Source organism: Nonomuraea sp. NPDC003214, from assembly GCF_053590035.1.
This window is the reverse complement of sequence record NZ_JBSFSX010000001.1, coordinates 225,781-280,691: the sequence shown is the minus strand read 5'-3', so window position 1 is coordinate 280,691 and position 54,911 is coordinate 225,781. Positions and strand designations below refer to the sequence as shown.

At 71.2% G+C, this 54,911-nt stretch carries 55 protein-coding genes; 38 read left to right on the top strand and 17 right to left on the bottom strand.

Annotation, left to right across the window (positions count from 1 at the left end):
* Positions 1-132: 132 nt before the first annotated feature.
* Positions 133-408 carry a hypothetical protein gene (locus ACWDXC_RS01345; RefSeq protein ID WP_449976774.1) on the top strand — a complete coding sequence of 92 codons (276 nt, stop codon included), beginning with the start codon at positions 133-135 and terminating at the stop codon, positions 406-408.
* 21 nt (positions 409-429) lie between these two features.
* Here the strand turns inward: ACWDXC_RS01345 and ACWDXC_RS01340 are convergent, their stop codons facing one another.
* The 4 genes from ACWDXC_RS01340 to ACWDXC_RS01325 are packed head-to-tail and all read right to left on the bottom strand — an operon-like array spanning position 430 to position 5,952.
* On the bottom strand, positions 430-2,121 hold the full coding sequence (locus ACWDXC_RS01340) for a glycosyltransferase (protein ID WP_449976771.1): 1,692 nt from the start codon (positions 2,119-2,121) through the stop codon (positions 430-432).
* Positions 2,118-4,028, bottom strand: coding sequence for a glycosyltransferase (locus tag ACWDXC_RS01335; protein ID WP_449976769.1), 1,911 nt, complete (start codon positions 4,026-4,028; stop codon positions 2,118-2,120). The genes ACWDXC_RS01340 and ACWDXC_RS01335 overlap by 4 nt, the downstream gene beginning before the upstream one ends.
* Positions 4,025-5,518, bottom strand: a complete 1,494-nt coding sequence (locus ACWDXC_RS01330; protein ID WP_449976767.1) for a glycosyltransferase — start codon at positions 5,516-5,518, stop codon at positions 4,025-4,027. Before ACWDXC_RS01330 ends, ACWDXC_RS01335 begins: the two co-directional genes overlap by 4 nt.
* Entirely contained in the window at positions 5,515-5,952 is a 438-nt protein-coding gene (locus ACWDXC_RS01325) for a hypothetical protein (protein ID WP_219505895.1), read from the bottom strand. The genes ACWDXC_RS01330 and ACWDXC_RS01325 overlap by 4 nt, the downstream gene beginning before the upstream one ends.
* A gap of 212 nt (positions 5,953-6,164) precedes the next feature.
* Here ACWDXC_RS01325 and ACWDXC_RS01320 point away from each other — a divergent pair, with 212 nt between their 5' ends.
* Positions 6,165-7,226: a glycosyltransferase family 2 protein gene (locus ACWDXC_RS01320; protein WP_449976763.1), complete on the top strand. Its 1,062-nt coding sequence runs from the start codon at positions 6,165-6,167 to the stop codon at positions 7,224-7,226.
* Positions 7,223-8,863 carry a glycosyltransferase gene (locus ACWDXC_RS01315; RefSeq protein ID WP_449976760.1) on the top strand — a complete coding sequence of 547 codons (1,641 nt, stop codon included), beginning with the start codon at positions 7,223-7,225 and terminating at the stop codon, positions 8,861-8,863. Before ACWDXC_RS01320 ends, ACWDXC_RS01315 begins: the two co-directional genes overlap by 4 nt.
* Positions 8,864-8,870: 7 nt before the next feature.
* Here the strand turns inward: ACWDXC_RS01315 and ACWDXC_RS01310 are convergent, their stop codons facing one another.
* Positions 8,871-10,310: a glycosyltransferase gene (locus tag ACWDXC_RS01310; RefSeq protein WP_449976758.1), complete on the bottom strand. Its 1,440-nt coding sequence runs from the start codon at positions 10,308-10,310 to the stop codon at positions 8,871-8,873.
* 199 nt (positions 10,311-10,509) lie between these two features.
* Here ACWDXC_RS01310 and thrC point away from each other — a divergent pair, with 199 nt between their 5' ends.
* From thrC to rho, 3 genes are all read left to right on the top strand, one after another.
* Positions 10,510-11,568: a threonine synthase gene (gene thrC, locus ACWDXC_RS01305; RefSeq protein ID WP_449976755.1), complete on the top strand. Its 1,059-nt coding sequence runs from the start codon at positions 10,510-10,512 to the stop codon at positions 11,566-11,568.
* Between the two features lie 454 nt (positions 11,569-12,022).
* On the top strand, positions 12,023-12,985 hold the full coding sequence (thrB, locus tag ACWDXC_RS01300; protein ID WP_449976752.1) for a homoserine kinase: 963 nt from the start codon (positions 12,023-12,025) through the stop codon (positions 12,983-12,985).
* 457 nt (positions 12,986-13,442) lie between these two features.
* On the top strand, positions 13,443-15,443 hold the full coding sequence (gene rho, locus ACWDXC_RS01295; RefSeq protein ID WP_449976749.1) for a transcription termination factor Rho: 2,001 nt from the start codon (positions 13,443-13,445) through the stop codon (positions 15,441-15,443).
* A 64-nt stretch (positions 15,444-15,507) separates the two neighbouring features.
* Here the strand turns inward: rho and ACWDXC_RS01290 are convergent, their stop codons facing one another.
* Positions 15,508-16,515 carry a hypothetical protein gene (locus ACWDXC_RS01290; RefSeq protein WP_449976746.1) on the bottom strand — a complete coding sequence of 336 codons (1,008 nt, stop codon included), beginning with the start codon at positions 16,513-16,515 and terminating at the stop codon, positions 15,508-15,510.
* A 211-nt stretch (positions 16,516-16,726) separates the two neighbouring features.
* Between ACWDXC_RS01290 and rpmE the strand changes: the two genes are divergently transcribed.
* From rpmE to ACWDXC_RS01195, 19 genes are all read left to right on the top strand, one after another.
* Entirely contained in the window at positions 16,727-16,945 is a 219-nt protein-coding gene (rpmE, locus tag ACWDXC_RS01285) for a 50S ribosomal protein L31 (protein WP_219505884.1), read from the top strand.
* Positions 16,946-17,036: 91 nt separating this feature from the next.
* Positions 17,037-18,089, top strand: coding sequence for a peptide chain release factor 1 (gene prfA / locus ACWDXC_RS01280; protein ID WP_449976744.1), 1,053 nt, complete (start codon positions 17,037-17,039; stop codon positions 18,087-18,089).
* Complete coding sequence (gene prmC, locus ACWDXC_RS01275) at positions 18,086-18,940, top strand: peptide chain release factor N(5)-glutamine methyltransferase (protein ID WP_049559024.1); 855 nt, start codon at positions 18,086-18,088, stop codon at positions 18,938-18,940. Before prfA ends, prmC begins: the two co-directional genes overlap by 4 nt.
* Position 18,941: 1 nt before the next feature.
* On the top strand, positions 18,942-19,598 hold the full coding sequence (locus ACWDXC_RS01270; RefSeq protein WP_246645041.1) for an L-threonylcarbamoyladenylate synthase: 657 nt from the start codon (positions 18,942-18,944) through the stop codon (positions 19,596-19,598).
* An 86-nt stretch (positions 19,599-19,684) separates the two neighbouring features.
* A complete protein-coding gene (locus tag ACWDXC_RS01265) occupies positions 19,685-21,844 on the top strand; it encodes a hypothetical protein (protein WP_449976740.1) in 2,160 nt (719 codons plus the stop codon).
* The gene (locus ACWDXC_RS01260; RefSeq protein ID WP_449976739.1) at positions 21,844-22,221 is read left to right on the top strand and encodes a hypothetical protein; all 378 of its coding nucleotides are present in this window, start codon (positions 21,844-21,846) and stop codon (positions 22,219-22,221) included. The genes ACWDXC_RS01265 and ACWDXC_RS01260 overlap by 1 nt, the downstream gene beginning before the upstream one ends.
* 45 nt (positions 22,222-22,266) lie before the next feature.
* Positions 22,267-23,532, top strand: coding sequence for a serine hydroxymethyltransferase (locus ACWDXC_RS01255; RefSeq protein WP_449976736.1), 1,266 nt, complete (start codon positions 22,267-22,269; stop codon positions 23,530-23,532).
* 57 nt (positions 23,533-23,589) lie between these two features.
* The gene (locus ACWDXC_RS01250; RefSeq protein ID WP_364179293.1) at positions 23,590-24,876 is read left to right on the top strand and encodes a glycosyltransferase family 4 protein; all 1,287 of its coding nucleotides are present in this window, start codon (positions 23,590-23,592) and stop codon (positions 24,874-24,876) included.
* 131 nt (positions 24,877-25,007) lie between these two features.
* Positions 25,008-25,427 (top strand): hypothetical protein, encoded by a 420-nt coding sequence (locus ACWDXC_RS01245; RefSeq protein ID WP_219505875.1) that lies wholly within the window; start codon positions 25,008-25,010, stop codon positions 25,425-25,427.
* A 67-nt stretch (positions 25,428-25,494) separates the two neighbouring features.
* Complete coding sequence (locus tag ACWDXC_RS01240) at positions 25,495-25,710, top strand: AtpZ/AtpI family protein (RefSeq protein ID WP_449976731.1); 216 nt, start codon at positions 25,495-25,497, stop codon at positions 25,708-25,710.
* A gap of 67 nt (positions 25,711-25,777) precedes the next feature.
* A complete protein-coding gene (gene atpB / locus ACWDXC_RS01235; RefSeq protein ID WP_449976729.1) occupies positions 25,778-26,572 on the top strand; it encodes a F0F1 ATP synthase subunit A in 795 nt (264 codons plus the stop codon).
* A 71-nt stretch (positions 26,573-26,643) separates the two neighbouring features.
* Positions 26,644-26,874, top strand: coding sequence for an ATP synthase F0 subunit C (gene atpE, locus ACWDXC_RS01230; protein ID WP_101784104.1), 231 nt, complete (start codon positions 26,644-26,646; stop codon positions 26,872-26,874).
* A gap of 35 nt (positions 26,875-26,909) precedes the next feature.
* On the top strand, positions 26,910-27,461 hold the full coding sequence (locus ACWDXC_RS01225) for a F0F1 ATP synthase subunit B (RefSeq protein ID WP_449976725.1): 552 nt from the start codon (positions 26,910-26,912) through the stop codon (positions 27,459-27,461).
* Positions 27,461-28,270, top strand: coding sequence for a F0F1 ATP synthase subunit delta (locus ACWDXC_RS01220; RefSeq protein WP_219505870.1), 810 nt, complete (start codon positions 27,461-27,463; stop codon positions 28,268-28,270). Before ACWDXC_RS01225 ends, ACWDXC_RS01220 begins: the two co-directional genes overlap by 1 nt.
* Before the next feature lie 23 nt (positions 28,271-28,293).
* The gene (atpA, locus tag ACWDXC_RS01215) at positions 28,294-29,943 is read left to right on the top strand and encodes a F0F1 ATP synthase subunit alpha (protein WP_449976723.1); all 1,650 of its coding nucleotides are present in this window, start codon (positions 28,294-28,296) and stop codon (positions 29,941-29,943) included.
* Positions 29,944-29,946: 3 nt separating this feature from the next.
* Positions 29,947-30,849: a F0F1 ATP synthase subunit gamma gene (locus ACWDXC_RS01210; RefSeq protein WP_219505868.1), complete on the top strand. Its 903-nt coding sequence runs from the start codon at positions 29,947-29,949 to the stop codon at positions 30,847-30,849.
* 1 nt (position 30,850) lies between these two features.
* A complete protein-coding gene (gene atpD, locus ACWDXC_RS01205) occupies positions 30,851-32,299 on the top strand; it encodes a F0F1 ATP synthase subunit beta (RefSeq protein ID WP_219505866.1) in 1,449 nt (482 codons plus the stop codon).
* A gap of 66 nt (positions 32,300-32,365) precedes the next feature.
* A complete protein-coding gene (locus tag ACWDXC_RS01200; protein ID WP_049561059.1) occupies positions 32,366-32,767 on the top strand; it encodes a F0F1 ATP synthase subunit epsilon in 402 nt (133 codons plus the stop codon).
* Between the two features lie 27 nt (positions 32,768-32,794).
* Positions 32,795-33,172 carry a DUF2550 domain-containing protein gene (locus tag ACWDXC_RS01195; RefSeq protein WP_449976717.1) on the top strand — a complete coding sequence of 126 codons (378 nt, stop codon included), beginning with the start codon at positions 32,795-32,797 and terminating at the stop codon, positions 33,170-33,172.
* Between the two features lie 52 nt (positions 33,173-33,224).
* On the opposite strand, the gene ACWDXC_RS01190 is transcribed toward ACWDXC_RS01195, so the two are convergent.
* Complete coding sequence (locus tag ACWDXC_RS01190; RefSeq protein WP_449976714.1) at positions 33,225-33,815, bottom strand: cob(I)yrinic acid a,c-diamide adenosyltransferase; 591 nt, start codon at positions 33,813-33,815, stop codon at positions 33,225-33,227.
* A gap of 127 nt (positions 33,816-33,942) precedes the next feature.
* On the opposite strand from ACWDXC_RS01190, the gene ACWDXC_RS01185 reads away from it, so the two are divergent.
* Genes ACWDXC_RS01185 through ACWDXC_RS01170 form a run of 4 tightly spaced genes read left to right on the top strand, consistent with a single transcriptional unit; the run spans position 33,943 to position 37,476 of the window.
* Positions 33,943-34,839, top strand: coding sequence for an ABC transporter ATP-binding protein (locus ACWDXC_RS01185; RefSeq protein ID WP_219505847.1), 897 nt, complete (start codon positions 33,943-33,945; stop codon positions 34,837-34,839).
* A gap of 5 nt (positions 34,840-34,844) precedes the next feature.
* Complete coding sequence (locus ACWDXC_RS01180) at positions 34,845-35,945, top strand: ABC transporter permease (protein WP_449978142.1); 1,101 nt, start codon at positions 34,845-34,847, stop codon at positions 35,943-35,945.
* The gene (locus ACWDXC_RS01175; protein ID WP_449976711.1) at positions 35,945-37,108 is read left to right on the top strand and encodes a sensor histidine kinase; all 1,164 of its coding nucleotides are present in this window, start codon (positions 35,945-35,947) and stop codon (positions 37,106-37,108) included. The genes ACWDXC_RS01180 and ACWDXC_RS01175 overlap by 1 nt, the downstream gene beginning before the upstream one ends.
* A 50-nt stretch (positions 37,109-37,158) precedes the next feature.
* Positions 37,159-37,476, top strand: coding sequence for an STAS domain-containing protein (locus ACWDXC_RS01170; protein ID WP_219505833.1), 318 nt, complete (start codon positions 37,159-37,161; stop codon positions 37,474-37,476).
* A 46-nt stretch (positions 37,477-37,522) separates the two neighbouring features.
* Here ACWDXC_RS01170 and ACWDXC_RS01165 read toward each other — a convergent pair whose 3' ends face one another.
* From ACWDXC_RS01165 to nucS, 4 genes are all read right to left on the bottom strand, one after another.
* Complete coding sequence (locus ACWDXC_RS01165) at positions 37,523-38,479, bottom strand: hypothetical protein (protein WP_449976709.1); 957 nt, start codon at positions 38,477-38,479, stop codon at positions 37,523-37,525.
* Between the two features lie 177 nt (positions 38,480-38,656).
* Positions 38,657-39,199 carry a TetR/AcrR family transcriptional regulator gene (locus ACWDXC_RS01160; protein WP_246645039.1) on the bottom strand — a complete coding sequence of 181 codons (543 nt, stop codon included), beginning with the start codon at positions 39,197-39,199 and terminating at the stop codon, positions 38,657-38,659.
* A 142-nt stretch (positions 39,200-39,341) separates the two neighbouring features.
* The gene (locus ACWDXC_RS01155) at positions 39,342-40,814 is read right to left on the bottom strand and encodes an aldehyde dehydrogenase family protein (RefSeq protein ID WP_449976705.1); all 1,473 of its coding nucleotides are present in this window, start codon (positions 40,812-40,814) and stop codon (positions 39,342-39,344) included.
* Between the two features lie 32 nt (positions 40,815-40,846).
* Complete coding sequence (nucS, locus tag ACWDXC_RS01150; protein ID WP_219505826.1) at positions 40,847-41,509, bottom strand: endonuclease NucS; 663 nt, start codon at positions 41,507-41,509, stop codon at positions 40,847-40,849.
* A 36-nt stretch (positions 41,510-41,545) separates the two neighbouring features.
* Here nucS and ACWDXC_RS01145 point away from each other — a divergent pair, with 36 nt between their 5' ends.
* From ACWDXC_RS01145 to ACWDXC_RS01125, 5 genes are all read left to right on the top strand, one after another.
* Entirely contained in the window at positions 41,546-42,994 is a 1,449-nt protein-coding gene (locus tag ACWDXC_RS01145) for a 3-hydroxyacyl-CoA dehydrogenase (protein ID WP_449976703.1), read from the top strand.
* The gene (locus ACWDXC_RS01140) at positions 42,991-43,281 is read left to right on the top strand and encodes an ATP/GTP-binding protein (protein ID WP_219505822.1); all 291 of its coding nucleotides are present in this window, start codon (positions 42,991-42,993) and stop codon (positions 43,279-43,281) included. Before ACWDXC_RS01145 ends, ACWDXC_RS01140 begins: the two co-directional genes overlap by 4 nt.
* 10 nt (positions 43,282-43,291) lie before the next feature.
* Positions 43,292-43,996, top strand: coding sequence for an alpha/beta hydrolase (locus tag ACWDXC_RS01135; protein ID WP_219505820.1), 705 nt, complete (start codon positions 43,292-43,294; stop codon positions 43,994-43,996).
* A 40-nt stretch (positions 43,997-44,036) separates the two neighbouring features.
* Positions 44,037-44,795 carry an SDR family NAD(P)-dependent oxidoreductase gene (locus ACWDXC_RS01130; protein WP_449976699.1) on the top strand — a complete coding sequence of 253 codons (759 nt, stop codon included), beginning with the start codon at positions 44,037-44,039 and terminating at the stop codon, positions 44,793-44,795.
* A gap of 75 nt (positions 44,796-44,870) precedes the next feature.
* Positions 44,871-45,665: an alpha/beta fold hydrolase gene (locus tag ACWDXC_RS01125; RefSeq protein WP_449976696.1), complete on the top strand. Its 795-nt coding sequence runs from the start codon at positions 44,871-44,873 to the stop codon at positions 45,663-45,665.
* On the opposite strand, the gene ACWDXC_RS01120 is transcribed toward ACWDXC_RS01125, so the two are convergent.
* The 3 genes from ACWDXC_RS01120 to mce all read right to left on the bottom strand — a co-directional run bounded on the left by ACWDXC_RS01120 (position 45,625) and on the right by mce (position 48,773).
* Positions 45,625-46,734, bottom strand: a complete 1,110-nt coding sequence (locus ACWDXC_RS01120) for an AI-2E family transporter (RefSeq protein ID WP_449976693.1) — start codon at positions 46,732-46,734, stop codon at positions 45,625-45,627. The two genes, ACWDXC_RS01125 and ACWDXC_RS01120, sit on opposite strands and share 41 nt — an antisense overlap.
* A gap of 125 nt (positions 46,735-46,859) precedes the next feature.
* Positions 46,860-48,158 (bottom strand): DivIVA domain-containing protein, encoded by a 1,299-nt coding sequence (locus tag ACWDXC_RS01115; protein ID WP_449976690.1) that lies wholly within the window; start codon positions 48,156-48,158, stop codon positions 46,860-46,862.
* Between the two features lie 192 nt (positions 48,159-48,350).
* Positions 48,351-48,773: a methylmalonyl-CoA epimerase gene (mce, locus tag ACWDXC_RS01110; protein ID WP_219505802.1), complete on the bottom strand. Its 423-nt coding sequence runs from the start codon at positions 48,771-48,773 to the stop codon at positions 48,351-48,353.
* 82 nt (positions 48,774-48,855) lie between these two features.
* Between mce and ACWDXC_RS01105 the strand changes: the two genes are divergently transcribed.
* Complete coding sequence (locus tag ACWDXC_RS01105) at positions 48,856-50,055, top strand: acetyl-CoA C-acetyltransferase (RefSeq protein WP_449976687.1); 1,200 nt, start codon at positions 48,856-48,858, stop codon at positions 50,053-50,055.
* Between the two features lie 129 nt (positions 50,056-50,184).
* On the opposite strand, the gene ACWDXC_RS01100 is transcribed toward ACWDXC_RS01105, so the two are convergent.
* The 3 genes from ACWDXC_RS01100 to ACWDXC_RS01090 all read right to left on the bottom strand — a co-directional run bounded on the left by ACWDXC_RS01100 (position 50,185) and on the right by ACWDXC_RS01090 (position 52,551).
* Positions 50,185-50,337, bottom strand: a complete 153-nt coding sequence (locus tag ACWDXC_RS01100) for a hypothetical protein (protein WP_219505799.1) — start codon at positions 50,335-50,337, stop codon at positions 50,185-50,187.
* 144 nt (positions 50,338-50,481) lie between these two features.
* Positions 50,482-51,153: a DUF4230 domain-containing protein gene (locus tag ACWDXC_RS01095; protein WP_219505797.1), complete on the bottom strand. Its 672-nt coding sequence runs from the start codon at positions 51,151-51,153 to the stop codon at positions 50,482-50,484.
* A 27-nt stretch (positions 51,154-51,180) separates the two neighbouring features.
* A complete protein-coding gene (locus tag ACWDXC_RS01090) occupies positions 51,181-52,551 on the bottom strand; it encodes a hypothetical protein (protein WP_219505795.1) in 1,371 nt (456 codons plus the stop codon).
* Positions 52,552-52,780: 229 nt separating this feature from the next.
* Between ACWDXC_RS01090 and ACWDXC_RS01085 the strand changes: the two genes are divergently transcribed.
* From ACWDXC_RS01085 to ACWDXC_RS01075, 3 genes are read left to right on the top strand one after another with little or no spacing between them, the layout of a single operon-like run.
* On the top strand, positions 52,781-53,332 hold the full coding sequence (locus ACWDXC_RS01085) for a MarR family winged helix-turn-helix transcriptional regulator (protein ID WP_219505794.1): 552 nt from the start codon (positions 52,781-52,783) through the stop codon (positions 53,330-53,332).
* A complete protein-coding gene (locus tag ACWDXC_RS01080) occupies positions 53,316-54,254 on the top strand; it encodes a tetratricopeptide repeat protein (RefSeq protein ID WP_219505791.1) in 939 nt (312 codons plus the stop codon). Before ACWDXC_RS01085 ends, ACWDXC_RS01080 begins: the two co-directional genes overlap by 17 nt.
* A gap of 9 nt (positions 54,255-54,263) precedes the next feature.
* Positions 54,264-54,893: a cytidylate kinase-like family protein gene (locus ACWDXC_RS01075; RefSeq protein ID WP_219505789.1), complete on the top strand. Its 630-nt coding sequence runs from the start codon at positions 54,264-54,266 to the stop codon at positions 54,891-54,893.
* The last annotated feature ends 18 nt before the right edge of the window (positions 54,894-54,911 follow it).

Genomic DNA, 54,911 nt, shown 5'->3' with positions numbered 1-54,911 from the left:
GTGAATCTTCCTCTGAGGGAGAAGATCTTTGTGAGCCGATTTATGTGGATAAATCACTCAATGAATGATCATGTCGCTGCTACCGTCAGGTGACCCAGTCAAGTTTCGGACCGGTAAAGGGGCACAATCCGCATGGCCGAGTTCCACCTGCTGGTACGTCAGAGGTTCGCCGACCACGACACCTGGCGGACCGCCTTCGACAGCCTGGACGAGCGCCGGGCCTCGGCCGGCATGCGCACCGTGCTGGTGTCCACGAACGTCGACAGCCCGGACGAGGCCGTGGTGCTGTTCGCCTGTGCCGACGTCGAGGCCACCCGGGCGCACTTCCAGTCGGACGCGCTCAAAGGGGCGCATGAGCGGGCCGGCGTGATCGAGGGCTCCACGCAGGTGACCTTCCTGCGGTCCTAAGGACGAGGAGAGCGGCCGGGGCTACGGCCCGTCGGGGAAGGCGAGCTTGCGGACACGCCGCACCGCGCGCTTGATGACCGTGCGGTCACGCTCGCGCTCGCGGGCGCGCGCCAGGCGGACCGCCTCGCGCCGCCATTCCTCGGCCTTCTCGCGCCACCGGGCGGCGTCCCGCCCGTTCTTGCCCGCCTCGCGCCGCAGTTGCGACAGCTCGGCGCGCAGCGCGGCGGTGCGCTTGCGGTAGAGGGCGAGCTCCTTCTCCCGCTGGGCGGCGAGCCGTTCGGCCTCGGAGGGCGGCCGGCGGCGCGGTGGGTACACCTCCGGGCGGGGCGCGAACCCCCACGATTCGCCGTCCGTCCACTCCAGCCCGAAGACCTCGTCCAGCACGTCGTCCGGATGCTCGCCGGGTTCGGCGACCAGGGCGGCGCGGGACAGCGCGGCGGTGCGGTCGAGGCGGGCGACGACGACGCCGTCGGCGGTCTCGTCCAGCGCCACGCACAGCGAGCCGCCGTCGTGCTCCTCCAGGTGGGCGACCAGCCGCTCCACGGTGTCCTCGCCGGGCACCCAGCCGGGCGGGACCATCAGCCTGAACGGCGCGGGCGACGTCCCGCCGGGCGCGTCCGCCAGGTGGACGCGCGGGTCGTGCTCGAACGTGGCGCGGATCAGCCGCAGGTCGAGGTCCGGATCGCCGAGCGGCGAGCGGCGGCCGTCGGTCAGCGACTCCCACGGGCCGGGAATCGTGACGCGCACGTCCGGGAGCGAGCCGCCGAGCAGGGCGTCGACGGTGGCCCGTACGTCCTCGTAGCCGCCCGCCGGGACGGTCGCGTCCACGTACGGGACCAGCCACTGGCGGCCCCGGTCGGTGCGCAGGTAGCGGCGGTAGGGGACGCGGTCGGCCACGTACGGGTCGTTGTAGCGCTTGAGCGCGGCGAAGTCCCGCATGGCGGTGGGCAGGCCGAGGTGCCAGGCGCGCGACTCCGGGTCCGGTACGTAGACCGCGCCGGCCTGGGTGAGGCGGTAGCCCAGCTCGGTGTCCTCGGCCAGGACGAGCGAGGTGTCCATGCCGCCGATCGAGCGCAGCAGCGCGGCCGGGTAGGAGACGGTGGCGCCCACGTGGATGCGGGTGGCCAGGGAGTTGGGCGCGGTGCGCAGGCCGTCGTGGTCGTGGATGATCTTCTCGGCCCAGTCGTGGCGCAGGGCCGACAGCGGGAACAGCTCGTCCGCGCGGCCGTTCTCCACGGACTTGCGCACGGTCTCGGGGGCGGGCAGCTCGTCGGTGGCCGAGGTGAAGTCGATCCAGCCGAGCGCGACCACGTACGGGGCCAGGTGGTGCCAGCGGAGCTGGGCCTCGACGTGGTGGCGGTGCGGGACCATGTCGGCGTCCAGCACGAAGACGACGTCGCCGGCGGCGGCGTCGATGCCCGCCTGCACCGCCCAGGCGCGGCCCCAGCCGCCGGGCGGGCTGCTGATGAGCTTGGTGCGGCCGGGTGCGAGCGGCGGCAGGCGCAGCGGGACGGCGCTGCCGTCGTCCACCACGATGACGTCCATCAGCTCGGCCGGGTAGGACTGGGCGGCGAGCGCCGCCAGCGTGAGGTCCAGCGTCGCCTGGCGGTCGTGCGCCGGGATGACGACGGTGACGGTGAGGGCGGGCTCCCACGCGCCCAGGCGGGGCGGGGTGAGGACGCCGTAGTCGTTGCGGCGGATGCGGGGAGTCATGGACGCGGGCTCCCGTCGAGCTCCATGAGGGCGTTCGGCCGGAAGCCGCGCCACTGCTGCCGGTTGCGCTGCAGGAACGTGCCGATCGGCTCCCGCCAGGTGTGGTTGGCGGCGGGGCCGCGGCGCAGGATGTAGCCGAGGCCGTGGGTGCGGTAGATCTGGCCGCCGGCGGCCTGCAGCGCCTCCTGGAACTGGGTGTCGACCGAGCGGCGCAGCGGCCGGAAGCCGCCCACCGCCTGGAACGCCGAGCGCTCCACGAGGATGGTGCCACCCGCGACGAAGCTGGTGATCTGCTCCGTGAACTGCTTGCGGTGCACGGTGACATCGATCGACGACAGGTAGACGAACTCCGGCACGGTCCCCACCACCTGCGCCCCCGAGTAGGAGTGCGCGAGCAGCAGGTCCGACAGGAAGTCCGGGCCGTACCAGTCGTCGTCGTCCATCTTCAGCAGGAACGAGCCGGACGCCCTGGCCGCGGCCTCGTTCAGCACCTCGCCGAACACCGCCTGCGCGCCCGCCTCGAACACGGTCAGCGGCCCGTCGTACGCGGCGACCGCGGCGGCCACGTCGGGATGCCCCGGCGGGACGCCGTGCAGCGCCAGGACGACCTCCAGCCGGACGTCGCGCTGGCGGGCGATCTGGTCGAGTGCGAAGCCGACCATGTCGGTGCGGCGGGTGGCCAGCAGGACCGAGGTGAGCGGGGGAGCGGGCGGCGGCGCGCCGAGCTGCTCCCAGCGGGCGGCCACGCCGTGGGTGCGCAGCGCGGTGCGGCGCAGGCGGATGCTGTGCTCCTCGCGCCGCAGGTCGTCGGCCAGGTCGGGCGGCGACTGGACGAGCGCGACGAGCTCCTCGCCGAGCGCGCCCGCCCAGCGGGGCACCGGCCCGGAGAACAGCGGCACGCCGGCGGCGGCCAGCCCGGCCAGCACCCGCACGGCGGCGAGCGGGCCGCTGTGCGCGTGGTGCCAGTCGATCTCGACGGCGCGGATCTGCCGCAGCCGGGACACGTCGGCGTCGGTGACGCCGCCCGACTCGGCGAACGTCGTCACCGGCTTGCCGTCCAGCAGCACCGTCCAGCGGCCGTCGCGTTCGGCCAGCGCGGCCACGCCCCGGGTCGGGGTGGTGACGAAGCCCTGCGGGTTCACCAGGCGCTCGTCCACCGGCGGGATCATGGACGGCTCGGCGAGCACGTCGGGGTCGGCCAGCGGCAGCTCCGACCCGCCGGGCCGGCCCAGCCGCTCCCAGCTCGCCGCCCGGAGCGTCGGCCGTTCGACGGGGGTCTCGGCGCCGTCCCAGGAGCGGGCGGCGCCGGCGGCCGACGGGGGCGCGGTCTCGGCGTCCAGCGTGCGCAGCACCAGGTCGCTGCCGGGCGCGCCGACGCGTTCCGGGACGGGCCCGGCGACGTCGGCGGGGGTGGCGTTGGGGTCGCCCGGCCGCCAGTCGGCGGCGCCGACGCCGGCGATCGCGGCGGCGGGCGCGGCGATCACGTCGAGCCGGTGCCCGGCGAACGCGCGGGCCGTCGCCGTCACGGTACGGCCTGCCGGGGCGGGCGCGGAGAAGCGGGCGTCCACCACCCACACCCGGTCCTTGGGCCGGTAGACGCGCAGGTCCGACAGGGAGCGCCAGCGGTGCGCGGGCGTCGGCGTCGGCACCGGCGCGGGGTGGGCGGCCGGGGTGTCGAGCACGGCCACGACCACCCGGCGGGCCTCCGGCAGCAGCTTGTGCAGCGTCGCGGCGCGCCGCAGGTCGGCCGGGGTGCGGGCGATCACCAGCACCTCCGCCGCCTGCTCGGCGTCGCCGCCCGGCTCCAGCAGGTCGCGGTCCAGGTCGACGCCCGGCACGGCCGCGTCGTCGATCCCCGCGAGGAACACCCTGGCCTTGGGCAGCTCGGCCAGCAACCGGTCGATCATCCGGCGCTCCGCAGGTGTCTCATCAGGGACGACAGCGGCCCCTTGGTCCCGTCGTCGTCGGCGGGCGCCGACAGGCGTTCGACCTCGGCGGTCAGCCGGTCGATCTCGGCCTTGGCCGCCTTCAGCTCAGCGGCCCGCTCGGCTGCCACGGCCCGCCACCTGGCCGCGTCGCCGCCCGGCGGCTCGGCCTCGTCAGCGGGGACGAACCCGTGCTCGTCCCCGCCCACCCACAGCGAGCCGAACAGCTCGTCCACCAGGTCGTCCGCCGCCCCGGGGAAGCGCGCCGCGCGCGCGAAGGCCGCCGTGCGCTCCAGCCTGGCGGCCACGACCCCGGTCGCGGTCTCCGCCAGCACGGCGCTGACCAGGCCGAGCGTGTCCTGTTCGGCGAGGCGTACGAGGGAGGACAGGGTGCCGGCGCCGAGCGCCCAGCCGGCGGGGACGCGCAGCGAGAAGGGCGCGGGCGCGACGGACGCGGGCGCGCTCTCGGCGAACGCCACGCGCGGCTCGTGCGCGTACAGGTTGCCGAGCAGGCGCAGGTCCAGCAGCGGTTCGTCCAGGCTGGCGCGGCGCCCGCCGGTCAGCTCGCCCCACGGGCCGACGATCGTGACCGCTGCGTCGACGAGCGTCCCGGCCAGCGCGGAGTCGACGGTGGCGCGCGTCTCCTCGTACGTGGTGGCCGTCACGACCACGCGCACGTACGGGACCAGCCAGGTACGGCGCGGATGGCGGCGCAGCCAGCGCAGGTCGGGGATGTAGTCGCCCAGGTAGGACCAGTTGTGCCGGTGCACCTCCTTCTCCCGCAGCATGACCGTGGAGGGCCCGACGTGCTTGCCGACGGCCTCCGGGTCGGGGATGAACACCGCGCCCGCCTGCGCCAGCCGGTAGCCGAGCTCGGTGTCCTCCGCCATGTTCAGGCCGGGGTCGACGCCGCCCGCCGCGCGCAGCAGCTCTCTGCGGACCGAGCTGGACGCGCCCGTGTGCAGCAGGTACGCGCTCGCGCCGGCGTCACGCAGCCACCTGGTGGACTCCAGGGTCTTGAGCGTGTACGGGGTCGGCGCGCCCTCGTCGCCCGGCGCGTCCACGAACCTCGTCTCCCCGATCACCACGGCGTGGTCGATGAGGTGGTGCCAGCGCAGGTGCGCCTCCAGGTGGCCCGGGTTCAGCACCATGTCGGAGTCGAGCCAGTGGACGACGTCGCCGGTGGCCGCGAGCTGCCCGGCCTGGCGGGCGGCGCCCCGGCCCCAGCCCTGCTCCACCCGCACGACGCGGGCGCCCGGCAGGTGGACGGGCGGGTCGCTGCCGTCGTCGGCGACGACCACCTCGACCAGGTGCGCGGGGTAGGTCTGGGCGGCCAGCGAGGCCACCGTGCGCTCCAGCGCCTCCTGGCAGTCGTAGGCCGGGATGACCACGGACACGCTGAGCTCGGGCCGCCACGAGCCGAGCGCGGGCGGGCTCAGCACCCCGTAGTCGTTGTGCCGGACGCGGGTCATACCCGGTCCTTGGAGAGCGCGCGGACCTCCTCGCGCAGCTCCTCCACCTCTCGGGCTCTGGCCATGGCGTTGACGCGGTCCTCGCCGAGCGAGGCCAGGATGGCGCCGATGTCGTCGCCGCGCCGGGCGCCCGACTCCTCGACGGCGCGGGTGAGCTTGTCCAGGCGCGCGTCGATCTGCCGCAGCGCGGTGGTGGTCCTGGCCAGCTCGGCCTCGTACTTCTTGACGCGCAGGTCGATGCGGTGCGCCTTGCCGTCGATGCGGCGCACGGCGAGGACCAGGAAGGCGAGCGCGGCGAGCGAGATCACGAATCCACCGGCCGTCGCGGCCTCCGCGAGGGAGAACAGGCCGGCGAGCACCAGCAGCACGAGCACGGCCAGGGCCAGTGCTCCCAGAGCGGCGGCGGTGGCTGCCGGCCGGCGTGGCGCAAGCATCCGCTCAAACCTTTCGTTATGACTTATCCGGGCGTTAGGGCATTAATGACACCTTATTCAACAACAGTCACCACCGTGCCAGAGTTTCCTGTGCACACACTGTGAATCTGCCGTGACCGCCCATACCGGATGGGAACCCTGCGGGTACGTGTCAGTAAAAAGCGGCGTAAGGTAGGCGCCGATCAAGTCCGACCCGCTAGGAGCAGCAGCGCATGTCCCTCACCCCGGCCGGCTTCGCCCGCACGGCTGACCAGGGGCTCGCGCGCCTCCACTGGCACGACGACGGCTGGGTGCGGCCCCCCGCCGCGGAGCTACGCCGCCTGCGCGGCCTGGAGATCGACTGGCCCGCCGGCGAGGTGCCGCTCGACGACGTCATGGAGCTCGCCGCCGCCGGGGTGCCGCTGACCGCCGCTCACGCGCCCGCCTGGGTCCCCGCCGGCCTGGCCGCGCTGCTCACCGACCGCGACTGGCTCGCCCACGAGCCCGGCGGCGGCCTGCGCTGCCTGGCCGACCTGCGGCGCGAGGAGCACAGCGTACGCCTGCGCCGCCTGGCCAGGCCCCCTGCGACGCCCAAGGTCAGCATCGTCATGGCCACGATGCGGCCGGGCCTGGTGGGCGAGGCCCTGGCGCAGATGGCACGCCAGCGCGGCGTCGAGGCCGAGGTCGTGCTCGGGCTGCACGGGTTCACGTACGACGAGGTGCGCCCGGCGGTCGAGTCCTGCCCGCTGCCGGTGTCCTGGGTGGAGGCCGAGCGCGCGGTGCCGTTCGGCGAGGTGCTCAACCGGGCGGCGGCGCAGGCCACCGGCGACCACCTGGCCAAGTGGGACGACGACGACTGGTACGGCCCCGACCACCTGGCCGACCTCGTCATGGCGGCCGCCTACTCCGGCGCCGACGTCGTGGGCACCACCGGCGAGTTCTTCTACCTGGAGCCGCTCCACGTCACGGTCAGGCGCGTCACGTTCGCCAGCGGGGCCTCGTACCCGAGCGAGGTGTGGTCCGACCACGTGGCGGGCGGCACGATCACCGTCTCCCGGGCGACATTTCATGACCTGGGGGGCTTTCCGGCGCTGCCCCGGTCCGTCGACCGCGAGTTCCTGAAGGCCGCCCACGAGGCCGGCGCCCGCATCTACCGCACCCACGGCCTCGGCTACATGCTGCGGCGCGGCCTCGGCGGCGGTCACACCTGGCAGCTTCCCCTCGGCCACTTCCTCAAGGTCGCCGCGAACCAGTGGCACGGCTTCCGCCCCAGCCTGCTCATGGAAGCCGCATGAGGCTGCGCGGCAACGACTACCGCCCGCTGCGACCGCCCGCCGGCTACACCCCGGAGCTGCGCGTCAGCGTGATCGTGCCCGCCTACGGCGGCCAGGACAAGCTCGACCTCGCGCTCGCCGGGCTCGCCAGGCAGACCTACCCGGCCGGGCTGACCGAGGTCGTCGTCGTCGACAACGGCACCACGCCGCCGCTGCGCCTGCCCGCCGAACGCCCGGCCGGCACCCGCCTGATCCGCTGCGAGAGGCCCGGCCGCGCCAGCGCCCGCAACGCCGGCCTCGCCGAGGCGACCGGCGACGTCATCCACTGGCTCGACTCCGACGTGGTCCTCACCCCCGGCGCCCTCACCGCCCACATGCGCTGGCACCACGCCGCCCCCTACCTCGTCGTCTACGGCCACCTGCGCTTCAGCGAGGCCGAGCTGCCCGCCGAGCTGCCCGCCGACCTCGAGGCGTACTTCGAGCCCGCCGAACCCCACGCCTGGATCGTCGACCTGGTCGAACGCACCGACGGGCTCACCGCCAACTCGCCGCGCCCGTTCAGCGTGCACGTCGGCGGCAACACCTCCGTCAGCGCCCGGCTCATCGAGGCCGCCGGGCCGATGGACGACGAGCTGATCCTGGGCCAGGACACGGAGATGGGCTACCGCCTCGCGCAGGCCGGCGCCGTGTTCGTGCCCGAGCCCGACGCCCGCGCCTACCACCTCGGCCCCACCATGCGGATGCGCGACAAGCCGCGCATCGACCGCGTCAGCCACGCCTTCGTGGCCGACCGCATCCCCGCCTACCGCTGGCTGCGCTCCCACCCGGCCCGCCAGTGGCTCGTCCCGAGCGTCGTCGCCCTGGTCGACGGCACCGCGCCGTACGAGGACGTGCGCGCCACCGTCGACGCGCTGCTCGCCGGCACCGTCAACGACGTGCGCGTGCACCTCGTCGGCCCCTGGGACGAGCTCGACCGCGACCGCCGCGCCCCGCTGAAGGACCCGCGCCTCGACCAGGTGCTCGTGCACGGCCACTACCAGCACGAAGGCCGGGTCGGCCTGGTCACCACCGACGAGGTCGACCCGCGCGTGCCGTTCCTGCTGCGCCTGCCGCCCGGCTGGGCGCCCGGCGAGGACTCCCTGGCCCGGCTCCTGGACCTGGCCCGTGGCGAGGTGTTCGGGCTGGTCAACGTGCTGCTCGCCGAATCGGCCACGGGCATCGAGACCGCCCGGCTGGAGCGCGTCGCCTACTTCTCCCGGGCCCGCCTGCTCGCCAGGCCAGGCGAACGGCTCGACGACGTCGTGGACGAGGTGTCGGGCGTCGCCTGGGTCGAGGGCGAGGCGTACGGCTTCACCAGAGAGCCGCGCAAGCCCACCGGGCGGCGCGCCGCCTACAACGCGCGGCTGGCCGCCGAGGCCGAGAACGCCCGGCTGGCCGCCGAGACCGAACGCCTGCGCGCCCAGGTCACCCGGTGGCGCGAGGAGGCGGGCCGCTGGCGCAAGAGCGCCGTCGAGCTGCGCCGCGAGGTCGGCACGCTCCGCCGTGAGAGCGCCGACCTGCGCCGCAGGCTCGCCGCCGCCACCCGCGCCCAGGAAAGCCTGCGCGCCCTGGTGGCGACCACGCTCAAACGCGCCCTCGGCAAGACCCAACGCCCTTAGCCGGCCTTCAGTTGGGGCGGAGGGCAGCTTTCAGGCGGCCGAACAGCGAGGACTGCTCGGCCTCGGCGTCGGCGGTGACGCCGGGCGTGGCGGGGATCGTCACCGGCGCGGGCTGCCGCTCCGACGGCTGCGGCCAGTAACGCTCCGGCGACACGTGCCGCACCCCGTGGGTCTCACGGACGACCTCGTCCAGGTCGTCACCGGGCCCGGTGAGCAGCAACGCCCTGGCCAGCGCCGACGTGCGCTCCAGCCGGGCCACGCGGCCGTCGGGCAGGTCCACGACCAGCACGCCCGTCAGGTCCTTCTGCACCGTCTCGATCATGCGGTCCAGCGTCACCCGGTGCAGCGGCACGTCCACCGGCCCCCGGTAGCGGAACGGCGCGGGCGCGGGCGTCGGCGCCGCCTCGTCGATGAGCCTGACCCGCTCGTCGTGCGCGAACAGGTGACGCATCAGCCGCAGCTCGAAGCACGGGTCGCCGAGCACCGAACGCCGCCCGTCGTGCAGCCGCGACCACGGCCCGACCAGCGTGACGGCCACGTCCTGCAGCTTGCCGTCCAGCGCCGCCGACACCGCCTGCCGCACCACCGACTCGGAGGTGTCCGTCACGTCAAGGACGACCTCCACGTACGGGACCAGCCACCGGCGGCCCCGGTCCTTGCGCAGGTCGCGCCGGAGCGGGATGCGGTGCGCCAGGTAGGGCTCGACGGCCCGCACGGCGCGCTCGCGGTCGCGGTGCTGGGCGGGCAGCCCCAAATGCACCGCCCGCGCCTCCGGGTCCGGCACGAACACCACGCCCTGCATGGCCAGCCGGTAGGCGAACTCGGTGTCCTCGCCGCGCAGCACGTTCGGGTCGAGGCCGCCGGTCGCGTGGAAGACGTCCCTGGGCAGCGCGAACGTCGGGCCGGTGCAGACGTGGTACGGGTTGCGGCTCTTGCGCAGGCCGTCGGTCTTGGCGATCGTCGCCTCGGTCGAGCTGGGCACCGCCGCGTCCAGGTCGAACAGCTCGCCCAGATGCGCGGCCCCGGCCACCTGGCGGGCGGTCAGCGGCGGCGCCTCCACGAACTGCTTCATGCCGATCGTGACCAGGTAGTCCGTCACGTGGTGCCAGCGGGCCAGCGCCTCGATGTGCTCGCGGCAGGTCACCATGTCGGCGTCGAGCCGCTGGATGATCTCGCCGTCGGCGGCGTTGGCGCCCGCGTTGACGGCGTTGGAGATGCCCCAGCCCGTGCTCGGGCGGACGATCCGCGTGTTGTCCGGTCGGATCTCCGGCAGGCGGATCGGCGGCTCGCTGCCGTCGTCCACGACCAGGACCTCCATGAGGTGGCCGGGATACGTCTGCGCCGCCAGCGCCGCCAGCGTCAGATCCAGATGCGGCCCGCCGTGCGCGGGGATCACCACGCTCACGGACAGGGCAGGCGACCAGGAGCCGAGCTCCGGTGGCGTCAAGGCTGAATAGTCGTTCTGCGGCAAAGCAGGACGCGCGTTCATGGTTGTGAACCCCCTGCTCCGACCCTAGCGGGGGATGCTGAGAATTTCCTGAATAATGGGGATGTCAGGGCCCGTGTCCACACGCTGGACGCCCATCCGCCTCCCCCCTGCGGACCCCGTACACTCGGTGCCCAACAGCGCAGGTAGGGAGAGACCAATGAGCAGGTCGTGGCGTGGCCTCATCGAGGAGTACCGAGAGCGGCTCCCGGTCACCGCGAAGACGCCCGTCATCACGCTCCTCGAAGGCGGGACGCCGCTGGTGCCCGCGCACCGCGTCTCCGCCCTCACCGGTTGCGACGTCTACCTCAAGGTCGAAGGCGCCAACCCGACGGGCAGCTTCAAGGACCGTGGCATGACCATGGCCATCAGCAAGGCCGTGGAGGAAGGGGCCAAGGCGGTCATCTGCGCCTCCACCGGCAACACCTCCGCCTCGGCCGCCGCCTACGCGGTCCGCGCCGGCCTCACCTGCGCCGTCCTGGTGCCCCGAGGCAAGATCGCGATGGGCAAGCTCGCCCAGGCTCTCGTCCACGGCGCCACGCTGCTCCAGGTCGAGGGCTCGTTCGACGACTGCCTGGAGATGACGCGCAAGCTGTCGTCCAACTACCCGATCGCCCTGGTCAACTCGGTCAACCCGTTCCGCCTCCAGGGGCAGAAGACCGCGGCGTTCGAGATCGTCGACACGCTCGGCGACGCCCCCGACATCCACTGCATCCCCGTCGGCAACGCCGGCAACATCTCCGCCTACTGGATGGGCTACCAGGAATACGCCGACGACGGCATCGCCACCAAGCGGCCGCGCATGTTCGGCTTCCAGGCCAGCGGCGCGGCGCCCATCGTCGACGGCGCCCCCGTCACCCACCCCCACACCATCGCCACGGCCATCCGCATCGGCAACCCCGCCTCCTGGCAGCTCGCCACCGCGGCCCGCGACGAGTCCGGCGGCGCCATCCAGTCGGTCACCGACCGGCAGATCGCCGCCGCCTACAAGCTCCTCGCCCAGGAGGAGGGCGTCTTCGTCGAGCTCGCCTCGGCGGCCAGCGTCGCCGGCCTCCTCCAGGCCCACGCCCAGGGCCTCGTCGAGCCGGGGCAGCGGATCGTCTGCACGGTCACCGGCAACGGCCTCAAGGACCCCGACTGGGCCATCTCCGGCGCCCCCTCGCCGGTCACCATCCCCATCGACGTCCACGCGGCCGCCGCAGCCCTCGGCCTCGCCTGACCATGCCCGCCCCAGGGCGGCACCCCCTCCCCACCGCCCTGAGGGCTGGGGCGGGGAGACGCGAACCCGCCCGAGAACCCACCCGCCGTCCCCCTCCCAGCGCCGGTACGGCGGTCTGGGGTGCGGTGGAGCTCGGCGCCCTGGAACGGCGCCCAGGGCGGGGGAGCCGAACGCCCCAGTGCGCCGGTACGGCGGTCTGGGGTACGGCGCCCAAGCCGGATCAGGCGCGGCGCGCCGGGCAAGGCGCACCCGCCCCTCCCGGCGCCGGTACGGCGAGCCGGGGTACGCCGGAGTTCGGCGCCCCAGTGCGGCGCTCAGGGTGGAGGCGAGGGCCTCACGAACGAACGGCACGGCCTCACGGCGTACGTCCCGGGCTCGGGGTGTGCGCCGAGGGCAGGTGTGTGCGGAGGGGGCGTGCGAAAACCGGCACGCCCCACGAAGAAAGGGCCGATGAATGACCACCGTTGACATCCGCGTGCCCGCCACGTCGGCCAACCTGGGCCCCGGGTTCGACTCCCTGGGCCTGGCGCTGAGCCTGTACGACCACGTACGGGTGACGCTCGACGGCGACGGGGCGCGGGTGACCGTCGAGGGCGAGGGCACCGGTGAGGTGGACGCCGGTGAGGGCCATCTCGTCGTCAGGGCGATGCGGAAGACGTACGACCGGATGGGTCTGCCCCAGCCCGCCGGGATCCGCATGCACTGCCGTAACAGCATCCCGCACGCGCGCGGCCTGGGCAGCTCGTCGGCGGCCGTCTGCGCGGGCATCCTCGCGGCCCGAAGCCTCGCCGCCGCGACGCACGGCGCCGCGACGCACGGAGACGTGACACGCGGCGACCCGGCGCACGGTGACGCGGTGCTGAGCGACGACGACGTGCTGGCGCTGGCGACCGAGATGGAAGGGCACCCCGACAACGTCGCCCCGTGCCTGGCCGGGGGCCTGACGATCGCCTGGACCGAGCATGACGGCGCACCGCGTAGGGTGAAGCTGGTTCCCGACGCGGGCGTCCGTCCTGTCGTGCTCGTTCCGGCGACGCGGCTGTCGACGGAGACCGCCCGGGGGCTGCTGCCGAAGGACGTGCCCCACAAGGACGCCTCCTTCAACGCCGGCCGGGCCGCGTTGCTGATCGCGGCGCTGACCCGGAGCCCGGATCGGGCGCTGCTGCTCGCCGCCACCGAAGACAGGCTCCACCAGCACTACCGCGCGCCTGCGATGCCTGAGAGCGTGGATCTGGTAGAACGTCTGCGTGCAGTGGGCGTGCCCGCGGTCGTTTCGGGAGCGGGGCCCACGGTCCTTGCGTTTTCGACCTCGGATTCGCAGGATTTGATCGCGCCAGAAGTGGGTAATGACTGGCACATCCAGCTAATGGACGTCGACCCTGGTGGTGCGACCGTTCAGTTCCCCGAGACACGCTGATGCCTCTTTAGACCTTCAGGGAATAGCCGTGTGCGCTGGTGATGTTAGGCTGATAGCCGCACCAGATGCCCCCTTGTTGGGTGCGTGCTTGTCAGCCGTACATCGCTGCATCATGCTTCACGTCGCGAGGCGTGAGCAGCGCGGCTGTCTCCCCGGAATCCGTTGCCTCCGGTTGGCCCACACCCGGTTGGCCCGACGTGAGGTGGCGACGACGGGGAGCTGCGCGTTCGAATCACCTCGACATCTGGCTGGCGGCAGCAATCTCGGGGGTGTCAGCCAAGCGTCACGGCTCTGTGACTGCGCGGAAGAACCCCTGGCCAAGAGTGGCGACCGTCCCCAGCGGCGGCCGAAGATCGCAAAGTGCACCCCGACCCGGTCTGTCCCGCCGGATCGCAAGCACCTCCGGGACGCCCGGCTGAACGAAACCGGCGCCCGACCCCTGGGAAGGACCTTTTAGTTGAGCGACACCACCGAACTCCTCTCCGACGCACCAGGCACATCTGCGGCGTCCGGCGACACCCCCACCCGCGCCGCGGCCAAGCCTCGTGCGCGTCGCTCCGGCACCGGCCTGTCCGCCAAGGTGCTGCCCGAGCTGCAGAAGATGGCCGCCGAACTGGGCATCAGCGGGACCGGGCGCATGCGGAAGAGCCAGCTCATCGCGGCCATCCAGGAGAAGCAGGGTGGCACGGGAGACGGCGCCCCCGCTGCGGCGGCCGAGGCGCCTGCCGCGGTCGACGCGGCCCCGGCCGCCGAGCGGCCCACCAGGACGCGCCGGGAACGTTCCCGTGCGAAGACCGCTGACGAACCCGCGGTGCAGGCTCCCGAGCCGGTGGCCGCGGCCCCGGTCGCCGAGCCCGTGGCGGCTCCGGCCGAGTCGGTCGTCGAGCAGCCCGTACAGCCCGTGCAGCCTGCGGAGGCGCCGCAGGGCGACTCGCGTGGCGAGCGCGGCGAGAGCCGTCGTGAGCGCCGCAGCCGCGGCGAGCGCCGTGACCGCGGTGACCGCTCCGGCAACGACCGCGGCGAGGGCGGCCGCGATGCCGCCCGCGACACCCGCGACAGCCGTGACGGCGCCCGCGACAGCCGCGACGGCGGTCGTGACGGTCGCGATGGCCGTGACGGTCGTGACGGTCGTGACGGTCGCGCCGACCAGCGGACCGCCGACTCCGGCAGCCGTGGTGACCAGCGTGACCAGCGCGGTGACCAGCGGGGCGGCGACGACGACGAGCGCGGCGGCCGTGGCCGGCGCGGCCGGTTCAGGGAGCGCAACCGCGGCCGTGGCCGTGACCGCTTCGACAGCAGCGAGCCCGTGATCGGCGACGACGACGTCCTCATCCCGATCGCCGGCATCCTCGACATCCTCGACAACTACGCGTTCGTCAGGACGAGCGGCTACCTGCCGGGCAGCAACGACGTGTACGTCTCGCTGGCGCAGATCCGCCGCAACGGCCTGCGCAAGGGCGACGTCATCACCGGCGCCGTCCGCCAGCCGCGCGAGGGCGAGCGCCGCGAGAAGTTCAACGCCCTGGTCCGCCTCGACACCGTCAACGGCATGGACCCGGAGCAGGCCCGCAACCGGCCCGACTTCAACAAGCTCACGCCTCTCTACCCGCAGGAGCGCCTGCGCCTGGAGACCGAGCACAACATCCTGACCACGCGGATCATCGACCTCGTGTCGCCGATCGGCAAGGGCCAGCGCGGTCTCATCGTCTCGCCGCCCAAGGCCGGCAAGACGATGGTGCTGCAGTCGATCGCCAACGCGATCACCCGCAACAACCCCGAGTGCCACCTGATGGTCGTGCTCGTGGACGAGCGGCCCGAAGAGGTCACCGACATGCAGCGGTCGGTCAAGGGCGAGGTCATCCACTCGACCTTCGACCGTCCGGCCGAGGACCACACCACGGTCGCCGAGCTCGCCATCGAGCGCGCCAAGCGCCTGGTGGAGCTGGGCCACGACGTGGTCGTCCTGCTCGACTCGATCACCCGGCTCGGCCGCGCCTACAACCTGGCGGCCCCGGCGTCCGGGCGCATCCTGTCGGGTGGTGTCGACTCCACGGCCCTCTACCCGCCCAAGCGCTTCTTCGGCGCCGCCCGCAACATCGAGAACGGCGGCTCGCTGACGATCCTCGCCACGGCCCTGGTCGAGACCGGGTCCAAGATGGACGAGGTCATCTTCGAGGAGTTCAAGGGCACCGGCAACATGGAGCTCAAGCTCAACCGCTCCCTGGCCGACAAGCGCATCTTCCCCGCGGTGGACGTCGACGCGTCCGGCACCCGTAAGGAAGAGATCCTCATGGCCAAGGAAGAGCTCCAGATCGTCTGGAAGCTGCGCCGGGTGCTGCACGCGCTCGACATGCAGCAGGCGCTGGAGCTGCTCCTGGAGAAGATGAAGGAGACCAAGTCCAACGCGGAGTTCCTGCTCCAGGTCCAGAAGACCACGGTGAGCAACGACCGCGACTAGCGCGCACGACGCGGAAGCGGCGGGAGGATCCCCTCCCGCCGCTTCTGTGTGTTCGGGCTGCGTTCTAGCGGACGTCCACGAGCCGCTGCGGCGACAGCGCGCCGCGCGTCTTGCTCGTGGCGAGCGACCTGACGCGGTAGTAGCCGTCCTTCACGGCCTTGAACGTGCGGGTGTACCTGCCGGAGGCGTTCGTCTTCGCGTACGCGACGAGCTTGTACGTCTTGGTGCCCTTGGCCTTGAAGTAGATGCGCAGCTTCGTGCCCTTGTACGGCTTGGCCCCCCGGTACGCCTTGCCGTACACCTTGAAGCTCCTGCCCTGCTTGACCTTCTTGGCGGCGCTGATGGTGACCCTGGCGGTGGCCTTGCGGCTGACGCCGGCGGCCGGGGCCTCGACGGTGAACGGGACGACGCCCTTGAGCGCCTCGCCGCCGCGGGTCGCGTACACCTCCAGCGTCCACGCGCCGGGCGCGGTGTCGTCGCTGAAGTACGTGGAGCCGCGGTGGTGGCCGTCGGGCTCCAGCGCCATGACGCCGAGGTCGTAGAACTTCCTCGTCGTGTCGCTGCGCAGCTTGGCCGTCACCGTCCGGGCGCCCTTGACCGCGGCCTCGACCTTGACCTCCACGTCCTTGCCCTTGACGAGCCTGACGGGGTCGGGGGTGACGGAGGCGTCGGTGATGCTCTGCTTGCCGGCGACCTTGACGCTGAAGGTGTTGTCACGCGGGGCGTCGCGCGTGACGGTGACGGTGAGCTTCCAGTCGCCGGGCGGGTCGTTCGCGCCGATGGCCCAGCGGCCGGTCACCACGGCCTCGCCGGGCTTCACGTCGAACGTGACGGGCCGTTCGGCCTTGCCCGGGGCTTCGATGGCGCCCTTCACGCCCTTGACCGTCTCCGGGTCCCTGAGCTTCAGCGTGGCCGTGGCTCCCGTCTCCCCCTGGAGCGGTACGTACGCGCCGGACCAGGCGGCACTGGTGAAGTCCGGCTGCTTGGCCTCGTGGGCGGCTGCGGCAGGACCCCCGAACAGAACAGCGACCCCCGTGGCGGCCGCCATGAGCGACCGCACCGTTCTTCTCATCCGATGAGTGACCCTTCGGTGGTGAAGTGATGGTATGTGCGGGGGAGCCTAGCGTGACGCCGCCGTGAAGACCGGGGGGAAGATCGGGGAATGGCCGGTGGCCCGGGCTGGTTGAACCATCTGGCACACTGGTAGCCGACCGCTTGCTGCGGTACCGGTTCCCGCCATGAGCTCAGAGGCGACCCGGCGACCGCACCCCGAAAGGAAAACCATGAAGCCCGACATCCACCCCGACTACCACGTGACCCAGGTCACCTGCACCTGCGGCAACACGTTCACCACCCGCAGCACCGCCAAGAACGGCGTCATCCACGCCGACGTGTGCTCCGCCTGCCACCCGTTCTACACGGGCAAGCAGAAGATCCTCGACACCGGCGGCCGGGTGGCGCGCTTCGAGAAGCGCTTCGGCAAGAAGGCCTCGGGCAAGTAGCTTCAGCGACGCCGGCTCCGACGCACCCGCGTGCGCCGGGCCGGCGTTTCTTGGTGCACGGCCCGCCCACCCGCACGACGAAGGACCCACGGTGAACCTCGACGAGTTGCTCAAGGAGTATTCCGAGCTGGAGATGCAGCTCGCCGACCCCGCCGTGCACGCCGACCAGGGCAGGGCCCGCACGCTCGGCAAGCGTTACGCGCAGCTCACCCCGATCGTCGGCACCTACCGCGAGCTGGAGACGGCCCGCGAGGACCTGACGGCCGCCAAGGAGCTGGCCCGCGAGGACGAGGCGTTCGCCGAAGAGGCCGCCGAGATCGAGACGCGCATCCCCCAGCTGGAGGAACGGCTCAAACACCTGCTCATCCCGCGTGATCCCAACGATGACAAGGACATCATCATGGAGATCAAGGCGGGCGAGGGCGGTGAGGAGTCCGCGCTGTTCGCCGGTGACCTGCTGCGCATGTACCTGCGCTACGCCGAGCGCATCGGCTGGAAGACCGAGATCATCGACAGCCAGCCGTCCGACCTCGGCGGCTACAAGGACGTCACGGTCGCGATCAAGGCCAAGGGCGACGACGGCGTGTGGTCCAGGCTCAAGTACGAGGGCGGCGTGCACCGCGTGCAGCGGGTGCCCGTCACCGAGTCGCAGGGCCGCATCCACACCAGCGCCGCCGGCGTGCTCGTCTACCCCGAGGCCGAGGACGTCGAGATCCAGGTCGACCCCAACGACCTGCGCATCGACGTCTACCGATCCAGCGGCCCCGGCGGCCAGAGCGTCAACACCACCGACTCCGCCGTGCGCATCACCCACCTGCCCACCGGCGTCGTCGTCTCCTGCCAGAACGAGAAGAGCCAGCTGCAGAACAAGGAGTCGGCGATGCGCATCCTGCGCGCCCGGCTGCTGGCCATCGCCCAGGAGGAGGCCGACGCCGCCGCGCAGGCCGAACGCAAGTCGCAGGTGCGCACCGTCGACCGCTCCGAGCGCGTCCGCACCTACAACTTCCCGGAAAACCGCATCTCCGACCACCGCGTCGGCTTCAAGGCGTATAACCTCGACCAGGTTCTCGACGGCGAGCTGAACGCCGTCACCCAGGCCCTCATCGACGCCGAAATGGCGGAGAAGCTCGCACAACACTCATGACATTCCTGCTGGACGAGATCGCCCTCGCCACCGCGCGGCTGGCAGAGGCGGGTGTGCCGTCCCCGCGCACCGACGCCGAGGAGATCGCGGCGTTCGTCCACGGCGTGCGCCGGAGCGAGCTGCACACCGTCAAGGACGCCGACTTCGACGCGCTGTTCTGGGAGGGCGTCGCCCGGCGTGAAGCCCGCGAGCCACTCCAGCACATCACCGGCCACGCCTACTTCCGCTACCTGGAGCTCGACGTCGGCCCCGGCGTGTTCGTGCCGCGGCCCGAGACCGAGGTCATGGCCGGATGGGCCATCGAGACGCTGCGCGCCATGGACGTCACCGCGCCGCTCGTCGTCGACCTCGGCACCGGCTCCGGCGCGATCGCGCTGTCCATCGCCCAGGAAGTGGCCCTGGCCGAGGTGCACGCCGTCGAGGTCGACCCCCGGGCCTACAGCTGGGCCAAGCGCAACATCACCGAGCACGGCCAGGGCCGCACCCACCTGCACCCCGACGACCTCGCCGAAGCGCTGCCCGAGCTCAACGGCAAGGTCGACCTGGTCATCTCCAACCCGCCCTACATCCCGCCCGGCGCGATCCCGCGCGACCCCGAGGTGCGCGACTACGACCCGGCGCGCGCCCTCTACGGCACCGGCGACGACGGCCTCGGCGAGGTCCGGGCCGTCGAGCGCACCGCCCGGCGGCTGCTGCGCCCCGGCGGCTGGGTCGCCGTCGAGCACGCCGACGAACAGGGCCGGTCGGTCTACCTCACCTTCCCCGAGGACAACGGCTGGCGCGACGTACGGCTGCGCCAGGACCTCACCCGCAGGGACCGCTTCGTCACCGCCCGACTCGGCCAGGACTAGGATGCACGCCGTGGGAAGACGCTTTGACTGCACCGACGCCGACCAGCGGGCCGAGGGCCTGCGCGAGGCGACCACCGCCGTCGGCCGGGGCGAGCTCGTGGTGCTGCCGACCGACACGGTCTACGGCATCGGCTGCGACGCCTTCACGGCCGCGGCCGTCGCCTTGCTGCTCGAGGCCAAGGGCCGTGGCCGCGACATGCCGCCGCCCGTCCTCGTCGGCACCGTACGCGCCGCCAACGCCCTCGTCGAGGACCTCGGCCCCTACGGCCAGGACCTCATCGACGCGTTCTGGCCCGGGCCGCTGACCCTCGTCTGCAAGGCCAACCGGGCCCTGTCGTGGGACCTCGGCGACACCAAGGGCACCGTGGCCGTGCGCATGCCGCTCCACCCCGTCGCCCTCGACCTGCTCAAGGAGACCGGCCCGATGGCCGTCTCCTCCGCCAACCGCTCCGGCGCCCCGGCCGCCGTCACGGCCGCCGAGGCCGAGGAGCAGCTCGGCGAGTCCGTCTCGGTCTACCTCGACGGCGGCAGGACCAGCGACAACACGCCCTCGACCATCCTCGACCTCACCACCGCCGTGCCCCGCCTGCTGCGCCGCGGCAGCATCCCCGTCGAGAAGCTGCGGGGCATCATCGGGTACGTCGCCACCGAGGACTGAGATATACCGACTGGCTATCCCGGCTGCGCCGGGCGGTGCCACGTGCCTACGGTTGAGCCCGGAGCTGCGACGTCCGGGAGTGACCCATGGGCAAGTTCGACGGCATGGATCCCAAGCTGGTCCGTGAGCTGCTGGCCGAGACGGAGCGGGCCACGGCCGAGCTGCGCCGCGTCGAGGCCCGGGTCACGCAGATCATGTCCACCGCCGGGCTCTCCACCCAGACCACCCACCGCCCGGTCCAGATCGCGGACGCCGCCGACCGCATGGTCAAGGACGTCAAGGCCCGGCTCGCGGTGCTGGAGAAGCGCGCCGATCCGCCCAAGCCCTCCCTCCCCGCCACGGACGACACCCCCACCGCCAAGCCGGACCCCAAGCCCGACCCCAAACCGGACGCGAACGGCAAGCCGGACGGAAAGCCGGAGGGCGAGACCAAGCCCGAGGGTAAGCCCGAGGCGGACGGCAAACCCGATCCCAAGCCGGACGGGAAGCCAGACGGAAAGCCCGAAGCGGATGGGAAGCCGGACGCGAGCGACAAGCCGGACGCCAAGCCCGACGGGAAGCCTGAGGCGGACGCCAAGCCTGAAGGCAAGCCGGACAAACCGGACGCAGACACCAAGCCGGACGGCAAACCCGAGGCGGACACCAAGCCGGATGCCAAGCCCGACGGCAAGCCCGACGCCGACGGAAAGCCTGAGGCGAAGGACGAGCCGAAGGACGAGGACCGGGGCAGCAGACGAGACCACGGCGCCGAGCCGGACCGCAGCGGCGAACAGGACCAGGACTGCAACCGCGACCAGGGCATAGCCGACACTCCAGGCAAGGACCACCCCGACGACCCCGACCCCAGCAGGCCGCAGGTCGTCGAGGTCGACGGCACCAAGGTGCTCCAGATTCCCCTGGACCCGCCCACGGCCAGAGAGCTCGAAGGCATCCTCGACAACCTCGACCGCGCCCAGCCCGCCGACATGCCGTCGACGCCCGACGACTCCACCGCCACGCAGCCCCCGGCCACCGCGGACGACTGCGACAAACAGCCCGGCAACGGCAGGCCCGACGACGCGCCCGTACGTGACGCCGCCCAGAACGGCGCCCAGAACGGCACCCCGGAGGCGCCACGTAACGACGGGCAAGGCTTCGTCGTACCACCGACCCCGCCACCGGACTCAGCCGCCGGAGGCGCCGGATCCACCGCCCAGAGCGTCGCAGGCACGGGTGCGGGTGGCGACGGCGCCAACGTGATTTCGATCGGAGGCCGCCCTCTCGACCCCGAAGCCCTCGGCACGGTGACGGAGAACGCCCGCGAGTACCAGCCCCACCCCCTGCCCGCTCCGGACGGCGGCTACGGCGGCCCGCCGGCCCAGGGCGGCGCCGCCCCTCTGGGCACGGCGGGCGTCCCGGACGGCGCCGTAGGAGGTGCGCCTGGGGGCGTCTCAGGCGGAGCCACAGGCGCGTACGGCGGCCTGGGTGACGGCGTGCACGGCGGAGCGGCAGGCGGCGCCCAAGGCGGCGTTACGGGCGGCACAGTGGACGGCGCCCAAGGCGGCGTTACGGGCGGTGCCCAAGGCAGCGTCACGGGCAACGTAGCGGGCGGTGCAGTGGGCGGCTACGGCGGCCCTGAAGTGCAGGCCGAGGCCAGCACGCCGCCGGCAGTCGGCGGCGCACCGGACACCCCCGTCGACGGCGGCCGGAACGGCACGCAAGACGCCGCCGACCCCCGCCAACCCGACAACGCACAAGCCCCCCGGGACTGCCCGGAACCCTCCCAACCCGCCCCGGACGGCTCACCCAACCAGGACCGCCAACCTAACGCCCCCATCGACCAGAAGCCACAGCCCGGCGGCTCCACCGACCAGGACCAACAGCCCGGCGGCTCCTCCGGTCAGGACCAGCAGCCCCGCAACCCGTACCCCGGTGGCTCCGGGAACCCGGACCCGCAGCCCGGCAGCCCCTCCGGCCAGGAACAGCAACCCCGTAACCCGTACCCCGGCGGTTCCGCAAACCCGGACCCGCAGCCCGGGGGCTCCACGGAGGAGGACCCGCGGCGGGGCGAGGGGGCGTACCGGGAGAGGCAGGGTGACGGCGGGGTGGTCTCCGTCGAGGTGAGGCCGCCGAGCCAGGAGGCGATCCGGGCTCTGGTCGAGAGCGCGACGGAGGTGCGGCCGATGGACATGCCGTCGGTCGAGGCGCCTGAGGACAACGGGCCTGACGGGCCGGTCGATCCGCGGACGCAGGAGAGGAGCGTGTGATGTACGTCGATCCGCCCGCGCCGAGGCCGCGGCAGCCGGGGGAGATGCCGCCCAAGGCCGGGGGCGGCGGCCCGCTGGACGGCCAGCCGAGGGCGTGGGAGTTCAACCCCGACTACCAGCGCCTGGTGACGGCGTGGCAGAACGTGATGCCGCTGCTGGAGAGCATGTCGGCGGCGCTGGACAAGGCTTACCAGCTGGCCAGGAGCCCGCAGACGTGGGATGCCCCAGTGGGTGCCCGGTACGTGGAGGACATCGGCGAGTGGCGGTCGAGGCTGGCGCTCTACCGGCAGGCGGTGCTGACGTCGATCAGTGACGAGGCGGCCGACACGCCGCGCTGGATCCCGAGTCCGATCGGCGCGCCGCACGCGTTCTCCTGAGCCGGGGAAGTGGGAAATCCGGACACTCGGTCGTACAGTGGGATCATGGGTGCGACACCCGACTACGGGCCCGACTTCGGGCGGCTGCGGGAGCAGGATCCCGAGGTCGCGCAGGTGCTGCTCGATGAGATGGCGCGGGTGCGCGGCGGCCTGCAGCTGATCGCGAGCGAGAACTTCACCTCGCCCGCGGTACTGGCGGCGCTGGGCTCGACGTTGAGCAACAAGTACGCGGAGGGCTACCCGGGGCGGCGCTACTACGGCGGCTGCGAGGTGGTGGACCGGGCGGAGCGGCTGGCGATCGACCGGGCGCGTGAGCTGTTCGGCGCGGAGCACGCGAACGTGCAGCCGCATTCGGGCGCGTCGGCGAACCTGGCCGCGTACGCGGCGCTGTTGCAGCCGGGCGACACGATGCTGGCGATGGCGCTGCCGCACGGCGGCCATCTGACGCACGGCTCGCGGGTGAACTTCTCGGGCCGCTGGTTCGACGTGGCCTCCTACGGGGTGCGCCGTGACACCGAGCTGATCGACTATGACGAGGTGCGTGACCTGGCGTTGCGGCACCGGCCGAAGCTGATCGTGTGCGGGGCGACGGCGTACCCGAGGCTGATCGACTACGGCGTGTTCCGCGGCATCGCGGACGAGGTGGGCGCGTGGCTGCTGGCGGACATGGCGCACCCGATCGGGCTGATGGCGGGCGGGGCGATCCCGTCGGCGGTGCCGTACGCGGACGTGGTCACGTTCACCACGCACAAGGCGCTGCGCGGGCCGCGCGGCGGCGGGATCCTGTGCACGGAGGAGCTGGCGGCGCGGATCGACCGGGCGGTGTTCCCGTTCATCCAGGGCGGGCCGCTGATGCACGCGGTGGCGGCGAAGGCGGTGGCGTTCGGGGAGGCGCTGCGGCCGGAGTTCGCCGGCTACGCGCGGCAGGTGGTGGCCAACGCGCGGGCGCTGTGCGACACGCTGGCGGCCGAGGGGATGCGGCCGGTGTCGGGCGGCACCGACACGCATCTGGCCCTGATCGACCTGCGTGAGCTGGGGGTTTCCGGCGCGGAGGCGGAGCGCAGGTGCGCGGCGGCCGGCATCACGCTCAACCGCAACGCGATCCCGTACGACCCGGAGCCGCCCGCCGTGACGTCGGGGATCAGGGTGGGCACGCCGTGCGTGACCACGCAGGGGATGGGGCTCCAGGAATTGAAGGAGATCGGGTCGCTGGTCGCGCGGGTGGTGCGAGAGCCTGGTGCGGCGGCGGAGGCCCGGGAAAGGGTGGCCGCTCTCGTCGCCATACATCGGCCATATCTCAGCGAATATTAAGCTGGTCTGTGTCGTTTTCCGGTCACAGCCGGCCGGAGCATCCGGGAAACTAGGTCCGTGCGCGAATATCTGTTCATGGCACTCGTCGCGGCCGCGGTGACGTATCTGCTCGTCCCGCTGGTGCGCCGCTTCGCCATCCGCATCGGGGCGGCGCCGGAGATTCGCGAACGTGACGTGCACACCACGCCGACGCCCAGGCTGGGCGGGCTGGCGATGTACGGCGGGCTGGTCGCGGGCCTGCTGATCGCGAGCGAGCTGGCCAACACGGGCCGGGCGCTGGGCGTCGCGGAGGGCCAGCCGGTGCTGGCGCTCATCGTGGCCGGCGGCCTGATCACGGTGACGGGCTTCCTGGACGACTGGTGGGGCATGGACCCCTTCATCAAGCTGGCCGGCCAGATCGCGGCGGCCGGGGTGCTGGTCGCCTTCGGCCTGCGGCTGACCTACATCCCGCTGCCGAAGGACTGGGGCGGCTCCACCAGCCTCGACTACACGCTGAGCACGATCATCACGATCCTCGTCGTGGTGGTGGCGATCAACGCGGTCAACTTCGTCGACGGGCTCGACGGGCTGGCGGCCGGGATCGTGTGCATCGCGGGCATGGCCACCTGGGCCTATTCGATCTTCCTCGCGCAGAGCATCTCGGGTGACCGCATCACGACGACCGCGGCGATCGCCGCCGTCCTCATCGGCACCTGCCTGGGCTTCCTGCCGCACAACTTCCATCCGGCCAAGATCTTCATGGGCGACACCGGGGCGATGCTGATCGGCCTGGTGCTGGCGTCGTCGATCGTCACCGTGACGCCGGTCGACCCGTCGGTCATCGAGGGCATCAACCGGTTCGGCGTGCTGCTGCCGCTGCTGGTCCCGGCGGGCGTGCTGGTCCTGCCGCTGATCGACCTGATCACCGCCGTCGTGCGGCGCACCTCTCACGGCATGTCGCCGTTCGCGCCCGACCGCGGTCACCTGCACCACCGGCTGATGGACATCGGCCACTCGCACCGCCGTTCGGTGCTGATCATGTACGCGTGGGCGTTCGTGTTCGCGTTCGGCATCGTGGCGATGGCCACGTGGGGTGTGCCGGTGCTGCTGTTCCCGATCGTGATCGTGGTGGCGCTGGCGGTGCTGGTGCTGCTGATGGCCGCGCCCCGGTGGCGGGGCCGGGGCGGCGCGCGCAGGGCCGGCGGAAACCATGACGACGACGGCCCGCCCACCGGCCCGATGCCGCCGATCGTGCCGGAGTCCGAGGTCAGGCGGCGGATGCCGCCGGAGGCGGGCCCGTCGCAGCAGGACCGGGCGAGCGCGGAGCGTAACCCGGTCATTCCGGTCTACCCGGGCCGTTCATGATCGTGAACTAGAAACCACAGGTAAAAGCGGTCTTCCGTGAGCTTGTGATATCTTTCACGAGCAGGGACCCCCAAACGCGAATGTTCTGGGGGTAGCAAACGCTCGCTTGATAACTCGTTGATGGAGCTCCGATGCAGGCCAACGACGTGCGCGTACTCAAAAGCGCCGCGATTCCCACCCTCGGGGTAGGGGCGGTGGCCGTGGTCGTGAGCCTTCTGGTGGCGGGCGGCGGCGGCGCCCTCGGCGCACTGCTCGGCGTTCTGCTCGTCGGCGTCTTCTTCAGCATCAGCGTGGTGGCCGTCGCCTACGCGGCGCGCGTCTCTCCGCAGATGATGGCCATCGCCGCGATGGTCAGCTATCTCGTCAAAGTCATCGTCATCATGGTGATGCTGGTCACTTTCCGTGACACCACGCTGTGGAACACTCAGGCGTTCGCCTGGACCGTCGTGGCCGGCACCGTCGTCTGGACCGCCTTCGAAGTCCGCGCCTTCATGAAGACGAAGATGCTCTACGTCGACCCCGACGCCAAGGTTCCCGGGCAGGGCGACTGATGAGCCTGGTAAAACGCGGGGTCCGATATGACTAGTCCTCTGCTCGCCTGCTATCGTCAGGGCCGCGATGAGCCAACAGGAACGCCGACCGGAAACCGACGGTCGGGACTTCTCCGACGCCATGTGGTCGGTCCCCAGCTACATCCTCGCCGGGATGGCAGTCTACGGCGGGCTCGGGTGGCTGTTGGACCGCTGGCTCGACATGTCCGCGTTCTTCCCCATAGGCATCGTCCTGGGGGTCTCGCTCGCCGGCTACGCGGTCTACCGGAGACACGGTCGCTAGCCGTACGGCGCGACCGCATCTCCGAGGAAACTTCTGTGATCCACTACGACGTTGAAGGGAACGCCGCGTGAGTGCGCTGACGGTCCTAGCACCTCCGGGAGAGTTCGGGGCGCCTACGCCTGACGAGCTGTTCACTCTGCCCCCGATCATTCCCGGGGTCGAATGGTTCACCAAGCCGGTGCTCCTCGCCCTTTTCAGCTCGATCCTGGTGATCGGCATCTGCTGGGCGGCCTTCGCCAGCCCGAAGCTGGTGCCCCGGGGCATGCAGAACGTCGTCGAGCTCGGCTACATGTTCGTCCGCGACCAGGTCGCCCGGCCCTTCCTGGGCAAGGACGCCGACCGGTGGATGGGCCTGCTGGTCTCGATCTTCTTCCTGGTGCTGGTCTGGAACCTCCTGGGCGTCGTCCCGGTCCTCCAGTTCCCGGTCGCCTCGCACATCGCCTTCCCGATCGTGCTCGCGGCAACCATCTACATTCTCAAGATCTACCTGGGCATCAAGCACCAGGGCGGCATCGGCTACTTCAAGAACATGATGTTCCCGCCGGGACTGCCGAAGCCGATCTACTTCCTGCTGGCCCCGATCGAGTTCCTGTCGAACATGATCATCGCGCCCTTCACGCACGCGGTGCGACTGTTCGCCAACATGTTCGCGGGCCACATGCTGCTGGCCTTCTTCAGCATGGTGGGCTTCTGGTTCCTCTTCGAGAAGCTGACCCCGCTCGGCGCCCCCATCGGCGTCATCGGGGTGGTGATGACCATCCTGCTCACGGGCCTGGAGATGTTCATCATGTACCTGCAGGCGTTCCTGTTCGCGATGCTGGCCGCGATGTACATCGGCAGCTCGCTGCACGCGGATCACTGAGAACCACAGACCGGATTAGTCCAGACCGGTGAAATTCCGAATCACCGGCCGTCCAGTAAAGGAAAACAGCAATGAGCGTTCTCGCTGAGGTCTCCGGCAACGTCACCGCCATCGGTTACGGTCTCGCCGCCATCGGCCCCGGCATCGGCGTCGGCATCATCTTCGGTCAGGGCGTGCAGGCCATCGCGCGTCAGCCCGAGGCCTACGGCCTGATCCGCCAGAACATGCTCCTCGGCTTCGTCCTCACCGAGGCCCTCGCCCTGATCGGTCTGGTCGCCCCGTTCATCTTCGCGAACCTCTAAAGACCAGAAGCATCCCCTGACGAAAGGCTGCACCCATGATTACGGCAGCTAAGCTCCTCGTTGCGGAGGAGGGCGCCAGCCCTCTCATGCCGCACACTTACGAGCTCGTCGTCGGCGTCTTCGCGTTCTTCGTCGTCGTCCTGGTCGTCGGAAAGATCCTCGTCCCGCGTGTGCAGAAGACGCTGGCCGAGCGCACCGACGCCATCGAAGGCGGCATCAAGAGGGCGGAAGAGGCCCAGGCCCAGGCCCAGGTCCTGCAGCAGCAGTACGCCGAGCAGCTCGAAGAGGCCAGGCGTGACGCGGCCCGGCTGCGCGAGGAGGCTCGCGAGCAGGCGGCGCAGATCAAGGCTGAGCTCCGCGAGGAGGCGCAGGCCGAGGCCCGCCGTCTCGTCGAGGCGGCGCACGCCCAGATCGAGGCCGACCGGCAGGCGGCGTTCGCCCAGCTCCGCAACGAGGTCGGTCGCCTGTCGACCGAGCTCGCCGGCCGCATCGTCGGCGAGTCCCTGGAGGACGAGTCGCGGCAGAGCCGCATCGTCGACCGGTTCCTCGACGAGCTGGAGAGCTCCAACGCGCAGGCGGTGCGTTAATGAGGGGCTTGAGCAGGACTTCGCTGGCAGAGGTCGAGGAGCGCTTCAACGCGGTCGCCGGTAGTGCCGACCTCGGCGCGCTCTCCGACGAGCTGTTCGCTGTCGCGGATCTGCTCGACCGCGAGCACGGCCTGCGTCGCGCCCTGTCCGACCAGTCCCGGGCCGGCGAGCAGAAGGCCGCCACGGCCCGCGCGCTGCTCCAGGGCAAGGTCAGCGAGGCCACGGTCGCCACGACCGAGGCCGCCGTCTCGGCCAGGTGGTCGCGTGCCGGCGACCTGGCCGACGTGCTGGAGCGCCTGGGCGTGGTCGCCGCCGCCGCCGAGGCGGAGGGCCAGCGCAAGCTGGACGAGGTGGAGGACGAGCTCTTCCGCTTCGGCCGCATCGTCGCCGCCAACCCGGACCTGCGCCGGGCGCTCGCCGATGCCGCCGCCCCCGAGGCGGGCAAGCGCGAGCTGCTCGCGGGTCTGCTCGGCGGCAAGGCAGCACCGACCACCCAGCGGCTCATCGCGCAGGTGGCAGTGCATCCGCGAGGACGTAGCCTGGAGACGGGGCTGGAGGAGTTCGGCCGCCTTGTGGCCGAGCAGCGCCAGCGTCTCGTGGCGGTCGTGCGCAGTGCCGTCGAGCTGACGGAGACGCAGAAGCAGCGGCTCGCCGCCTGGCTGCGCTCCTCCTACGGCCGAGACGTGCACCTGAATGTCGAGGTGGACAAGCGAGTGCTCGGTGGGTTCTCGGTCCGCATCGGCGACGAGATCATCGACACCACAATCGTGGGACGAATCGAAGAAGTCCGCCGCCGGTTGGCCGGCTAGGCGAAGAGGGAGACAGAGTAGAGATGGCGGAGCTTACGATCCGGCCGGACGAGATCCGGGACGCGCTTGAGCGCTTCGTCCAGGCGTACGAACCGGAAGGCGCCGCGCGCGAGGAGATCGGGACCGTCGTCGACGCCGGCGACGGCATCGCCCATGTCTCCGGCCTTCCCTCGGCGATGGCGAACGAGCTGCTCGAGTTCGAGAACGGCACGCGCGGCCTGGCACTGAACCTCGACACCCGTGAGATCGGTGCCGTGGTCCTGGGCGAGTTCAGCGGCATCGAGGAGGGCCAGACGGTCCGCCGGACGGGCGAGGTCCTGTCCGTGCCCGTCGGTGACGCCTTCCTCGGCCGCGTGGTCGACCCCCTGGGCAACCCCCTGGACGGCAAGGGCGCCATCGAGTCCGAGGGCCTGCGCGCCCTTGAGCTCCAGGCCCCGTCGGTCGTCCAGCGGCAGCCGGTGAAGCAGCCGCTGCAGACCGGCATCAAGGCCATCGACGCCATGACGCCGATCGGCCGCGGCCAGCGTCAGCTGATCATCGGCGACCGTGGCACCGGCAAGACCGCGATCGCGGTCGACACCATCCTCAACCAGCGCGAGGGCTGGCTGTCGGGCGACCCGGAGAAGCAGGTCCGCTGCGTCTACGTCGCCGTCGGCCAGAAGGGCTCGACCATCGCGCAGGTCAAGGCGCGGCTGGAGGAGGCCGGCGCGCTCGAGTACACGACCATCGTCGCCGCCCCCGCCTCCGACCCGGCCGGCTACAAGTACCTCGCCCCCTACACCGGCTCGGCCATCGGCCAGCACTGGATGTACCAGGGCAAGCACGTTCTCATCGTCTTCGACGACCTGACCAAGCAGGCCGACGCCTACCGCGCCGTGTCCCTGCTGCTGCGTCGCCCGCCGGGCCGTGAGGCCTTCCCCGGCGACGTGTTCTACCTCCACTCCCGCCTGCTGGAGCGCTGCGCGAAGCTCTCCAACGACATGGGCGGCGGCTCGATGACCGGTCTGCCGATCATCGAGACGAAGGGCAACGACGTCTCGGCGTTCATCCCGACCAACGTCATCTCCATCACCGACGGCCAGTGCTTCCTGGAGACCGACCTGTTCAACGCGGGTGTCCGTCCCGCGATCAACGTCGGTATCTCCGTCTCCCGAGTCGGTGGTTCGGCGCAGGTCAAGGCCATGCGCAAGGTGGCCGGCACGCTCAAGCTCTCCCTGTCGCAGTACCGCGACCTGGAGGCGTTCGCGGCCTTCGCCTCCGACCTGGACGCCGCGTCCCGGGCCCAGCTCGACCGCGGTCAGCGTCTGGTCGAGCTGCTCAAGCAGCCGCAGTACTCGCCGTTCCCGGTCGAGAAGCAGGTCGTGTCGGTGTGGGCCGGCACCACCGGTGAGCTCGACGAGGTGCCGGTCGAGGACGTGCGCCGCTTCGAGGCGGAGTTCCTCGACTACCTCGGCTCCTCCCACAAGGGTGTCTTCGACGGCATCCGGGAGACCAACGAGCTGTCCGACGACGCGGTGACCGTGCTCAAGGACGCGATCGTGGAGTTCAAGAAGGGCTTCACCACCTCCTCGGGTGAGCTGCTGGTCAAGGACGAGCCGGTGGCGCCGCTCGGTGCCGACGAGGTCGGCCAGGAGAAGATCAAGAAGGTCGTCCGTCCGGCGGCGGAGAAGTAGGACATGGGTGCCCAGCTAAGGCTGCTGCGGCGGCGGATCAGCTCGGTCAAGTCGACCGCGAAGATCACGCGCGCCCAGGAGCTCATCGCCTCTTCGCGGATTGTGAAGGCGCAGATGCGGATGCAGGCGGCGCTGCCGTACGAGCGTGAGATCACTCGCGCCGTCACCGGCGTCGTCAGCAACGCGGCCAGCGTCGACCATCCGCTGACCGTGGCGAAGGAGAACCCCGCCAAGGCGGGCGTCCTCATCGTCACCAGCGACAGCGGGTTCTGTGGCGGCTTCAACGCCAACGTCCTGCGCGAGGCCGAGGCCCTGCGCGGGCTGCTGGAGGGCCGCGGCCTCAGCGTCGTCCCGTTCGTCACCGGGCGCAAGGGTGTCACCTGGCACTCCTTCCGCCAGCGGGAGATGGGCGGGCAGTGGGTCGGTTTCTCCAGGAACCCGGCCTACGCCGACGCCAAGGAGATCGCCAACACGCTGATCGACTCCTTCAAGGACGACAACGGGATCGACGAGATCCACATCGTCTCGACCGAGTTCGTCTCGATGCTGACGCAGAACGTCGTGGTCAGGCGGATCCTGCCGCTGGAGGTCGAGGAGACCGAGGCGACGGAGTCCACCACGATCCCGCCGTACTTCGAGTTCGAGCCCACGGCGGGCGACGTGCTGGAGACGCTGCTGCCGCGTTATGTGGAGTCGCGCATCTTCACCGCGCTGCTGCAGTCGGCGGCCTCCGAGGAGGCCGCGCGGCGGCGCGCGATGAAGTCGGCCACCGACAACGCCAACGAGCTGATGCGGATGCTGACCCAGCAGATGAACCAGGCTCGTCAGGCCGAGATCACCCAGGAAATCAGCGAGATCGTCGGTGGCGCCAACGCGCTCGCTGACGCCGCAGCGGGGAAAGAGTGAAATGACTGCAGAGGCTGTTGAAACTGTAGAAACCCCCGCGGCCGGCACTGGCCGCGTGGCCCGCGTCACCGGCGCCGTCGTTGACGTGGAGTTCCCCGTCGAGGGGATGCCCGAGATCTACAACGCGCTCAAGGTCGAGGTGACCCTCGGCGGCGAGACCAAGACCCTGACCCTCGAGGTCGCCCAGCACCTGGGTGACAACCTCGTCCGGGCCATCTCGATGCAGCCGACCGACGGCATGGTCCGCGGCCAGGCGGTGCTCGACACCGGCGCGCCGATCTCGGTGCCCGTCGGCGACGTCGTCAAGGGCCACGTGTGGAACGCGCTGGGCGAGACGCTCGACGTGCCGACCTCCTCGCTCAAGATCGAGGAGCGGTGGGGCATCCACCGTCCGTCGCCGGCCTTCGACCAGCTCGAGTCCCGCACGGAGCTGCTGGTCACCGGCATCAAGGTCATCGACCTGCTCACCCCGTACGTGCAGGGTGGCAAGATCGGTCTGTTCGGCGGCGCGGGCGTCGGCAAGACCGTTCTGATCCAGGAGATGATCCGCCGCGTCGCCCGTAACTTCGGTGGCACCTCGTGCTTCGCCGGCGTGGGTGAGCGCACCCGTGAGGGCAACGACCTCTGGCTGGAGATGGAGGAGGCGGACGTCCTCAAGGACACCGCGCTCGTCTTCGGTCAGATGGACGAGCCGCCGGGCACCCGTCTGCGGGTGGCGCTGTCGGCGCTGACCATGGCGGAGTACTTCCGCGATGTTCAGGGACAGGACGTGCTCCTGTTCATCGACAACATCTTCCGCTTCACGCAGGCCGGTTCCGAGGTGTCCACGCTGCTCGGCCGTATGCCGTCCGCGGTGGGCTACCAGCCGACGCTGGCCGACGAGATGGGTGTTCTCCAGGAGCGCATCACCTCGACGCGCGGTCACTCGATCACCTCCATGCAGGCGATCTACGTGCCCGCCGACGACATCACCGACCCGGCCCCGCACAACGCGTTCGCGCACCTCGACGCGCAGACCGTGCTTTCGCGGCCGATCTCGGAGAAGGGCATCTACCCCGCGGTGGACCCGCTCGACTCCTCCTCCCGGATCCTCGACCCGCAGATCGTCGGCGAGGAGCACTACCGGGTGGCCCAGGAGACCAAGCGGATCCTGCAGAAGTACCGCGAGCTCCAGGACATCATCGCCATCCTCGGTATCGACGAGCTCTCCGAGGAGGACAAGGTCACCGTCCAGCGGGCCCGCCGCATCGAGCGCTTCCTGTCGCACCCGATGTACGCGGCCGAGGCCTTCACCGGCCAGCCGGGCGAGACCGTGCCGCTGGACGAGACCATCGCCTCCTTCAAGGGCCTCTGCGCGGGTGAGTACGACCACCTGCCCGAGCAGGCGTTCTTCATGGTCGGCGGCATCGAGCAGGCCGTGGCCAAGGCCAAGGAACTCGAGCGTCGCTAAGTCGCCCTACCGGTGGTGGCGCGGTTGCGGCCGGGCCACCACCTGATCGGAAAGGAACCTACACAAGTGGCGAAGCTACGCGTAGGGGTTGTCTCACCCGAGCGTGAGATCTGGTCGGGCGAGGCCGACATGGTGATTGCCAAGACCGTGGACGGCGAGATCGGTATTATGCCGCAACACGCACCCGTGCTCGGCGTCCTCGTCGAGGGCGGCGTGCTGAAGGTGAAGCGGGAGGGCCAGGACGACCTGGTCGCCGCGGTCCACGGCGGTTTCATCTCCGTGGCCGACGACGAGGTCTCCGTGCTCGCCGAGGTGGCCGAGCTCGGTTCCGAGGTCGACGTCGCGGCTGCCCGTGACGCTCTCGACCGGGCCCAGGCCTCGATCGAGGCCAACCAGGAGGACGCTGACGCGGCCATCGAGGCGAAGCGGGCCAGGGCCCGGCTGCGCGCGGCGGGCGAAGAGGTCTGATATTACGAGCGCTAGGGGGCGGCAGGCATGGTCGAGACTTTGGTGATCTGTGCGCTGCTTGCCGCCGCTCTGGCGGTCGTGCGTTACTTCATGCTCGCGCGCCGGGGGAGCGTACCCTGCCGGCTGCGTGTCGGGCAGGGGGTCTGGCAGAGCGGCGTAGCGCGCTACGCCGACGGAGAGCTCCACTGGATTCCGCTCATGGGTGTGCGACTGAGGCCGCGCCACGCGATCGCGAGGCGCGGCCTCGTCGTTTCCCAGCGCAGGGAGATCGACGGCGGCCTGTACGCGGTCGACTGCTCCGGCTCCACCCGTGACCTGTCGCTGGCGATGAGCGCCGACGCGCTGACCGGTTTCCTGGCCTGGCTGGAGTCGGCGCCGCCGAGCGCTTACCTGGACGTCGCCTGATCAGTGGGCCTGATCAGTGGGCCTGATCAGTGGGCCTGATCAGCGGGCCTGATCAGCGGGTGCCGCCGGGCTTCCAGAGGATCTCGTCGCCCGCGTGGGCGATCCGGCACAGGATGAACAGCAGGTCCGACAGCCGGTTGAGGTAGGTGGCGGTCAGCGGGTTCATGTCGTCGTGGGTGTGCAGGGCCGCCCACGTGGTGCGTTCGGCCCGGCGTACGGTGACGCGGGCGATGTGCAGGCTCGCGGTGGCGGGGTCGCCGCCGGGCAGGATGAAGCTGCGCAGCGGTTTGAGCCGGGCGTTGAAGTGGTCGCACTGCTCTTCGAGCCGGTCGATGTAGGACTGCTCGACGCGCAGCGGCGGGAACTCGGGGTCGGCCGTGACCGGGGTGGCGAGGTCGGCGCCGAGGTCGAACAGCTCGTTCTGGACCCGTACCAGCACTTCCACGAGGTCGGCGGGCAGGGTGCCGTGCGCGAGGGCCAGCCCGAGGTGGGCGTTGGCCTCTTCCACGTCCGCGTAGGCGGCCAGTCGCGGATCGGTCTTGGACGTGCGGCTCATGTCGCTGAGCGATGTCGTGCCGTCGTCTCCGGTGCGGGTGTAGATGCGGGAGAGGACGACCGGCTTGTCCTTGTCTGCACGCGTCATGAGCCCAGCGTAATGACAAATGTCATCCGGAACGGACGCGTAGCGCATGCCAGGCTCCTGATTTCAGCACCTACCAGGGCGAACGCCTGTTACGGGACGATTGGTGCATGACGAAGGAGAGAACCTGATGCTCGAGATCAGCGAACTGCGCAAGCGCTTCGCCGCGGCCCCCGGGGCGACCGAGGGCAAGCTCGCCCTGGACGGGATCGGATTCACGGTCCGGCCGGGGGAGATGTTCGGGTTCGTCGGCGCGAACGGCGCCGGCAAGACGACGACGATGCGGATCGTCATGGGGGTCCTGAAGGCCGACTCCGGTTCGGTGAGCTGGCAGGGCAAGCCGCTGGGCTACGGCGAGCGGCAGCGGTTCGGCTACATGCCGGAGGAGCGCGGCCTCTACCAGAAGATGCGCGCCGGCGAGCAGATCGAGTACTTCGGCCAGCTCCACGGCCTGAGCGCGCCGGCGGCCAAGAAGGCCACCGACGACCTGCTGGAGCGGCTGGGCCTGACCGAGCGCAGGAACGACTCGGTGGAGTCGCTGTCGCTGGGCAACCAGCAGCGCGTGCAGCTCGCCGTCGCGCTGGTGCACGACCCCGAGGTGCTGATCCTGGACGAGCCGTTCTCCGGGCTCGACCCGATCGCGGTCGAGACGCTGGCCACGGCCCTTCAGGAGCGCTGCCGCGGCGGCGTCCCCGTCATCTTCTCCAGTCACCAGCTCGAACTGGTCGAGCGGCTGTGCGACTCGGTCGGCATCGTGTCGGCCGGCCGGATGGTGGCCAGCGGCACGGTCGGCGACCTGCGCGCCGCCGAGGGCGGCACGCTGCGGGTCGTGGTGCGCGGCGCGACGCCGGGCTGGGCCGACGGCCTGCCGGGCGAGCTCAGCGTCACCGGCGACCGCCACACCCTGCTCGTCGCCGGCGGCGACGACCAGGAGATCCTGCGCCGCGCCCTCAAGGCCGGGCACGTGGAGCACTTCGGCGTCGAGCAGCCGACCCTCACCGAGATCTTCAAGGAGGCCGTGGCGTGAACGGCATGATGCTGGTGGCCAGGCGCGAGATCGGCACCCAGGTCAGGACGCGGGCCTTCAAGATCAGCCTGCTGATCACCGCGGTGCTGGTCGGCGCGCTGGCCTTCGCCCCCAAGCTGCTCGACCGCCCCGACTCCTACACCGTCGGCACGGTCAACTCCCAGCAGCTCCCGCTGGCGCAGGCGGCGCCGGACGCCACGTTCGAGTGGCGTGCGTTCCCGGACGAGGAGGCCGCCAAGGAGGCGGTGCTCGCCGGAGACGTGGACGCCGCGCTCATCGACGGCGTCAAGGTCATCACCGACGGCGAGATCGAGACCGAGCTCGGCGTGCTCATGCAGAGCACGAACCGGGAGGTCAAGCTGGGCGCGGCCGGGGTGTCGATCCCGCCGCTGCAGATGCAGTCGGTCGGCGCCGACACCCGCTACGAGGCCGCCCGCACCGGGATCGCCGTGGTGCTCGTGCTGGTGCTCTTCATGTTGATCATCGGACAGACCATGATGGTCGCCATGGGCGTGGTCGAGGAGAAGGGCAGCCGGATCGTGGAGATCCTGCTCAGCTCGATCCGGCCGTGGCAGCTCCTCGGCGGCAAGATCATCGGGCTGGGCGTGCTCGGCCTGATCAACCTGGGCACGATCCTCGTGGTCGGCCTCGGCGCCTCGTTCGCCTCCGGCTTCGCCGCCGACTTCCCGCCGGGCATGGCCGGGATCGTGGCGGGCGTGCTGGTCTGGTTCGTGCTGGGCTACGCCTTCTTCGCCACGCTCGCCGCCGCCCTGGCCTCGCTGGTCTCCCGCCAGGAGGAGGTCGGCAACGTGATGTCGCCGCTGACCATGCTCATCATGGCCGCCTACTTCGTGGCCTTCTACGCCACCAGCGACCCGACCGGCACGCTGGCCACGATCGTGTCGTTCGTCCCGCCGTTCTCCTCCATGGTGATGCCGGTGCGGATGGCCGCCACCGAGGTGCCGCTGTGGGAGGTCGGGGCCTCGGCCGCGCTGATGATCGTCGCCGTGCTCGCCACGCTGTCCTTCGGGGCCAAGGTGTACGAGCGGGCCGTGCTGCGGACCGGCGCCCGGGTCAAGCTGGGTGAAGTGCTGCGCGCCAAGTGATGAATCCGATCGATCGGGCACGGCGCCACACGCTGCACATGATGGCCTCCATCGTGGTGATGCTGTGGCTGTTCATCATCGGGCGGCTGTTCCTGCACGCCGAGGACGTCCACTGGCAGCGCGTCGTGCCCGGGCTGATCGCGGTGACGGCGTTCACCTGGTACTACCACCGGGCCGTCTCGGCCGTGCTGCGCGACCGCTACGCCCGGCGGGAGGTCACGATCGCCGGGGTGCTCGCGCTGGTGACCGCGAGCGCCGGCGGCGCCGACCCGATGAGCTGGGGGTTCACGCTGGCGGCCTGGCTGTCGGTGGCGGCGATCGGCGTACGGGTCCGCACCGCCACGGTCATGGCGGTGGGCACGATGGCCGCCGGGGTGCTGCTGGGCCTGGGCAACTACCTGCTGGACCCGGACGTCCTGCTCCTGCGTGACGTGACCGCCGTTCCCGTCGTGGCGTACCTGGTCTTCATCTACGGGCTGCTCTGCGTGGCGTTCCCGTGGACGAACCGGGTGTGGATGTGGATCTGGCAGCTCGCCGTCCAGGCCAGCGAGGGCAAGGAGGCGCACACGCGGCTCGCGCTCGCCGAGGAGCGGCTGCGCTTCTCCCGCGACCTGCACGACCTGGTCGGCCACCAGCTCTCGGCCATCGCGGTCAAGACCGAGCTGGCGGTGCGCCTGGCCGACGCCGACACCGGGGCGGCCAAGGCGGAGATGACCGAGGTCCACGCGCTCACCAGGAAGGCGCTGAAGGAGCTGCGGCAGGCCGTGCGCGGCTACCGCGAGCTTGACTTGGGCGCGGAGCTGAATAGCGTGAAAGGGGTCCTGGAAGCGGCGGGGGTGCGCTGCGAGACGCGCCTGCCCCACCGGGAGCTGCCCGAAGGCGTGGCGCCGGTGTTCGCCTACGTCGTCCGCGAGGCGGTGACCAACGTGCTCAAGCACAGCACGGCCACCTTCTGCGACATCCTCATCCGGTTCACCGACGAGGAGGCGGAGGTGCGGGTCCGCAACGACGGGGCGGCCGGCCGCAGCGGCGACGAGCTGGGCAGCGGCCTTTCGGGGCTGGCCGAGCGGGTGGGCGCCGTGCGGGGCACGCTGACGGCCGGTCCGGTCGACGACGGGCACTTTCTGCTGCGAGCGGTCGTGTCGTTGCCGATTGCTGGGTAGTGGGTAGGTGTCGGGGTTCGCCCCGGCGGACGTTGTTCTGAGGAGGTGGCATGCGCGTCCGGGGCAATCCGAAGGCACAGGTGGTGCGGACCGGTCAGCGGCTCGACGCGGGGACGTCGGCGGGCGTGCGGACGATGCTGCACGAAGCCGTCGACTCCGGCGAGGGCGACCTGATCCTCGACCTCTCCAAGCTGGAGATGATCGACGCCACCGGTCTCGGAGTGCTCGTGGGCACGCATCGGCTCGCGCTGAGCGCGCAACGCCGCCTCGTCCTTCGGGGGGTGCCCCCGCGGATCATGCGGATACTTGCGGTGACCCGGCTGAATCGGGTGCTCCACGTCGAGGTGACGCACGCCGCGGTGGCCTGAGCGACACATATCGGACCGGGTGGCGATCAGCCGCCGCCCGCTCCCTTCAGGTCATGCCCCGCAGCCTGGCCAGCGTGGCCGGCGTCTGGGCGTCCAGCCAGTCGGCGAGCTGCTCGAACGACACGCAGCGCACCTCCTGCCGGGTGCAGACCCGGTCCATCAGCCCGAGCAGCGCCCGCTGGTAGATGCCGCCGTTCCAGCTCGCGAAGTGGTGGCCGATGAACACCGGGGCCCGGTCGGTGCGCAGCGAGCGCTCGACGGCGCGCTCGTAGGCGCGGCCCGCCTGCCGCTCCCAGCGGTCCCGCAGCCGCCGCGGGCCGGGCCTGGCGCCGCTCTGCACCGCGTAGAGGTTGTAGTCCATGGCGAGCACCTGCCGGCCGCCCACGTCGATGCCCGGCAGCGGGAACTGCCACAGGCCCGCCCGCTTGCGCGGCCAGGCCGCCACGCCGGTGCCCGACGCGTCGTAGCGCCACCCGTACGAGCGGAAGGCCCGGAACATCGCCTGCCGGTCACCTTGCAGGCAGGGGGTACGGCCGCCGCGCACGGCCTCGCGGACCCGGAACGGCAGGTCGGGCAGGTGCGTCAGGCCGGAGTTGCGCCGCCAGTCGGTGACGAAGCGGTGGAACTGGCGGATCTCGCTGCGCCAGTCGGCGGCCGACCAGGAGGAGACGCCGCGGCTGCCGCAGAAGTGGCCGTTGAAGTGGGTGCCGATCTCGTGGCCGGCGTTCCAGGCCGCGGTCAGCTCGCGGGCCTGCAGCCGCATCCGGGCGGGCCGCTGGAAGCCGATGTCGGAGCTGCCGCGCCGGTGGCCGGGGGGACGGTAGAGGCGGCGGTGGTCGGAGGGCAGGAGGTAGACGCCGGACAGGAAGAACGTGAGGGTGGCCCGGTTGCGGGCCGCGGCCTCGCGGAAGGCGCGGAACCAGCCGTTGCCCACCCCGGCGCCGTCGAAGGAGATGACCACGAACTGGGGTGGCCGTTCGCCGTCGGCGAGACTGCAGCGCACGCTTTCGCACCAATCGCGCCGGGTGGCCGTCTCCTGGACGGCCTTTTCCCCGGGCGGCTTGCTAGGTGTGCTGATTTGCCGGACTTGTCCGGCGCAGGAGGTGGTCGTCGCTATAAGGAAAATGCCGATAATCCCGCGTATCACTCGGCCATGAAACCACGGTGCGTAATCAAATCATCACGACGCTCCGAGCGACCGGCCGAAGATGTGCACGGCCACGGCCACCAGTTCGTCGATCTCGGGCGGATCCTCTGCCAGGAGCCATTCGATGAGTAGCTCCTGAAGCGCCCCAATTACACCGAGCGCCACCAGGCGCCGATTCGCCACGATGGCCGCCGGGAATTCGGCCGAGGCGTCCTCCACGAGGCGGGCGAAGGAGTCGATGGCGCGCTGCCGGGACGCCGAGAGGATGTCGCCGCTCCGGCGCACCTCGACGTGCATGATGCGGGCCCGGCGCCAGTCGGCAGTAGCGAACTCGATATATGCCCGTATCCCCGCTTTGATCCGCCCGTCGAGTGTGTTAGGCGCATCTTGTAACGCTTTGGCCACGACAGCCAGGCTTTCCTCCACGCACCGCTCGTGGAGGACCTGAAGGAGTTCCTCCTGGCTGCTGAAACATTCATAGAAGGCGCGGTTGGAGATCCGCGCCTCCGAGCACAGCCTTTCGATGGTCGTGACCGTGAAACCTGGTTTCGCGTATAGCGTGTAGGCGGCTGTCATCAGCCGCTCGCGTCTGTCCGCCAGCCTTTGCTCAGCCGACATTCCCCGGTAAGACCGGTTCACATTCCACCCGTCCGCATGATCGTGGCCCCCGAGCACACAATTATGGATGGATGATCGCATTAGGGAAAGAGTATGAAGATTATCTCTTACGTCGGCCGTGCAAGAACGTGACAAGTCTGATCAGCCGCTCAAGCTCTTGCTCGCCTCTGGTGAACGAGGTCAGGTTCATCCCCGGCAGCGCGAACCGCTGACGGGAGACCGCCTTGGGCCGGGCGAACTCGCGCAGCCCGTCGGCGCCGTGGATGCGCCCGAACCCCGAGTCTCCCACCCCGCCGAACGGCAGCGCGGGCACTCCGGCAAACGAGATGACCGAGTTGACGGCCGTCATCCCGGTCCGCATCGCCCGGGCCAGCTCCATCGCCCGCCGCCTGTTGCGCGAGAACACGGTGCCCGCCAGCCCGTACGCCGAGGCGTTGGCCAGCTCCAGCGCCTCGTGCACGTCACGGGTGCGCCGTACGGTGATCGTCGGCCCGAACGTCTCCTCGCGGACGGCGGGGGAGTCCTCCGGCACGTCCGCCACGATCACCGGGTCGACGAACGGCGCCCGCACCGAGTCCGGCCCGCCGGTGACCACCGTGCCCGACTTGGCGGCCTCGTCGATGTGCCGCCTGATGACGTCGAGCTGGCCCGGCATGGTGATCGGCCCGTAGTGCTCGCCCGCCCGGACCGAGGCGGCCCGCTGCGACAGCTCGCGCATGAACGGCTCGTAGACCGCGTCGACCACGTACACCCGCTCGACGCCCACGCACGTCTGCCCGGCGTTGGACATCGCGCCCCACAGGCACGCGTCGGCGGCGGCCTCCAGGTCGGCGTCGGCGTCGACGATGAACGCGTCCTTGCCCCCGCACTCGATCACCACCGGCGTCAGGTTCTCGGCGCAGGCCGCCATGACGCGCTTGGCCGTCGCCGTCGAGCCGGTGAACGCGACCTTCTTGACCCGCGGGTCACGGGCCAGCGCCGCGCCGGTCTCGCCCAGCCCGGTCACCGTCTGGAAGATCGGGTGCTCCGGCACCGCCTCGGCGACCAGCTCCGCCATCCGCACGCCGACGCCCGGCGTGAGCTCGCTCGGCTTGAACACGACAGCGTTGCCCGCCGCGAGCGCGTAGGCGATCGAGCCCATCGGCGTGAAGACCGGATAGTTCCACGGCCCGATCACGCCGACGACGCCCAGCGGCAGATACTCGAGGCTGGCCGCCAGGTTGACGCCGATCATCCCGGTCGCGACGCGCCGCCTGCGCAGCACCTTCTCGGCGTGCCTGGCCGCCCAGTCGAGGTGCGTGATGGCCAGCACGATCTCTAGCGTGGCGTCGCCGACCGGCTTGCCCGTCTCCTCGTGCACCAGGGCGGCCAGCTCCCGCAGGTGGCGGGTGACGACCGCCTTGGCGTCGAGCAGCCGCCGCCGGCGCCCGGCGTGACCCAGCCCGCCCCACCAGGCGGCGGCCGTCTCCGCCCGCGCCACGGCCGCGCTCACCGCCTCGGCGTCCTGGTTGGGATGGCTGCCGACGACCGCGCCGGTGGCCGGGTTGAGCGAGTCGAACGTGAGCGTCGTCATGGCGTCACGATAGACCGGTAAATCAGCACTTACTAGAAGAGCGTGGGGTTCTCCGGCTCGATGCCGCGCAGGGCGTCGTAGTCGAGCGTCACGCAGTCGATGCCGCGGTCGGCCGCCAGCACCCGCGCCTGCGGCTTGATCTCCTGCGCGGCGAACACGCCGCGCACCGGCGACAGCAGCGGATCGCGGTTGAGCAGCTCCAGATAGCGGGTGAGCTGCTCGACACCGTCGATCTCACCGCGGCGCTTGATCTCCACCGCCACCGTGGCGCCGCCGCCGTCACGGCACAGGATGTCGACCGGGCCGATGGCCGTCATGTACTCGCGCCGGATCAGCGAATAGCCCTCGCCCAGCGTGGTGATGTGCTCGGCCAGCAGCTCCTGGAGGTGCGCCTCGACACCGTCCTTGATCAGGCCAGGGTCGACGCCCAGCTCGTGGCTGGAGTCGTGCAGGATCTCCGCCATCGTCAGGACCAGCTTCTCGCCGGTCTTGCCGTGGGTGACGGTCCAGGTGCCGTCGTCCTCCTTGAGCTTGCACGGCGGATTCATCCAGTTGAGCGGCTTGAAGGCGCGGTCGTCGGCGTGAATGGACACGCTGCCGTCAGCCTTGATGAGAACGAGCCTCGGCGCCATCGGCAGGTGTGCCGTGAGCCGTCCGATGTAATCCACGCTGCATCGCGCGATGACCAGCCGCATGACTGGCAACCCTATCGGCTCTGGAAAACTACAGGTATGGCGTTCGAAATGGTGGGAGTGGTCGGGCTCGGCACGATGGGGGCCGGGATCGCGGAGGTGTTCGCACGGGCCGGGCTGCGGGTGATCGGCGTCGAGGCCGACGCCGACGCCCTGGCCAGGGGGCGCGGCCACCTGGAGAGATCGACGCAACGGGCGGTCGACAGAGGCAGGCTCGACGGCCCCGGCCGGGACCGGATCCTCGGCCTGATCACGCTGACCACCTCACGCGAGGACCTGCGTGACGCCGACCTGGTCGTCGAGGCGATCCCGGAGATCCTCGACCACAAGATCGGCCTGTTCCGCGACCTCGACCGGATCTGCAAGCCGCAAACGGTGCTGGCCACCAACACCTCCTCGCTCCCGGTCACCGCGCTGGCCGCCGCCACCGGCAGGCCGGGCCGGGTCGTGGGCATGCACTTCTTCAACCCGGCGCCGGTCATGAAGCTCGTCGAGGTCGTCGGCACCGTCGTGACCGACGACGGGCTGCCCGCCGAGATCGCCGAGCTGGCCGCCCGGCTGGGCAAGACGCCGGTGACCGTCGGCGACCGCGCCGGGTTCGTGGTCAACCGGCTCCTGCTGCCCTACCTCAACCACGCCGCCGTGCTGCTGGAGCAGTGCGTGGCGGGACGCGACGACATCGACGCCGCCATGACGCGCGGCGCCGGGCTGCCGATGGGCCCCTTCCAGCTGCTCGACCTCATCGGGCTCGACACCGCGTACGAGGTGATGGGGGTGCTGTTCGACGAGACCCGCGACCGGCGGCACGCCCCGGCGCCGCTGCTGCGCGAGCTCGTCGCCGCCCGGCTGCTCGGCCGCAAGACCGGGCGCGGCTTCCACGGCGACGAGCCGATGCGCCGCGAGCCCGAGAAGTCGTCGGTCATCACCTTCGGCGTCGACGGGCCCGACCCCGCCGGGATCGGCGAGCGGCTGCGCGCCGCGGGCTTCAAGTCCTCCGACGAGCCCGAGGTGATCCTGCGGGCCGCCGACCGGCCGGTGATCGAGCACGCCGTCCAGCTCCGCGACCCGGCCAAGCTCGTCGGCGTGCGCGTCGTCGGCGACCGCGTCGCCGAGCTCGCCGCCACCATCCTCACCTCGCCGGAGGCCGCCCGCTGCGCCCGCGACCTGATGAAGGTGATCGGGCTGACGCCCGTCGCCTGCCGCGACCGGGCCGGCTTCGTCACCGACGCGCTGCTCTACCCCTATCTCAACGACGCCGTGCGCATGTACGAGTCGGGCTACGCCTCCATCGGCGACATCGACACCGCCATGAAGCTGGGCTGCGGCTACCCGGCGGGGCCGTTCGAGACGCTGGAGACGATCGGCCTGGCCGTGGTGCGCGACGGGCTGCGCGCCCTCTACGCCGAGTACCGCGAGCCCGCCTACGCCCCCGCGCCGCTGCTGGACCAGCTCGTCACCGCCGGCGTGCGCGCCTTCCCCCGGCCATGAGCCCGCGCCGCGCCCGCCGCAAGGAGTCCACCCGGCCGATCGCCTTCCCCAGCGCCACCGACCGGGTGGAGGAGTGGCCCGACGGGGAGTGGAAGGTGCGCGCGCTCAGCGGCGCCTCCTCGGCCAAGAACTACCGCTGTCCCGGCTGCGACCAGGAGATCCGCACCGGCCAGCCGCACCTGGTGACCTGGCCCAACTGGACGGGCGGCGACGAGGAGCGCCGCCACTGGCACACGGTGTGCTGGCGCAAGAGACGTGACCGCGGCCCCGGCCGCAGCCGCTACTGAGAGGAACGACGTGGAGATTCGCGCGGCGAGCGTGCTGCCCGCCCGGCGGGAGCCGATCGAGCTGCACACCGGCGACGGCCTGACCCTGGTCGGCGAGCTGGCCCAGCCCGAGGACCGGCCCCCCGTGGCGACGCTGGTGACGTTGCACCCGCTGCCCACGCACGGCGGGTTCATGGACAGCCACGTGTACAAGAAGGCCGCCAACCGGCTGCCCGCCCTGGCCGGGATGGCGGTGCTGCGCTTCAACACGCGCGGCACCTCGTCCGAGCGCGGCACCTCCCAGGGCGCGTTCGACGGCGGCGAGGGCGAGCGGTTCGACGTGGCCGCGGCGCTGGAGTACGCCGAGTATCACGACCTGCCGCGCGTGTGGGTGGTCGGCTGGTCGTTCGGCAGCGAGCTGGCGCTCAAGTGGGCGCACGACCCGCTGGTGGAGGGCGCGATCCTGCTCTCCCCGCCGCTCCACAGGGCCACCGACGACGACCTCGACGCCTGGGCGGCGTTCGGCCGGCCGCTGGTGGCGCTGGTGCCGGAGTTCGACGACTACCTGCGTCCGGAGGAGGCCAGGCGGCGCTTCGCCCGGGTGCCGCAGGCGGAGGTCGTCGGCGTCGACGGGGCCAAGCACCTGTGGGTGGGCGAGCCGTACGTGCGCGTCGTCCTGAACGAGATCGTCCGGCGCGTCGTGCCGGAGGCGTACCCCCTGCCGACCGAGGTCTGATCGCGCTAGAATCTTGTTCGGTCCCGAGCGAGGAGGCACGATGGGCGCGTTTGCCCTCGACGGTAAGAAGGCCCTGATCACCGGGGCGTCCAAGGGGATCGGCAAGGCCATCGCGCTCGCCTACGCCGAGGCGGGCGCGGACGTGGCGCTGGTCTCACGCAACGCCGAGTCGCTGGCCGAGGTCGCCAAGGAGGTCGAGGCGCACGGCCGGCGAGCCGTCGTCATCCCCGCCGACCTGACCAGCAGGGAGGCGGCCGCCGAGGCCGTCACCCGGGCCGTCGACGGGCTCGGCCACCTCGACGTCGTGGTCAACAACGCGGGCGGCTCCAACTTCCTCGTCGAGTTCAAGGACCTGCGGCTGTCGGGCTGGGACAAGATCATGCGGCTCAACCTCGACTCCGCCATGGCCGTCTGCCACGCCGTCGCGCCCCATCTGCTCGGGCGCGGCAGCGGGTCCGTCATCAACGTCGCCTCCGTCGCCGCGCTCGGCGCCCCCTTCCTGGCCCCGTACGCCGCCGCGAAGGCCGGGCTGGTCGCGCTCACCAAGACGCTCGCGCTCGAATGGGCGCAGGCCGGGGTGCGGGTCAACGCGCTGTGCCCCGGCTGGACCGCCACCGACCTCAACCGCAACCTGTGGGAGGACGAAACCAGCAATCAGGCCACGGTGGCGGGCGTGCCGATGCGGCGCTGGGGGACCCCCGAGGAGATGGCCCAGCCCGCCGTCTTCCTCGCCGCCCCGGCCAGCGCGTACGTGACCGGACAGGTGCTGTTCGTCGACGGTGGCGCGACAGCCGCGTAAACCGGTCAGGTAAATCCGGTATATCGGTCTATCGGGCGGAGTGATTGTCGCGGGGAACGAGGCTACCTTGTGTGAGTGCAGCTCTACACGAGATCAGCCGGGACCGGGCTCCCGGTCGTCCTGCTCCACGCGTTCCCGCTCTCGTCGGCCATGTGGCTGGCGCAACGGGAAGGGCTGGCCGGCTCCTGCCGCGTCATCACCCCCGACCTGCGCGGCTTCGGCGGATCACGCCTCGGCGACGACGAGCCGTCGGTCGAGGTGATGGCCGACGACGTCGCCCGCGTGCTCGACGCCGAAGGCATCGACCGGGCCGTGGTCGGCGGACTGTCGATGGGCGGCTACGTCACGATGGCCTTCTGCCGCCGCCACCCCGACCGGCTGCTCGGCGTCATCCTGGCCAGCACCAAGGCCGGGCCCGACACCGAGCCGGCCCGCGACAACCGCGAGCGCATCGCCCAGGCCGTGCTCGCTGACGGCAACGACGTGCTCGTCACCGACGTGCTGCCCACGCTCATCGGGCCCACCACCCGCCAGCGCAGGGCGATGGTGTTCGGGCGCGTCAAGGGCCTCGTGCAGTCGGCCCCGCCCCAGGCCGTCGCCTGGGCCCAGCGGGCGATGGCCGCCCGGCCCGACTCCTTCGACACGCTCGGCGCGCTCAAGGTGCCGACGCTCGTGCTCGTCGGCGAGGAGGACGAGCTCGCGCCGCTGCCCGAAGGCGAGGCCATGGCCAGGGCCGTGCCCGACAGCCGCGTCGAGGTCATCCCCAAGGCCGGCCACCTGACCGCCGTCGAGCAGCCCGAGGCGTTCAACGCGGCGGTCGAGCGCTTCCTCAGCTCCGAGCTTGCCGCGGGATCACGACCTCGCGAATGATCAGCGCGATCGCCGCCGCCACCGGGATCGCCAGCAACGCGCCCACGATCCCCAGCAGCGCCCCGCCGAACAGCGCGGCGATCACCGTCACCGCCGGCGTCACGTTCACCGACTGCTTCATGATCCGCGGGTAGATCAGATAGTTCTCCACCTGCTGGTAGATCAGGAAGAAGATCGCGCACGCGATGCCGGCGGGCACCGAGCCGAGCAGCGCCACGCTCGTCACCACCACGGCCCCGATCGTGGCGCCCACCAGCGGGATCAGGTCGGTCAGCGCCACGATCAACGACAGCGCCAGCGCGTACTCGACCCCGGCGATCGACAGGAAGATCCACGTGACCACGCCCGCGATCACCGAGATGAGCACGTTGCCCGCCACGTAACCGCCGATCCCCGCGAGAATCTGCTCGCTGATCGCGCTCGTGCGCTCCCGCCGCGACGCCGGCACCAGCTTGAGCAGATACGCCTTGATCGTGTGCAGCGAGCCCAGGAAGTAGAGCATGAGCACCAGCAGCGTCACCGTCGTGAACAGCCCGTCGAGCACCACCAGCCCCGCGCCCACGACCCCGCTCGCCAGCGACGCCGCCAGCGTGCCCGTCACGAACGAGGCGAGCTGCTGCAGGATCTGATAGTCGGCCTCCAGCGCCCGCACCGTCGGATGCGCCCGCAACTCGGCGACATACCCCGGCACCGCCTGGACGAAATCGGACAACTGCTGGCTGACCGGCGGCACCACCGCCAGCCCGAACAGCGTGAACGCCACGATCACCGCCGCGAACACGATCGAGATCGCCCACCGCCTGGCCATCCCGCGCCGCTGCAACGCCTCCACCGCCGGGTTGAGCCCCACCGCGAGGAACATCGCCACGATCACCAGGATGATCGTGCTCAGCGAGCTGACGACCATCTGCGCCAGCCCGATCGCCGTCAGCACCCCCAGCCCGCCCACCAGCCCGAACAGGAACGGCCCCCGGGCCAGCGGCTTGCCCGGCAGCCCGTACGGCGGCGGTGGCGGCGCCGGCGGGCTGTCGTCGGCGGCGGGCTTCGGGGACTCGACGTCAGTCGTCACCGGGCGGGCTCCTGCGGAGGCGGGGGCGTGAACAGAAAGAGAGCCTAGCGACCTTCGCGGTCGCCAGGCTCTCTCCGGCTGCCAGATCAGCCCCCGTGCATGTCGCCCATGTCAGCTCGTCGTGGCTACTCCTGCCACCACTCGGCGTCGTCCTCGGACTTGGTCTCCGCCTTGGCCGTGGCCGGAGCCGGGGCCGGACGCTCCTCGACCGGGTCGGGCGCCGGAGCGGCGATCGCCGGCTTCGGCGGGGCCGCGGTGACCGCGGGCTCCGGCTCCAGGCCCGGCAGGGCCGCGCCGCCCAGGAGCTGACGCAGCTGGGCCAGGTGGCTGGTGATGCTGTCACGCTGCCGGGTCAGCTCGTCGACCTGACGCTGCATCGACGTGCGGGTGCGCTCGGCCTCGTTCTTGGCCTCGGTGACGATCGTCTCGGCGCTGCTCTTGGCCTCGGCGACGATCTGCTCCGAGCTCTTACGGGCGTTGGCGACCAGCTGCTTGGCGTGCAGATCGGCCTCGCGGCGGGTCTGGTCGGCCTGCTGCGTCGCCTTCGTGGCCCGGGACTCCGCCGTCGCGGCGCGCTGCTCGGCCTCCGCGACCAGCTTCTGCGTCGCCGCCTGCGTGGTGGCGTGGCGCTCGGCCTCCTGGCGCTCCGCCTCCTCGCGGCGCGACGCCAGCTGGATCTCGAACTCCGCCTCGTCCTGCGCCCGCTTGGCCTCCGACTCCTCCAGCACGCGCTGTGCCTGCGCGCGCATCTCGTCGGCCTGACGCTTGGCGGTGGTCAGCACCTCGTCACGCTCACGCTTGGTCGAGGCGCGCAGCTGCGCGACCTCCCGCTCCGTGGTCGTGCGCAGCTTGGCGATCTCGCGCTCGGCGTCGGCACGCTTCTCCGCCACCTCGTGGTCGGCGGTCGCGCGCAGCTTGGCGACCTCCCGCTCCGTCGTGGCGGTCAGCTCGTCGGCCTCCCGGCGGGCCGTCGAACGGATCTCCTCGGCATCCCGCTCGGCGCTGGTGCGCATCTCCTCGCTCTCGCGAGTGGCCTGCGCCCGCTTGTCGGCCGCCTCGGCCTCGGCGGCGGCCCGCAGATCGGCGGCCTCCACCTTGGCGGCGGCCTTGATCTCGTTGGCCTCCGCCCTGGCCGCCTGCACGAGCTCGGTGGCCTGCTCCTCGGCCAGCCGCAAGAGCTGCTCGATGCGCGCGCCCAGACCGGAGTAGGTGGGACGCTCCTGCTCCTGGAGCTGGCGCTGGGAGTCGGACAGATCGCGCTGCAGGCCGGAGACCTGCTCGCGGGCCTGCCGCAACTCGGCGTCGAGCTGCTTCAGGTGATCGTGCACCTGGTGCCGGTCATAACCGCGGAGCACGACGTCGAACTCGCGGGCTGGGGCATCCTCGAAGAAGTTGTTGAGCTGGGCGTCGATGTCGGACTGCATGGAGGCTCGATCCTGGGTTGTCGAGACGGCTACACGGGCCGGACGGGGGGTTCGGGGCACCCGAGCCAGGAGCCTGTGCCTCGCGGCAGGCTCCTCGTCCGGTGGAAAGCCAGCGTACTCCGCACTTGCCGCGTGCGAAGCCCCGTCCAGGTTTCTGCGTGACTAGTTACAAATGAACGATTTTTGCGTTAGCTAGGGCCTAGTCGCCTGAACCAACTCCGTGAGCATTCCTCCAACATCCTTGGGGTGCAGGAACGCGATCTGCGACCCCATCGAGCCGTGCCTGGGACGCTCGTCGAGCAACCGGACGCCCCTGTTACCGATCTTACCCATCGCCTCGGCGACGTCCGGAACCCCGAACGCCACGTGGTGCACTCCCTCACCCCGCTTGGCCAGGAATTTCCCGACCGGCGAATCGGGCGAGAGCGGCTCCAGTAGCTGGATGTAGGAGCCCCCGCCCTCGCCGTCGGCGACGTGCAGCATGGCCTCCTTGACGCCCTGCTCCTCGTTGACCTCACGCGCCACGACGGTCAGCTCGAACGTCTCGGCGAACAGCCGGATCTTCTCCTCGAGGTCGTGACAGGCGATCCCGATGTGGTCGATACGCATGAACATGTGTGGCCAACCTCCATAGCGGACACCCGGCGATGCGTGGGTATCGTGTCAAAGAATCCACCGTGCGCACAGGAGGCCCGCCATGTCTGGTTCCGTCATCGTCGCCGGAGCTCGCACCCCTATCGGCAAGCTGCTAGGCGCCCTGTCCGGGCTGTCGGCCGTGGAGCTCGGGGGGATCGCCATCAAGGCGGCCCTGGAGCGCGCCGGGGTGTCGCCGGAGGACGTGGAGTACGTGATCATGGGGCAGGTGCTCCAGGCGGGGGCGGGGCAGATCCCGTCACGCCAGGCGGCGGTCAAGGCGGGCATCCCGATGACCGTGCCGTCCATCACGATCAACAAGGTGTGCCTGTCGGGGCTGGACGCCATCGCGCTGGCCGACCAGCTGATCCGCGCCGGTGAGTTCGACGTGGTCGTGGCCGGTGGCATGGAGTCGATGACCAACGCGCCGCACCTGCTGCCGGGCCTGCGCAAGGGCGTCAAGTACGGGGGTTCGCAGGTCGTCGACTCGATGGCGCACGACGGGCTGTTCTGCGCCTTCGACCAGTGCGCCATGGGGGAGTCGACCGAGCGGCACAACGCCAGGCTCGGCATCGGCCGTGAGGAGCAGGACGAGGTGTCGGCCCGTTCGCACCAGCTCGCCGCCGCGGCCGCCAAGAACGGCGCGTTCGAGTCGGAGATCGTGCCGGTGGAGATCCCGCAGCGGCGGGGCGAGCCGATCGTGGTGAAGGACGACGAGGGCGTGCGTGGCGACACCTCGGTCGAGGCGCTCGCGCGGCTGCGGCCGGCGTTCGCGGCCGACGGGACGATCACCGCCGGGTCGGCGTCGCAGATCTCCGACGGGGCGTGCGCGGTGGTCGTGATGTCCAAGGCCAAGGCCGAGGAGCTGGGGCTGCCGTGGCTGGCGGAGATCGGCAGGCACGGCAACGTCGCCGGGCCGGACGCCTCCCTGCAGTCGCAGCCGGCCAACGCCATCAAGCACGCCCTCTCCAAGCAGGGCCTCACGCCCGGCGACCTGTCGCTGGTGGAGATCAACGAGGCGTTCGCCAGCGTGGTCATCCAGTCGGCGAAGGAGCTCGGCGTGCCGAGGGAGATCGTCAACGTCAACGGCGGCGCGATCGCGCTCGGTCACCCCATCGGGGCGTCGGGGGCCCGCCTGGTGCTGACGCTGGCCCACGAGCTGAGGCGGCGGGGCGGCGGTCTCGGCGCGGCCGGGCTGTGCGGCGGCGGCGGTCAGGGCGACGCGCTGATCATCAACGTGCCCGCACAGGACGTGTCCGAGTAGCGGGGCATCCCTGTAAGTCGTGAGAAAAAGGGGCGCCCCGCTCTCCAACCCAGGAGAGCGGGGCGCGGGTTCAGGGCGGTTGATGCGCCCGGCCGCGAGGGAGGTTGCGGCCGGGCGTTCTTGGGGCGGTCATGACGAGAGCAGGCGGGCGAAGACGGAGCGGTGGCGGCCCTCGCCGCGCTGCTCCTTGACGGCCTGCCGGACCCTGCGGTGCTCGGCGGCGGCCTCGCGCAGCTCACGCGCGTGGTTCTGCATGACTACGTATTCGAACTCGGCGTTCATGGAGAGTGCTCCTTGGTTGGTGTTTCCCTGCACTCTCAAGAATGGTCCTAAGGCCCCGGGCGACACATCGGGCGGATGCCTTATCTGCCCCGGTCCGGGGGCCTAGAGGGTACTTAGGAAGGCGCCGGGCACGGCGGGCACGGCCTAAGGCTCCCCGGCGTAGCTGACGGTGACCTTGGTGAAGCCCAGTGACCTGAGCAGGCCCTCCAGCATGGCGCGGGTGTTGGCGTCGGCGCGGCTGCGCAGGTCGCTGGCCACGGCCGCCTCGGCGATCTTCTTCTCCGCGAGCACGTACAGCTCCCGCTGGTCGCCGGGGGAGGACGACAGGAAGTCCTGGACCCGGTCGATCAGCCCGCGCTGCTGGGCGAAGACGTAGGAGCGGGTGTTGTCCAGGTTGGGCTTCTCCAGCTGGGCGCGCGGCAGGCGCACGTCAGCCCGGGTGCGGTCCTCCGACACGGTGATGGCGTCCTTGGCCAGAGTGGAGAAGTCCACGTAGGCGTCGACGCTGCCCGCCCCCACGAACAGCGTGCGGCTGCCCTTGACGGCGTCCGGGAGGAAGTTGGCGTCCTTCTCCAGGTCCACCACGACCTGGAAGGAGCCGGTCGCGGCCTCGTACCGGCTCATGTCCTTGATGGACTGGAGCAGGGCCGGTCCGGAGCGGTCGATCGCACGCTCGCCGAGCGGGTTGAGCCAGGTCCAGGCCACGCGGCCGGCCACCACGAGCAGGACCGCCAGGACCAGCAGCCCGGCCAGATATCGCCACCTGCGGCGCCGCCGGGGGGTTGGCGCGGGCGGCGCCGTACGGGATGTCGTCATGCTGCTTGACTACCCGAGGAGAGATCATCAGTGCCACCCGTGGGGTGACATCTTCGGTCCCCAGCCGGGAGAGGCGCTCGGGTCGGGGTAGACCGGGTAGACCTGGGGGCTGCTCGCGGTGTCGGGCTCGGTGGCGACCGGGGTGGCCACCTGGACGGACGTGCCGGCCGGGCCGCCGCCGAAGTGGGTGGTCGACAGCTTGCAGGTCTGGAAGTCGCTGAAGAACATCCGCAGCCACTCGCGGCGCTGGTGCTCGTTGAGCCCGGAGAACCAGGCGGCGGCGTACTCGTGCTCCAGCAGCGGGCCGCCGGGCAGCGGCTCGCCGCGCAGCCACGCCATCACGATCTCCCGGTAGCCGTCGGCGGGCCGGCCGTGGCAGCGGGCGGCCAGCGCGTCGAGGTATTCGCGCGCGGCCTCGTCGGCGAAACCGGCCGACAGGTCGGGCAGGTGGATCGGCGCCAGCCCGGACGACGGCGTGAGCGGGTCGTCCAGCGGACGCTGCTCGACGCGGGTGAACGCGGCCGGCGTCTCGGCCAGGCGGGAGGCGATCTCGGTGAACGCCGCCCCCAGCTCGGTCAGCCCGGCGCGCATGCCGGGATGGACGCAGACCGTGATCGGCCACTCCTGGCAGCTGTAGGCGATCTCCTGAGCCGCGGCGGGCTTCGGCTCGGCCAGCACCCGCGCGACGCCGGTGCCCGCGAGCAGCACCGCGAGCAGCGCGAACGCCAGCACCAGCGCCTGCCGGGTCACCAGCGCCGCCCAGCCCAGCAGCAGCGCGCAGGTGACGCCCAGCAGCCAGATGATCTGGTTGAGGAAGATCGTCCCGCTGAGCCCCTGGAACAGGTCGTACGGCTCGCCCGTGCCCGGCGCCAGGCGGTCGGCCCAGCCCTCGCCGTCGGCCAGCCAGGTGAACAGCCCGTAGCAGGCCAGGCCGGCGATCGGCGGCGTGACCGCGTACGGCAGCACCCAGCCGGCCACCCACCCGATCACCGAGTAGAGCGCCAGCCCCGCCATGCCCATGCCGAGGCCCGACAGGCTCAGCCGCCCCGACTGCTCGGTCAGCACCGTCTTGACGGCCAGCACCAGCACGGTCGCGGCGAACGAGCCCAGCACCACCACCAGGATGGCCAGCGGCGCCCGCAGGGCTCGCCAGGTCGTCAGCTGCAGGCCGCGTGACGCCCGGCGCTTGCGCAGCGCCACCCAGGCGGCGAACGCGGCGGCGACGGGCCCGGTCAGCCGGAGCGATCCGATGACCGCCGCCACGATGTTCTCCCAGGCGTCGACGCCAGGGATCAGGACGCTCCACGCCGCGACCAGGCCGAGAGCGAGGAGCACGGCCACCGTGACGGCCGCGCTCTGTCTCAGCTCCTCCCGTGAAACGCCCCCGTGCTCACGCACCCTTGTCCCCGTTGAAGTTCATCAAAGCACCCCCCGTGCCCCGTAGGCGCGGCGAAAGCGGTCAGCCCGGCCGTCCCCACGGCTGATGGACTTGGCTTCCCCGTCACCATTCGATGCGAGAACCATAACTGAGCGTGATGATTGCCGCCCGGATTCTTGGCCAAGCGAAGAATCCGATCGCGCTCCGTAAGCGCACGAACCTGGACGAGCAGCGCGCTACCGTAGCGCTGTGTCGCAGCCCAAGCCCCTCAACCTGCCGTTCGATCCCATCGACCGTGCCGCGGAGTCCTGGCGCGCTCACTTCGGTCCCTCTTCCGCCATGGCCGCCGTCACGTCGATCATGAGAGCGCATCAGATCCTGCTGTCGCAACTTGACTCGCTCCTGAAGCCGTACGACTTGACCTTCGCCAGGTACGAGGCTCTGGTTCTCTTGACCTTCAGCCGGACCGGGGCGCTGCCGCTTTGGAAAATCGGGGAGCGGCTCATGGTCCACCCGACCAGCGTCACGAACACGGTTGACAGGCTCGAAAGGTCCGGCCTGGTCCGCCGCATGCCCAATCCGCGGGACGGCCGTGGTGTGCTCGCCGAGATCACCGAGGCGGGCCGTGACGTCGTGCGGCGCGCCACCGCCGAGCTCATGGGCGCCGACTTCGGCCTGGGCATGTACGGCGAGACCGAACTGCGGCAGATGTTCGAGCAGCTGCGCACGCTGCGGGTGGCGGCGGGTGACTTCTCCGGGCCGGACATGCGGCAAGATGAGGAGCATGGCGGACTTCTCTAGGCCCGGATCGCTCTACGGAGCCGTGGATCTGGGCGCGCGCAAGCAAGCCCTGGAATCGCAGGCCCGGCGGGAGGCGGCGGGTCCCCAGGGGGCCTCGCCGGCCTCGGTCGTGGACGTGACCGAGGAGACGTTCACGAGCGACGTCATCGACCGCTCGATGACCACGCCGGTCGTCCTCGACCTGTGGTCGCCGCGGGCGCCCGGCAGCGCCCAGCTCAGCCCCGTGCTGGAGAAGGTGGTCGGCGACGCCGGCGGCAAGGTGGTCCTGGCCCGGGTCAACGTCGACGCCAGCCCGCAGATCGCGCAGGCGCTGCGCGTGCAGGCGGTGCCGACGGTGCTGGCGATCTTCCAGGGGCAGGCCGTGACCGGCTTCCAGCAGGTGCTGCCCGAGCAGGAGGTGCAGCGCTGGCTCGACGAGCTGATGGGCGCGGTCGAGCAGTTCTACCAGGCCAACCCGGGCGCCCGGCCGCCGGCGGCGGAGCCGGGTGAGGAGGCGCCGCAGGCGCCCCCGGCCGACCCCGACCTGGTGGCCGCCGAGCAGGCCATCGACCAGGGCGACCTCGACGCCGCCGCGGCGGCCTACGAGCGGCTGCTGGCCCGCGCCCCCGGCAACGAGGACGCCAGGATGGGCCTGGCGGGCGTCAGCCTGATCAAGCGGACGGCCGACGCCGACCCGGCCGAGGTGCAGCGCAGGCTGGACGACCCGGCCGACATCGACGCCCAGCTCCTGGCGGCCGACCTGGAGATGCTGTCGGGCTCGGTCGACGAGGCGTTCAACCGGATCATCGCGGTGGTCAAGCGCACGTCCGGCGACGAGCGCGACAAGGCCAGGCGGCATCTGCTGGGCCTGTTCGACGCGCTGCCGGCCGAGGATCCGTCTTTGGCGAAGGCGCGTAGAGCTTTGTCGAGCGCTCTGTTCTAACCTGGAGGTATGCGTGTAGTCACGCTCTCCGCGACCTACGGCACGGCCGGCAGCCACATCGGCCCGGCCGTGGCCGAGCGGCTGGGCGTGCCCTTCGTCGACCGCGCGATCCCCGGCGCCGTGGCCCAGGAGCTGGGCTGCACGCTGGAGGAGGCGCTCGCCCATGACGACCGGGCCGAGCGCGGCCTGGGCAGGCTGCTGTCGGGCGCGATGCGGCTGCCGACGGTCACGTTCGGCGGCGTCGACATGTACGTGCCCGGGGTGCTGCCGCACGCGCCGGAGGAGTTCGTCCGCCACACCGAGCGGGTGCTCACCGAGACCGCCCGCGACCAGGGCGGCGTCTTCCTGGGCCGGGCCGGGGCGGTGGTGCTGGCCGAGCATCCGGGCGCGCTGCACGTGCGGCTCGACGGCCCGATCGAGCGCCGCGTCCGGCAGACCGCCACGCTCGGCGAGCTGACCGAGCGCGAGGCGCGCCGGATCATCGAGGACAACGACCGGGCCCGCACCGCCTACGTGCGCCACTTCTATCGTGCCGACCCCGCCGACCCCCGGCTCTACCACCTGGTCGTCGACAGCACGGCGATCCCGGTGGCGGCCTGTGTCGACCTGATCGTGACAGCCGCGACGGCGCTCGCTTGACCAGTTGCCCCCTACCAT

What these genes read in the sequence shown, in the direction of transcription:
- ACWDXC_RS01185 (WP_219505847.1), top strand. Translation starts at nt 33,943, where the DNA reads ATGCTCGAGATCAGCGAACTGCGCAAGCGCTTCGCCGCGGCCCCCGGG.
- ACWDXC_RS01345 (WP_449976774.1), top strand. Translation starts at nt 133, where the DNA reads ATGGCCGAGTTCCACCTGCTGGTACGTCAGAGGTTCGCCGACCACGAC.
- ACWDXC_RS01175 (WP_449976711.1), top strand. Translation starts at nt 35,945, where the DNA reads ATGAATCCGATCGATCGGGCACGGCGCCACACGCTGCACATGATGGCC.
- mce (WP_219505802.1), bottom strand. Translation starts at nt 48,773, where the DNA reads ATGTTCATGCGTATCGACCACATCGGGATCGCCTGTCACGACCTCGAG.
- ACWDXC_RS01260 (WP_449976739.1), top strand. Translation starts at nt 21,844, where the DNA reads ATGTACGTCGATCCGCCCGCGCCGAGGCCGCGGCAGCCGGGGGAGATG.
- ACWDXC_RS01245 (WP_219505875.1), top strand. Translation starts at nt 25,008, where the DNA reads ATGCAGGCCAACGACGTGCGCGTACTCAAAAGCGCCGCGATTCCCACC.
- ACWDXC_RS01320 (WP_449976763.1), top strand. Translation starts at nt 6,165, where the DNA reads ATGTCCCTCACCCCGGCCGGCTTCGCCCGCACGGCTGACCAGGGGCTC.
- ACWDXC_RS01335 (WP_449976769.1), bottom strand. Translation starts at nt 4,028, where the DNA reads ATGATCGACCGGTTGCTGGCCGAGCTGCCCAAGGCCAGGGTGTTCCTC.
- ACWDXC_RS01340 (WP_449976771.1), bottom strand. Translation starts at nt 2,121, where the DNA reads ATGACTCCCCGCATCCGCCGCAACGACTACGGCGTCCTCACCCCGCCC.
- ACWDXC_RS01265 (WP_449976740.1), top strand. Translation starts at nt 19,685, where the DNA reads ATGGGCAAGTTCGACGGCATGGATCCCAAGCTGGTCCGTGAGCTGCTG.
- rpmE (WP_219505884.1), top strand. Translation starts at nt 16,727, where the DNA reads ATGAAGCCCGACATCCACCCCGACTACCACGTGACCCAGGTCACCTGC.
- ACWDXC_RS01290 (WP_449976746.1), bottom strand. Translation starts at nt 16,515, where the DNA reads ATGAGAAGAACGGTGCGGTCGCTCATGGCGGCCGCCACGGGGGTCGCT.
- thrC (WP_449976755.1), top strand. Translation starts at nt 10,510, where the DNA reads ATGAGCAGGTCGTGGCGTGGCCTCATCGAGGAGTACCGAGAGCGGCTC.
- ACWDXC_RS01240 (WP_449976731.1), top strand. Translation starts at nt 25,495, where the DNA reads ATGAGCCAACAGGAACGCCGACCGGAAACCGACGGTCGGGACTTCTCC.
- ACWDXC_RS01095 (WP_219505797.1), bottom strand. Translation starts at nt 51,153, where the DNA reads ATGACGACATCCCGTACGGCGCCGCCCGCGCCAACCCCCCGGCGGCGC.
- nucS (WP_219505826.1), bottom strand. Translation starts at nt 41,509, where the DNA reads ATGCGGCTGGTCATCGCGCGATGCAGCGTGGATTACATCGGACGGCTC.
- atpE (WP_101784104.1), top strand. Translation starts at nt 26,644, where the DNA reads ATGAGCGTTCTCGCTGAGGTCTCCGGCAACGTCACCGCCATCGGTTAC.
- ACWDXC_RS01195 (WP_449976717.1), top strand. Translation starts at nt 32,795, where the DNA reads ATGGTCGAGACTTTGGTGATCTGTGCGCTGCTTGCCGCCGCTCTGGCG.
- ACWDXC_RS01160 (WP_246645039.1), bottom strand. Translation starts at nt 39,199, where the DNA reads ATGACAGCCGCCTACACGCTATACGCGAAACCAGGTTTCACGGTCACG.
- ACWDXC_RS01170 (WP_219505833.1), top strand. Translation starts at nt 37,159, where the DNA reads ATGCGCGTCCGGGGCAATCCGAAGGCACAGGTGGTGCGGACCGGTCAG.
- ACWDXC_RS01155 (WP_449976705.1), bottom strand. Translation starts at nt 40,814, where the DNA reads ATGACGACGCTCACGTTCGACTCGCTCAACCCGGCCACCGGCGCGGTC.
- ACWDXC_RS01145 (WP_449976703.1), top strand. Translation starts at nt 41,546, where the DNA reads ATGGCGTTCGAAATGGTGGGAGTGGTCGGGCTCGGCACGATGGGGGCC.
- ACWDXC_RS01270 (WP_246645041.1), top strand. Translation starts at nt 18,942, where the DNA reads ATGCACGCCGTGGGAAGACGCTTTGACTGCACCGACGCCGACCAGCGG.
- atpA (WP_449976723.1), top strand. Translation starts at nt 28,294, where the DNA reads ATGGCGGAGCTTACGATCCGGCCGGACGAGATCCGGGACGCGCTTGAG.
- ACWDXC_RS01255 (WP_449976736.1), top strand. Translation starts at nt 22,267, where the DNA reads ATGGGTGCGACACCCGACTACGGGCCCGACTTCGGGCGGCTGCGGGAG.
- ACWDXC_RS01325 (WP_219505895.1), bottom strand. Translation starts at nt 5,952, where the DNA reads ATGCTTGCGCCACGCCGGCCGGCAGCCACCGCCGCCGCTCTGGGAGCA.
- atpD (WP_219505866.1), top strand. Translation starts at nt 30,851, where the DNA reads ATGACTGCAGAGGCTGTTGAAACTGTAGAAACCCCCGCGGCCGGCACT.
- ACWDXC_RS01220 (WP_219505870.1), top strand. Translation starts at nt 27,461, where the DNA reads ATGAGGGGCTTGAGCAGGACTTCGCTGGCAGAGGTCGAGGAGCGCTTC.
- ACWDXC_RS01100 (WP_219505799.1), bottom strand. Translation starts at nt 50,337, where the DNA reads ATGAACGCCGAGTTCGAATACGTAGTCATGCAGAACCACGCGCGTGAG.
- ACWDXC_RS01330 (WP_449976767.1), bottom strand. Translation starts at nt 5,518, where the DNA reads ATGACCCGCGTCCGGCACAACGACTACGGGGTGCTGAGCCCGCCCGCG.
- ACWDXC_RS01075 (WP_219505789.1), top strand. Translation starts at nt 54,264, where the DNA reads ATGCGTGTAGTCACGCTCTCCGCGACCTACGGCACGGCCGGCAGCCAC.
- ACWDXC_RS01210 (WP_219505868.1), top strand. Translation starts at nt 29,947, where the DNA reads ATGGGTGCCCAGCTAAGGCTGCTGCGGCGGCGGATCAGCTCGGTCAAG.
- ACWDXC_RS01115 (WP_449976690.1), bottom strand. Translation starts at nt 48,158, where the DNA reads ATGCAGTCCGACATCGACGCCCAGCTCAACAACTTCTTCGAGGATGCC.
- ACWDXC_RS01105 (WP_449976687.1), top strand. Translation starts at nt 48,856, where the DNA reads ATGTCTGGTTCCGTCATCGTCGCCGGAGCTCGCACCCCTATCGGCAAG.
- ACWDXC_RS01315 (WP_449976760.1), top strand. Translation starts at nt 7,223, where the DNA reads ATGAGGCTGCGCGGCAACGACTACCGCCCGCTGCGACCGCCCGCCGGC.
- ACWDXC_RS01190 (WP_449976714.1), bottom strand. Translation starts at nt 33,815, where the DNA reads ATGACGCGTGCAGACAAGGACAAGCCGGTCGTCCTCTCCCGCATCTAC.
- ACWDXC_RS01180 (WP_449978142.1), top strand. Translation starts at nt 34,845, where the DNA reads ATGATGCTGGTGGCCAGGCGCGAGATCGGCACCCAGGTCAGGACGCGG.
- ACWDXC_RS01225 (WP_449976725.1), top strand. Translation starts at nt 26,910, where the DNA reads ATGATTACGGCAGCTAAGCTCCTCGTTGCGGAGGAGGGCGCCAGCCCT.
- ACWDXC_RS01080 (WP_219505791.1), top strand. Translation starts at nt 53,316, where the DNA reads ATGGCGGACTTCTCTAGGCCCGGATCGCTCTACGGAGCCGTGGATCTG.
- ACWDXC_RS01130 (WP_449976699.1), top strand. Translation starts at nt 44,037, where the DNA reads ATGGGCGCGTTTGCCCTCGACGGTAAGAAGGCCCTGATCACCGGGGCG.
- ACWDXC_RS01140 (WP_219505822.1), top strand. Translation starts at nt 42,991, where the DNA reads ATGAGCCCGCGCCGCGCCCGCCGCAAGGAGTCCACCCGGCCGATCGCC.
- prmC (WP_049559024.1), top strand. Translation starts at nt 18,086, where the DNA reads ATGACATTCCTGCTGGACGAGATCGCCCTCGCCACCGCGCGGCTGGCA.
- thrB (WP_449976752.1), top strand. Translation starts at nt 12,023, where the DNA reads ATGACCACCGTTGACATCCGCGTGCCCGCCACGTCGGCCAACCTGGGC.